Source organism: Arthrobacter sp. 2762, from assembly GCF_040548745.1.
GTDB lineage: Bacteria > Actinomycetota > Actinomycetes > Actinomycetales > Micrococcaceae > Arthrobacter.
The window spans coordinates 1-57,671 of record NZ_JBEPSI010000009.1 but is presented as its reverse complement, the minus strand read 5'-3'; the positions used below and the strand labels follow the sequence as shown (position 1 = coordinate 57,671).

Sequence of the window (57,671 nt, the reverse complement as noted above, 5' to 3'; positions counted from 1 at the left end):
CCTTGGCCACGTTGGGCAGCCGGCGCGCTTCATCGGAGTCTTCATCTCCGCGGCTCTCGTCCTTGCCCTCCTCATAGGCGGCGAGGAAGCCGGGGAAGGTGATGACGGTACCCGAGGCCGAGAATTCAGCGTCGCGTCCGTCAACTGCTACGGCACCCAGCCGGATGGTGGCTGTGGAGCCCTTGGCGTCGGCCATCTGGGATGCGACCGTACGCTTCCAGATGAGCTCGTACAACCGGAATTCGTCTCCGCTGAGCTGCTTGGCCACCTGGGCGGGGGTGCGGAACGAGTCACCTGCGGGGCGGATGGCCTCGTGGGCCTCTTGCGCATTTGCAGCTTTGTTGGCGTACACGCGTGGGCTTTGGGGCACGTACTCGGGGCCGTAGAGCTCCGCGGCCTGGCGCCGGGCTGCTGTGACAGCTTCATCGCTCAAGGCAGAGGAGTCCGTACGCATATAAGTGATGTAGCCGTTTTCGTACAGGCGCTGGGCGACCTGCATGGTGCTCTTCGAGGAGAAGCGGAGCTTTCGGCCGGCCTCCTGCTGCAGCGTGGAGGTGGTGAACGGTGCGGCAGGACGGCGGGTGTACGGCTTGGTATCTACAGACCGAACGCGGAAATCGGCGTTCTGCAGACCTGCGGCCAATGACGTTGCGAGTTCCTCGTTGAGGTGAACCACGTTGGAGGATGTGAGCTGGCCATTGTCGTTAAAGTCACGACCACTGGCGACCTTGGAACCGTCCACCGCGGCAAGCTTTGCCTTGAACGATCCCGAGTCGGCTCCGAACTGTCCGGTCAGGTCCCAGTAGGAAGCGGCCCGGAAAGCCATGCGTTCACGTTCGCGGTCAACCACCATGCGGGTAACCACGGACTGAACACGTCCCGCGGAGAGCCCCCTGGCAACCTTGCGCCACAGAACCGGGGAGATTTCGTAGCCGTAGAGTCGGTCCAGGATACGCCGGGTCTCCTGGGCATCAACCAGGGCGGTATCGACGTCCCGCAGGTTATCCATGGCACGGTGAATCGCTTCCTTGGTGATTTCACCGAAAGTCATGCGATACACGGGAACTTTGGGTTTCAGGACCTCAAGCAGGTGCCACGCGATGGCTTCGCCCTCGCGGTCCCCATCGGTTGCGAGATAGAGCGCGTCAGCGTCTTTCAGCTGGGCCTTGAGCTCGGCGACCTTCTTCTTCTTGTCCGGGGATACGACGTAGTACGGCTTGAAGTCGTTTTCGATGTCGACGGCGAACTTACCCAGCGAAGTCTTCTTGAGTTCTGCAGGGAGGTCCGATGGCTGCGGGAGATCCCGGATATGGCCGATGGAAGCCTCGACGATGAAGCCCTCGCCAAGATACTTGGCGATGGTCTTGCTCTTGGCCGGAGACTCCACGATCACGAGTTTCTTGCCGGTTTTTGCCTTGCTGGGCACGGTGCTCCTACAGAAAAAATGTGTAATTGGGCTGGTGCCCATATTGGCCTAGTTCACCATAGATTGCAGAATCCTGCGTTCTGGCGTGGAAATCCGAGGGGCTGGCCGGACCCCTAGTGCCCAGGTGCCATGCGGTCATCCGGGATCATTGACCACAGAGTAGCAACACGCTCGGCACCTTGCGGAATCTGGGTAGGGTCTTCCAGTTCGTACTCCCGCAGGACCTCCCGGATCCGTTCAGAAAGCTCCTTGCGCTGCTGGTTGGTCAAGTACAGCAAGTTGCTCGCCAGCACCACCGACGCCGGCTCGTCCGCCGCTTCGCCACGTTGCCGGCGTTCTCCCCGGGCCTTGGCAAAAGCCGATGCCCTGCGCCGGAAGGCATCCAGCTCAAGATCGACCACCGCGATCTCCGGGCTGGCCACGGTGCCGCCTGAAATCCTGAAGTCAGTGCCAGCAGCCTTCCACCGGCGTTCCCTTGCGTCGCCGGCATTTTCCGCCGGAGCAACGATCCCCCATTTCTGGAGCGCACGGAGGTGGTAGCTCATGGCACTGGGCGTCAGGCCGGTACGCGCCGCGAGCTCAGTAGCCGTGTGGCTTACCTGTGTTGCGTAGAGCTCGGAGATAACCTCGAGACGGGCGGCATGCGCCAATGCACGGATAGCCTTGGGATCGGTTATCTCAACCGTTTTCTCGGCCCTCTTGCGCCGCGGGGCATCGCCTGACGCCTGGGATGTCTCGTTGTTCGCAATCACTTCATCAGTGTAAGCAGGGTCACTTACTGCGGACTTGCTACCAAGCGGGCGCGGCGGCCGTGCACTGCTCATGCGGACGCCTCTTGCGTATCCGGGAGGAGGAACCCGTCCAGGACGAGATTCCGTACTTCGGCAAAAAGCCCTTCGCGGAAGGACCCTGAATCGAAGTCGTCTGCGCCTCCCAGGAGTGCTTCCAAGGCTCCGACAATCTGCCGTACCGATAATTGGCCATCACAAGCAGAAACAAAGCCCGCCAGCTCCGTGCTGAGCAGGTTTGTTCGACGAAGGCCGGCCCCCTGCCGGAGGAGGATGACGCCTGGATGCACAGCCCCGGGACGCTGATGGCGCTCTTCAGTGACGTCCTCGGCCACCACAAGGTGTGCTTCCGGCAGACTACTGCCTGAAAGCCAGTCGGAGCGCTCCACGGCCGCGCCGAGATGGGGACCGATAGGTTGCTCAATGGGGTAGGTAATTTCCTCAAACCGGCTAATGCGTGCTTCGTTTGAAGTTTGTGGGCGGCGTAGCCAGATCATGCCAAAGCCGATTCCTTCAACATCCCTCGATGCGAAGTCGTCGAGGTACGCGGCGTACGACTCCTGATAGTGGCTGCGGTCCCGGTTCTCCGAGGCGTCCTGCAGCCACGTCTCTGCGTACTGCTCCGGGTTCAGCTGCTCACGTTGAATGAACCAAACGTCCAAGCCGGAATCTTTGAGCCAGGAGGAAGGCCTGTCATGCCATTGTGTCCCTTTGCGGATCTCCCAGTTGCCGAGCATCTGGGCTGTGCCACCGGGTTCAAGGACGTCTGCCAGCGTCCGCGCCAATGAGGCGACGATCTCGTCACCGGGCAGGCCGCCGTCGCGGTATGTAAATTGATCAGCCAAGGACTCGCCAGCGCTACGCGGGGTAATGACAAAGGGCGGGTTGGAGACGACGAGGCCGAAACGTTCCCCTGCCACGGGTTCCAGGAGCGAGCCCAGGCGCAGGCTGACGCGGGCTTCCAGGTTGTTCGGATCCAGGTCCAGTTCCGGAGCGTTGAGGAGCAGATTGAAACGGGTGAAGGCGAGCGCCCTCCCGGAAATGTCCGTTGCCGTCACGTGTTCGCAGTGATGCAACAAGTGGAACGTCTGGATGCCGCAGCCTGTCCCGAGGTCCAGCGCCCGGTGCGTGTGCTGCCTGATGGTTGTTTGGACAAGGGTTGTTGATGCCCTTCCTATCCCCAGCACGTGATCGTGCCTCAGGACCCCGGCTTGTTGGTGGGCAGCGAGATCGCTGGCTACCCAAAGCTCCGCTCCCCCGCTGCCGTCTGCATTGGCCTCCCAGCCATACGGACGTAGATCCACCTTGGCCGTGGCAACGCCGGCTTCCAAGGTGATAAGTCCGAGCCGGGCGAGGCCTTGGGCGCCGATGGTGGGGAGCGCAAGGTCAACATCGGACTGGGGCTGTGGGACAGCAAGCAACCACAGCCGTACTATGACGGACAGCGCTCGGGTGGTTTCCACCCCGCTCTTGGACGAGCGTTCGCTCACCAACAACGCTGGAATGATCTGGTCCCTGTTCAGTGCGGCATAGGCGGATTCCCCCAGAAGTTCCGCCACGCCGTCGACCGTGTACGAGATGGCGCGAAGGTCAGACGCCAGAGACGCCAGGAGCTCCGGGTGGTCGCTGCGCGGGGCGTCGTCAGTATTGCCATCGGTAAATATTTCGGGGGTTTGAGTCACATTGCAAGTCTATGGGGGCTGCTTCATGGCAGGCGTTCGTGGTTTGGGCTATGTGGACAAAACCTTGCTGTGGGACCCGGTAGCGTGGAAGCATGCTCAACCTCTCCTCCACAAGGCGCAGCGCAGGCCTTGTTGTCATTGCTGCGGGGACGCTACTGGCGGCCACAGCCTGCCAGGGTCCGGTCAGCGTCGAACATGCCGATGTACAGGCGTGGAAGGACAAAGTTCTTCCCACAGCCAGCACCGTGACGTTGGAGGATTCCGGCAAGATCCTGAACCGGGACCCGCTGGTCAAGGAGTCACCGAGCGTTCCCGCCGGGAATTACACACTGACGATGGCTTGTGATGGAGGAGGAAAGGTTTTCTTCGCCGTCTCTTCCGGTGGAAAGCAAATTGCCGATGCGGGAGCCGCCTGCAACGGCAGCCTTGAAGTGGCGAAGATCAAAGTCCCTGCCACCGGCGCCCTCGCTATCTCCACGAGTAGCGTGGATGCCCCGCTGATTTTTGCTTACCAGCTGGTGCCCGCCGCTAATTAACCCCTTCCGCCAGCACTATGGTGCGCTTCCAGGCCAGCGTAAAGTCAACGTATGGGCGGCAACGTGGCTGGCTCGGTTGTGTCCAGACGGCTGTCAAGTGCCGCCGTCGGACTCTTGCTCGTGCTGGGTGGCGCGCTGACGGCGTGCGAGTACACCTATGACGACGGCGGGCGTGCGGATTCCAGCCCCACAGACACTACCGGCAGCAATGTCGTGCTTCCTCCCGACCCAGCCTTGGAGCAAACCGTTACAGGTGAGGCCCTGAAAGAGTGGGCCAAAGCGGCTTTGCCGGAATCGCAGGGGCAGTCGTTCTATTCGAGCAGCGGCTTCCTGAATTCCGGTGAGTCCAGAACTGAGCAGACTGTGCAGCTGCCCGGGGGAACGTACGCCGTGACGCTGGCGTGCCGCGGCACCCGCCGCGTTTCATTCGCAGTCAGCGTAGGCGAGACGGACTTGGTTGACCTGACCCTGGGATGCGCCAATGCCCGGGTGAGCGTGGTGCAGTTGGAAAAGGACGCCATCCTGGCCATCACTGTCGGGGCAAGATCCGACGCGAACTTCGCCTATCGGGTCAGCAGGCTCTGATTGCGTTGCGCCTCAGGCGGCTTCGCAGCCTCCGGGGCAGCGAAGGGTTTCAGGACTTGAGGCACATTCTGCACAGTAGAGAGTCAACGTCCGGCAGCTCAGGTTGGAGCAATTCTCGAACTTGTTGGTAGGCGCGGCGCAGCGAACGCATTCGCCGATGGTCTTCGCTTCGTCGCTGAACTCTACGTGCATGCGTTTGTCGAAAACGTAGAGCGAGCCCTCCCAGAGGCCCTTGTCCTTGAAAGTTTCGCCGTATCGAACAATCCCGCCATCGAGCTGGTACACCTCTTTGAAACCGCGGTTGACCATCAAGCTTGAGAGCACCTCACAACGGATGCCGCCCGTGCAGTAAGTGACTACGGGCTTGTCCTTGAGGGCGTCATACTTGCCGGATTCGAGTTCCTTGATGAAGTCATGGGTGGTGGCGACGTCCGGAACGATGGCGTCCTTGAACTTGCCGATCTGTGCTTCGAACGCGTTGCGGCCGTCGAAGAACACCACCTCTTCCCCGTCCGCTTTCTTTGCGTCCACCAGGGTGTGAAGTTCTTCAGGTTGGAGATGCTTGCCTCCGCCCACCACGCCCTTTTCGTCGACCTTCAGCTCACCGGGAGCTCCGAAGGTAACTATTTCGTCGCGGACCTTAACGCTGAGGCGCGGGAAATCGGCAGCGCCGCCCTCGGACCACTTGAAGTCGATGTCGTGGAAGCCCTTGTATTCGCGGGTGGTTTTCACGTACTGCTTCATGTTGTTGAGCTCGCCGCCAACTGTGGCGTTAATACCGTCCTTGGAGATCAGGATCCGGCCGGTGAGTCCCAGTTTCTCGCAGAGGGCACGCTGCCACAGACGCACGGCGTCGGGGTCGGCGATCGGCGTAAAGCCATAGAAAAGTACGATTCGGTTTAAAGCCACTATTAAAGGGTACTGGTTGTACTAAAATCCACGCCCGCCCCCCGACTCGCTCAACGCCCAGGGGCGGTTTCCAGGCGTCGAAGTCACAATTTCATAAGCAAGGATTCTTCCGCTGACGGGACTCTGTTGCTTGAACGAGCGCTGGCATAGTCTCTCTACATGAGTCCAGACGCCTTGGTTGAAGACATCGCGCACCTCTTGGAAGTCTGGGTGGCCGGTTGGACCGGCTGCCGGGGCTATGAGTCACGACAAGAAGGACGCTTCCCTGCCGCGCTGCGCGCCGATAAAACCGGTGACTGGGAGTACTTCGCCCATGATCCGTCCGATGAAGAGTTCGCCGCCCTCGCTGCGAAGACCGCAGAAGCCGAGACACGGATTCTGACGGTACTCACCAATGACGTCCAGCGTTATAAGTACTTGGCCGAACAGCATGGGCTGAACGTCAACTCGGCGTCCCAGACCATGATGATCGTGGACATGGAAACCCAGGACGCAGAGGATCCATGGCTCCCGGATGACGATCTGGAACTTGCCACTTCAGAATCCAACGGAGTCCACCATGCGGTGGTCCACTCGGGCGAGAACGTGGCCGCCAGCGGCCGGGTATTCGTGGTCAACGGCACCGCGGTTTTCGACAAGATCGTAACTGAGCCTCAATTCCAGCGCCGAGGCCTCGGTAGTTTCATCATGAAGGCCCTCGCCGCCCAAGCGTTCGAGCACGACGTCCAGAACGGGCTTCTCCTGGCATCCTTGGACGGCCAAAAGCTCTACTCCCACCTTGGGTGGGACGTGGTGTGCCACGTTCTGATGATGTCCGTCAGCAGCAACCAAGGTTCCGACCTCTCCGTAGCGTGAGAGCGCGGGTTTAGCGGCTGTTTAGCGGCCCTCTTCGACGGCGGTCCCTTCGGGTGCCGCTGTGGGCGTCGCGGTCGACGCCGCCGCAGAGTGACAGAATGATTTGGTGGCTGCACCGAATTCGCTGATCTCTTTGCTGGGCCGGACCCCGGACCCGGAGCAGCTGCGCCATGTCCACACCATCCCTGCCCGCAAGGCCGTCAACGAACCGTGGCCTGAATGGGTGCACCCGGACATCGTCCAGGCCTACGGCTCCCTGGGCATCCACGAACCCTACCGACACCAGGTCCAGGCCGCCAACCTCGCGCAGGCAGGCCAGCATGTGGTGATCGCAACGGGCACCGCTTCAGGGAAATCGCTCGCCTATCAATTACCCGCACTGGACGCGATCCACCGCTCGGAGCTGAGGGTATTGTCCGAGCCTGGAAAGATCCACGACGACGGTGCTGTGACACTATATTTGTCCCCCACAAAGGCGCTGGCGGCGGACCAATTGGCGGCCATCCGTTCGCTGAAGCTCCCTACCGTCCGTGCAGAAACCTACGACGGCGACACCGACGTCGCGTCGCGCCGTTGGATCCGCGATCATGCCAATTTCATCCTGGCAAACCCGGACATGCTGCACTTTGGCATTCTGCCCAACCACACGTGGTGGGCACGGTTCTTCCGCCGGTTGCGCTATGTGATCGTGGATGAGGCTCATAGTTACCGGGGTGTTTTCGGCTCGCACGTAGCCAACCTCATGAGGCGCCTTCGCCGGATCTGCGCCTACTACGGCGCCGGGAGCTCCTTCCCTGAACCCGTATTCATCGCCGCTTCTGCCACTGCTTCCGAGCCCGCTGTCTCCTTCGGACGGCTCATCGGTGCTCCGGTCAGGGAAGTTTCCGAGGACTGTTCTCCACATGGCTCAACAACCGTGGCGTTCTGGGAGCCTGCCTTGACGGACGTCAAGGGCGAAAACGGAGCGAAGCAACGGCGGACTGCCGTGGCCGAAACAGCCGATATCCTGGCGAACCTTGTTTCCTCCCGGGTACGGACCATTGCCTTTATCAAGTCCCGGCGCGGTGCTGAGTCGATTTCGTCCATCACCAAGCGGCTCTTGGACGAGGTGGATCCCAGCTTGCCCGGCCGCGTGGCCGCGTATCGTTCCGGGTACCTTCCCGAAGAGCGGCGTGCCTTGGAAAAGGCGTTGCGGTCCGGACAGCTGCTGGGGGTTTCCAGTACCTCTGCCCTGGAACTCGGCATCGATATCTCCGGGCTTGACGCGGTATTGGTTGCAGGCTGGCCCGGGACCAGGGCCTCGCTCTTCCAGCAGATTGGACGCGCAGGAAGGGCTGGCCAGGACGCCATAGCGGCGTTCGTGGCAAGCGACGACCCCTTGGATACATACCTTGTGAACCATCCGGAAGCCATCTTCGATGTGTCGGTCGAAGCCACAGTATTTGATCCGGGAAACCCGTACGTCCTGGGACCTCACTTGTGCGCGGCAGCAGCGGAGTTGCCAGTGGGCCCAGCTGAACTCGAACTCTTCGGGCCCACAGCGGAAAGCCTCCTTGACCGGCTGGTCCTGCAGGGGTATCTCCGCAAACGCCCGGCCGGATGGTTCTGGACCCATCCGGAGAGCGCAGCCGGGATGGTGAATTTGCGGGCCGACGGTGGCGGACCTGTGAGCATCGTCGACGCCGGGACAGGTTCCCTTCTGGGGACGATGGATTCGCCGCAGACCCACTATCAGGCCCATACCGGAGCGATCTACGTCCACCAGGGGGACAGCTACCTGGTGGAGGAACTCAACGAGGCCGACCACTGCGTCATGGTGAGGCGCGTGAACCCCGATTTTTACACCACAGCCCGGGATGTAACGCAGATCGAAGTCCTGGAAACCTTGCGCTCGGTCCAGTGGGGCGACATCACTGCGCACTTTGGGGACGTAAAGGTCACAACCCAAGTGGTTTCCTTCCAGCGCAAGGCATTGATTTCGAACGAGATCCTGGGCGAGGAGCCGCTCGATCTCGGGGCCAGGGATCTGTTTACCAAGGCGGTGTGGTTCGTTGTGGACAACAGGTCCCTGCATGGCGCCGGTCTGGTGGAAGCGCAGTTCCCCGGCGCTTTGCATGCGGCGGAACACGCGGCGATCGGCCTCCTTCCGCTGGTGGCGTCCAGTGACCGTTGGGACATTGGCGGTGTATCCACCGCCCTGCATGCTGACACTGGGGTACCAACGATCTTCGTCTACGACGGGCACCCCGGCGGTGCCGGATTTGCCGAGCGCGGCTTTGAGAAGGCCAAGGTCTGGCTTACGGCCACCCGGGAGGCCATCAAGGCGTGCGAATGCGAAGCCGGCTGCCCGTCCTGTGTGCAGTCGCCAAAATGCGGCAACAAGAACAACCCACTGGACAAGGCAGCCGCCATCACACTCCTGGATGTCCTCTTGAAAGACGCCGTCTAGCCTGGGCAGTTCCAACCAACCCCGTGGCCCAGCCCCTTTGGCTAAGGAGGCGGCCCAGCCCGCGCCCTGCCTGTAGCCGTGCCGAAGAGGAACGGTTGGTCCAGCTCGGTGGCGACCTCCACGACTTCGCCCCGGACGACGTCGCAGGCAGTCACTGTGGCACCCTGCTGTCCTGCCACTCCGGCCGCCACGGCACAGGGCTCACCGGAGGCTATTCCACGCGCAGCATCGGCTGCCGCGAGAGCTGCCAGGTCTGCTGCCGACGCAGCCCGCGACGCCATGACCCCCGCTTGGGCAAGAAGCAGCAGCCCGGCAAGCAATGCCAGGACTGCAAACCCCAGTGTTAGCGCCAGAACTGTGCCGGATCCTTGCTCAGGGTGTGACGCTACAGGAGGACCATCAAGGGTTCTCCGCCGCGGGCAGCGCACCCTCACAAGGGAATCCATGGGTTCGCCGCAACCCGTAAGGCGGTATCCCCCGGGGGCATGTTCCACGGTGATGCCACTTGCGCTGCACCGACCATAGAGGCTCCCGAGCCTGCGGGTATGTCGCTCACGTCGCTCCGACCAGATGCCTTGGGTGTTTCACCGCGGGCTGAGGCTCGCGGCATGTCGCCCACGTCGCTCCTAACGGCTGCCCCGGGTGTTTCAGCCCGGGCCGACGCCGAAGCCGTCAAAGTCCAAGGGATCAGTGAGCCCAACGAACCTCCTACCGCTGCGGAGGCTGTCACGGTCATCCAATCGCCATCCCTTGGCACCCCCGCGGTGGCCCCCTCGCCCGCCAAACGCCTGACGATACCCTGCACCTCGCCAGTGTTCTCGCCCCGCGCAAGCCCTCGAGCACCGGCCCTGGCCGCCTCCTCCAAACGTAACTGAGTTATCCCCGCTGCACCGGCCGCCAGCAAGAAGGCGAACAGCAGAATCACCGCTGGCAGGGCGACGGCGAACTCTGCTGTTACGGCACCACGTTGCTTCTGCCTTGCGGGCATTTTGATGGGGAGAGGTAGCGGCTTGATTGGGAGAGGCAACAGCTTGATCGGGAGAGGCACCAGCGAGGTCACGGCAAGGACAACGCGGTGCGAACCAGGTTGAGCAGGAATCCTCGAACTTCCTCGCTCCGCAGGATAACCACCAGCAAACCAGCGAGGCCCACGGCCGCGAGCGTTGCTATGGCGTATTCCGCTGTTGCCATGCCGCCTTCGGAGCCCATGAGCGGGGTTCGCCTAAGGGTCGTCTGCCTGAGAGGGGTCTGCCTGAGGGTGGTTTGGCTGAAAGTGCTCCGCGTGGGAGTGGTCTGCTTGGGGTTGGTCGGCTTCGAGCTGGTCTGTCGGCGAATCCCGCCGGGTGTACCACTGTGCAGGTAGTTGGTCCACTTGCTGGTCCACGCTGTCCCAACCCGTTGGTTGTCCAACTGCTGGATTGCGGCCGGGGCGTGAGGTTCTGCTCGGTTAAACAGCTCGATCTCCAGCTGCTCCATCCCATGCTCTTCAATCCCGAACTGCGCACCCGCGCGGTTGCCACTCTTGTGGTGTGGGGCCTCATCCTGGCCGCTGCCATGCCCGACGGATGCAAGACCGGCAATATTTGCTGCGAGCGCACGCGATGCGTTCCGTCGGTCAGAGCGCCGGGCGGGGAGGGTGCTGGAGGGAGTTTCCATAGTGTGTTCCTTTCAGAAAAGCCGGCAGATCTGCCGGGGTGAAATCGACTCTTCCTTGACTCCGGCCGACCCTTAAGCCCCTGGTTCATCCAAGTGGATAAACCCCCGCGGGGACTGGTTGTGGAGGAAGAGAGCGGACTGTGTGGAGGAAGGGTCGGCTGCCGTGCATGTGCTGGTGCCCTGTACTTATCCAGCCGGAAGCATGGCAATGAGGACAGGCACGATTCCCAGGCAAATGAATGCCGGCAAGGAACAAAGGCCCAGGGGAACCACAAGCTTCACTCCCAGGGCGGCAGCTCGCTTCTCGGCGGCACGGAATTGCTCGCGGCGCTCCCTGGCCGCTTGGGCATAAAGAATGGAAGCCGAGGGCGCACCGGTCAATGCGGCGAAAGCCAGAGCATCCTTCAAGCGCGCTACCTCGGGCTGATGGCGGGTAGGGTTTCGCCAGGCAGCGTCCCAGTCGGCCCCCATGGCCAGCGCAGCCACGACGGGACGGAGATCCTGGCTGATTTTCGGTGCGGCGCTTCGGGAAATCAGTTCCAGTGCCCGCCCGATTCCGGCGCCTGCATCCAGCATGGAAGCTACGAGTTCCAGCATCATCGCCGTGTCCCGAAGCCCGTCCCCGGCAGCGGCGGCATCTGGTTGAAGGCTGGGGTCATCCTTGGAGTTACGGTCCTTGGAGTTAGGATCCTCGGCCAAAGTTGCCTGCAGCCGGGCGCGAAGCCCTGCTGGCCTGGCGAATCCCACAAACGCTGCCAGGGCCAGTACCGCCACGAGCGCAAACAACATCATGTGGCCCCTACCGCCGAAGCGACGAGTCGGGAGGACCACACACGCCCTGCCACGGTCAGCAGAAGGCCAATGATCAGCGTGGCCACTCCGAGGATATTACCCAGCAGGATTCCCAACGGGTCCACCCCGAGGGCCATCCCTAGTACCAAGCCAAGGACCGGGAGCCAGGACAGCAGCCTCACGGTGGCTTTGGGTCCAGCGAGGGCAGTTTGACGTGCTGCTTCAGAATCCTCCTCAGCTTCGAGTTGTGCTGCGAACCGGGTGAGGAGCTCTGCGAGTGGACAGCCGCTGGTTTCGGCCACATCAAGGCATGCAGCCAATTCCATCCAGATGCGGCGTTCTGTGCTTCCCCGGCCCGGATAGACCTTCGCGGAGGTGTTGCGAATGGCTTCTGCTGGGGAATTTCCAATGCTTGAGGCTGCCCCCGCTGAGGCCAGCACCCTGACTGATTCCACTGAGATTCCTGGAGCCGGTTGGTGGGCTGTGGTCCTCGGATTGGCCTCCAGCCCCGGTCCGGAGCTGTGGACGAGCCATAACTCTTCCCAAAGCTGCGATTGTCCGCGTCCTCCTCGCAGGAGTGCAGCGAGCTGCTGCACCAACACCACGAGGGATAAGGGTTCTACCTTTGCCCGCCACAGCCGGCGCCACGGCCTTTTGCCCGCTCCTGGTGTTGCGTGCTCTTTCCGAACACCGGTCCCACTCAGGGGCGAGGGCTTGGCGAGTCTTGCCCGCATTCGCCGACTGCCGGCTTGGGGCGGCTTGAGCTGGAGCCATGCCGCCAGCGCCAGGGCTAGAACCAAGGCGGGAATCATAAGTCCAAACCCATCACTGTGAGTACATCCGTGCCGACGGGGAGGCCCTGCAAAGATCCGCCCGCCTCCCCGGATAATCCAGGAGAAAGCCGTAAATTCAACTCCGCCCACGCTGGTCCATGCACCAGTCCTTCGGGGCTACATCGCAGTGCGGTCACCACTCGTTGGCCATCCAAGGAGTCAGTCAGCACGCCAATCGAGCCTATTTTCCGCCCCAAAGGCGTCCGTTCCACATGAATCACTACGTCCAATGCACTTGAGACCTGCAACCGCACGGCCTCGGCGTTCAACCCTGCGAGCGCGCCGAGGGCTGTCAGCCGTGCCGGAACTGCTTCCGCCGTGTTGGCGTGGATCGTTCCTCCACCGCCTGTATGACCGGTATTGAGCGCGGTGAGCAACTCGCGGACTTCGGCACCGCGGCACTCTCCCACAATGAGCCGATCCGGACGCATACGCAGGGCTTGACGGACCAACTCGCCAAGATCCAGCGCTCCACCTCCCTCAAGGTTTCCATGGCGCGATTCAAGGGTGACTACATGCGGGTGGATCGGGTTGAGTTCAGCGGCATCTTCGATCAATACCAAACGTTCGGACGGATGGCACAGCCCGAGCATGGTGGACAGGAGCGTTGTCTTCCCGGATCCGGTGGCACCGCTGACCAGGAAGCTCAGGCGCCGCTCCACAATCGCGCGGAGAAGAGCCTCGATGTGCTGATCGAACATGCCACCTTCACGCAATTCAGCCATGGTGAAGGTTTCTTCGCGTCGAATTCGAATCGACAGCAGAGTCCCAGCAGTTGATATCGGCGCCAGAACTGCGTGCACGCGATAGCCGCCTTTGAGCCTGACATCTACGCAGGGAGAGCCATCGTCCAACCGGCGACCACCTGCAGAGACCAGCCTTGCGGCCAGCGCCCTGACTTGCTGTTCAGAATCGAAATGCACGGGGGACCGTTCCAGGCCCCGTCCCCGGTCGAGCCAGACGGACTCGGGGCCATTGACAAAAATGTCTGTGACCGAGGGATCGTGCGCAAGCTGCTGCAGGGGCCCCAGACCATTCAGTTCCGCAGTGATGGATTCCGCGGCTTCCAGTGCTCCCGCGGTACCCAACAGTTTGCCGGTGGCCTGCACGGCGGCCGCAACGGTGGAGGGTGTTACTGGCCCCCTTCCCGAGAGCACAGACTCCCGGACGGTTTCAAGAAGGACGGCGTCCAACCGACGGCTCTGACTCCGGCGCCCTGCGGTGAAGGGTGTTCCCGTCCGAGGCCAACCTTGGCCGCTTCTGTCCTGACGGCTCATTCAATCGTGCCGTTCAATTCCAGCACGCCCCGGGCGAACCGGTTCACGGACTTGCGACGGCCCAGCTCAAGGAGCCGACCGAGTTCTGTCCCTGCGGCCGCTCCTCGAATCTCCGGAAGAATCCCCAAGAGCGGCAGTCCCAACGACTCGGCAATGAGTTGCGCATCAACGGCCGAAGGGCCACCACGCCGGACCACCAATCCCGTATCCAGGGGTGGCAGCTCGTTGAGGATGCGTGCCGCGGCGACAGCCGGTTTCAGGTGGGCTGTGGTCATCAACAGGATCTTCTCGCAGTTCCAGGCAAAGGTTCGCAGGCATTCCTCACTGCGCCCGATGTCCACCACAACGAGTTCGAAACTTCGTCGCGCCGCATCCATGACAGCGGCCACAGAACCGGCATCCGGTGTTGTGAACGCTTCACGTGTACCCGGCCATGACAGGAACGCGAAGCCACCGGCCACTGGCAGGGAGTCCCTGAATTGGACGGAATCAATGCTTCCCCGCGTTTCGGCGAAGTCCGGCCAGCGCAAGCCGGTCAGCTCTTGAACAGTAATTGCCAGTTCCAGGCCCCCACCCCGGGGATCTCCGTCCATCAGCATGGTGCTGATGCCGTCGCCCGCCGCTGCCTGGGCAAGCCAAATTGCTGTGGTGGAGGCTCCAGCCCCGCCACAACCTCCCACGATCCCGATAACGAACCCGCCAGGTTCCGGCGAACCGGACACACTCAAGTACTCGGCCAACCAGTTTGCGGCCTCGGGAAGGACAGCTACGCGCTCTGCGCCCAGGGCTGCAGCCAGCCGCCACAACCCATCGCCCTCAACAGACCTGCCCAGTAAGACAGTGGGCGCCTGCCTTCGAGGCGGCAGCTCGCGGATGTCGCTGCCCACCAGGACAACGTCGGCGCCATCCCAGCCAAGCATTGCCGCTCCTACGTCGGCGGCCAGCTCGAGGCTGCCACCTGCGGCAGCGACGATTCTTCGCGCTTCTTCCTGAAGGTAGGCGTCGCCGGTGACGAGGAGGATATCGGCAGCTTCCCCTGGCATCCAGGAATCGTCCGCAGCCTGCCCCAAGAGTTCGTTGCTGGACCGTCTGTGCCCAAGATGTCGCTTGCTCATGAAGCCACTTTCCCGGCGTCGAAGCCTGGAACATAAGCTCTCAAACGCCCCATGTGGACAACCCGGCCCAAACAAGGAGTGTGGAGGAACAGTTGATGTACTCCGACACGGCAGAATGGAAACCATGTATTTGTTGCTCGCCGCCCATCCGGACGGCGCAGCCATACAAAGAGTCTCTCCGACGGGGAAGGCCACCACCGACCCTCGCGTCGTCGCGCGAGGTGAGCTACCCGGCGTCGTCCGTGAACTGGAAAGCCAGCGGCCCCGCTGGGTGTGGCATCGCGCGCAGGACTGCTACCCGGAACTCCTGAGGAACGGCGTGAAACTGGAGCGCTGCCACGACCTCGCACTCTGCGGAGCTATCCTGGCGCACTCCTCTTTCACGGCGCACACAGACTACGCAAAGAACGCTGAAAAGCTCACGCAGGACGACGATTCAACGCCGCCCCGCGCACTGCAGCCCCCACCCCCGCCCGCCGATCAGGGCGCACTCTTCGAAGACTTCACCCCGACGTCCAAAAGTCCGGGGCTGGCTGAACTGCGGGATGAGTTTGCTGCGCAACAGCACGCGATCGCCCAGGTCCCTGCAGACGACCAACGGAAGCAACGCCTGCAATTGCTGCTCGCGGCCGAGTCCGCCTGTGCAATCGTTGCGGTGGAAATGCAACACGCCGGCGTTCCCTGGCGGGAAGAGGTGCACGAACAGATCCTTGCCGACGTACTCGGGCCCCGTCCGCCACTTGGCCACAGGCCCCGGGCACTTGAGATGCTGTGCAACGAGCTGCGGGAGATCCTCACGTCACCAAGCCTGAACCCGGACTCCCCTCAGGACCTTATGCGGGCCCTTCATCGGAACGGAATCGAAGTCAAAAGCACCCGGCAATGGGAGCTCCAGGAGTCCAAACACCCTGCGATCCAGCCCCTGCTTGCGTACAAGAAGCTATCCCGCCTGCACACCGCCAATGGTTGGGCCTGGCTGGATGCCTGGGTCCAGGATGGCCGGTTCCACCCCGAGTATGTGGTGGGAGGCGTGGTGTCCGGAAGGTGGGCCTCCCGCGGCGGAGGTGCTTTGCAGATTCCCCGGAATATCCGTGCCGCAGTCCGTGCGGACCCTGGCCACAAGCTCATCGTCGCCGATGCCTCCCAACTGGAACCTCGCGTCCTTGTAGCGCTCGCCCAAGACACAAAAATGGCCGAGGCCGCGCGCGACAAGGACCTTTACGCCGGTATAGCAGCCCAAGGCTTCGGCGGGGATCGGTCCAAGGCGAAGGTTGCGCTGCTCGGCGCCATTTACGGCGCCACCACCGGTGAATCGGGCAGGCTCATGCCGCAGTTGGCCCGCACGTATCCGCGAGCGGTGGGCTTTGTTGAGCAGGCAGCGAGGGAAGGCGAGGCAGGGCGGACCGTCACCACCCGTTTGGGACGAAGCAGCCCACCGCCGTCCCACGGCTGGTTGCGAAGCCAACAGTCCACCACCGCCGAGGAGCAGCGGCGAGCCGATAACCTGGCGCGCTCCCGTGGCCGCTTCACGCGAAACTTCGTGGTCCAGGGTTCGGCCGCGGAATGGGCTTCCTGCTGGTTGGCGGAATTACGACGGCGGCTGCGGGCCTTGGGTGCCGAAGGCTTACCCTCAGGGGAACTCGTCTTCTTCCTCCACGACGAAGTGATGGTCCATGCCCCGGATGAAGCCGTGGATGCCTGTATCCAGGCGATCGAGGAGTCTGCAAACGCAGCGAAAGAGCTTATGTTCGGCCGGATTCCGGTCGAATTCCCGGTGAGTGTCGCCGTCGTCGATTCTTACGACAAAGCGAAGTAGGCACCTGCTTGTCCGCCGGGAGCAACCGGGGGAAACTGGCCACGTGGGTTCGGACGTGCGTGATTCCGTGGATTCGTACATCGCTTTCCAACTTGCAGAGCTGGAGGGCTGTTTGCCGCTGGTTGGCGCGGCCGACCAGGACGCCGTCCACGGCGCCCGGCTGGCGCTTCGGCGGCTTCGTTCTGTCCTTTCATGCTACAAATCCGTTCTCCCTGACATCCCGCAGGCCACGGGCCGAGATGTCCGGTGGCTGGCGCGCTCCCTCGGCGAAGCCCGCGACGCATACGTTCTGTCCCAGCGTTTAACCCTATGGCTGGACGCATCAGAGGCCTGGTTGTCGCCGGAAGCACTCCATGAAGCCGTGAACCAGCTCCTGGCCAGCAGTAATGCAATGGCTACCCGGGTCGGGACCGGAAGGCGATGGCAGGGAATCGTCAGGGCAACCCGTCAAGCCCTCCTTCCTGCAACTGCCCACATGGCGGCACAGGAAATTGACCACCATCCCAGCCTCCTCGAGGTAGCAGAACTCCTGCAGCCGCGTTGGGAGACGGTGCAGAAGAGCTTGGAAGCTGCGCAACGAAGCCTGGAAACGGATAGCCCGCAGGCTGATGAAGCGGAACGCAACGAAGTGCTCCATGGCGCGCGAAAGGACATCAAAGTATTGCGGTACTCCGTGGAGGCGGTGGCCCATGTCCTGGGTGCAGGCGCCACGGCGATCATCCAACCATCGATGATCCTGCAGCGTCTCCTCGGGGAACAACACGACAGCGTGGCTGGCCAGGCATGGATAAAAAGCCTTGCAGAAATGCCCGGGGCAGAGCCTTTGGACGTCGAGGCCCTTCAAAGCATGGAACAGCGTCGGCTCGCCGAGACCGAGGCCAGCCTCCGGGCAGCGTTGCTCAGCTCCCCTATCCCAGAGCCTCGCCGAATGCTGCTGGGTTGATCATTCGCCCCGTTCGCCGTCGACGGGCCAAGCGCCCCAGATTAGCTGCCACCCTCAGAACAAGCCAGTCACATCTCGCAGTGTGATGGTGCATGACAATTCCATGACCGGTACCCCAAAGTAACTTTCTTTCCTGCCTCCTTCTGGATACGTTCTCTAGGTGGGACCGGCACACCGGCCCACGACTGTTGCAAGGAAGCATCAAGGGGGACAGCACAAAATGGCTGGCAGGTTCGAAATTCTCAAAGACAGCGACGGCTCGTACCGGTTTCGCCTTACAGCGGCGGACGGAACGGTTGTAGCGGAGTCACCAACGTTCAAACATCTCAAGGGCGTGGTGGACGGCATTAATGCAGTGCGTGAAAACGCCGCAACAGGGCTGATCGTGGACCGCTCGACGGCGAACCGAAGGGCCGCCTGAACGGCGCCTGCGGCGGAGCTGCTAGAGCTCGATCTCGTACAGCTTGTCCTGGTCCCAGGGGACCGTCCATCCGAGTTCGTCGAACAAACCGCTGAGTACCATCCCGGTAAAGCCCCAGACCACCACGCCGTTGACCCTAAAACCCGGACTCCTGAAAGTCCGGCCGAAGCGGGAAATAGTGGCGGTTACGCGGTTGACGGGGTCCAGGAGATCCCGAACCGGTACCCGGAACACCTGGGCGGACTCAGCGTAATCGACGACGCGAACGGGTGATGGCGAGTCCCACCAGGCAAGTACGGGTGTCACCCGGAAATTACTGCGGATCAGCCCGAGCTCGGGGATGACGCCCAACACCTTCACGCCACTGACGTCCAGCCCGGTCTCTTCCACTGCCTCACGCAAGGCGGCGGACACCACGGAGTCATCCTCCGGATCCACGCTCCCGCCTGGAAATGCTACCTGGCCGGGATGGTCGTCCAGGGTGTGAGCCCGTTCAAGCAGGAGGACATCGAGGTCCGCCGGCGCAAAGGGGCGTCCGGATTCGGCCGGGACATTGTCCAGCACACCAAAGAGCATGAGCACCGCGGCGGCGCGATTGGTTTCCGGCGTGACGGGCAACTGCGCCCAGTGCGAAGAATGCTGCTGCTCGCCCGCCTCAAAACGGGCCACTAACTTGGCAAGGTCCTCAAACGCGGTCACCCGGGCCTCCTCTGTGATTCCATCCGGATCTCCGCCGCCCTGTGCGTCTCGGCCAGCAACTTCTCCAACAGTGCCTCGTTGCCGGGCGCGAGCTCGTACTTCAACAACTTTGCAGCCTTGACCGGGTCCGTCTCGCCGTCGCCATAGCTGGGACAGAGGCTGGCAACGGGGCACGCTCCACAGGCGGGTTTCTTAGCGTGGCATATCCTGCGGCCGTGGAAGACCACGCGATGCGAAAGCATGGTCCAGTCGCGTGGTTCAAAGAGCTCAGCGACGTCGAATTCGATCTTCACGGGATCATCGGATACCGTCCACCCGAAACGGCGTGCCAGCCTCCCGAAGTGCGTATCAACAGTAATTCCGGGGATACCAAAGGCGTTCCCGAGGACCACGTTGGCTGTTTTCCGCCCGACGCCCGGAAGCGTCACGAGATCCTCGAGGCGACCTGGAACCTCGCCGTCGTACTCGTCCACTAAACGGGTGCTAAGAGCCAGGACGTTCCTGGCCTTTGCCCTGAAGAAACCAGTGGGCTGCAGGATCGATTCCAGCTCAGCAGGGTCCGCTTCCGCCAAGGCACGGGCGTCCGGGTAGCGTGCAAACAGGATCTTGGTGACCTGGTTGACCAGTACATCGGTGGTCTGGGCTGAGAGGACCGTGGCCACCACAAGCTCAAACGGGTTCCGGAAATCCAGCTCCGCGTGAGCATAAGGGTATTTGTCAGCGAGGATCCTGTTGATCTTGCGTGCCCGACGTTTCAAGGCGAGCAGGGAACCAGCTTCAGCGATGGTCACAGCGTCCTGCTCAGCCGCGTTCGATATTGCTGAGCTCCCGCAGGACCCCAACCTTGCCATCGGTGTCCTGAACCAGGAATTCGTCGCCACGGTCCTCGAGCGCCAGAACCCAACCGCCCGGCTCAATGGTGAACGCCGGAGCACCTGTCCGTTCGTCATAGGCAGTTCGGGGCTGGGCTACGGCAAACCAGAAGGCTTCATAGGCAGGAGAGGACCCGGAGTCATCAGGACGGCTGGACGGATCCACGGTGGCACCAATGGAGTCGCTCACGGAACGGGTATTGGAGGACACGATAGGCGTGGCCATGGTGGCAGCCCATCCGCGGTCATTGCCGGGCGTCTGGGAGGCCGGCGTCTGGACAGCCGGTTGCTGGGCGTGCTGGGTGGTGGCCGGTGCCTGCGTCGGCGACTGCGGTTCTCCCGGGTTGCCAAAGACAACGTCGGGCTCGGCCGGTGAAGGCTCCGCTGGCGAAGGCTCTGCCGGCGAAGCCTGAGCGGGCGACCCGGACGCAGCCGAGGCCGCGGCGGTTGGAGCCGCAGCGGCGGGCGAGGGGGCCGCGGAGGGGGCGGCAGCTTGAGATTCCGCAGGAGGCGTGGAATCAGCCGAATGCACGACGGCGGGCCCAGCAGTTGGGGCCGGAGCAACGGGGCCGGACGTGGCTGGCGGAGCGTAAGGGCTCGCGCCGGCTGCCGGAGCATATGGATGGGCACCGGCAGAACCTGCACCCTGTGCCTGATACCCCGTTGCTTGGAATCCCGGCGTAGAAGGCAACCCGCTGGCTGGCTTGGGCGCTTTGGTTTCCTTGGGAGGCTTCGGGGCAGCAGGTTTACGGGTGGGAATCGCGGCCTGGCGGGCAACCATGTGGGCCGGCGTTTCAGCGCGGCCCTTGAAATCGGCCGACAGGAAGGGCAGATGCGGGGCCAGAACGGTGGCCGCCAGCAAGCCCAAGGAACCCACCAGGCCCAGCAGGACACTGCCGTTGAAGGAATCGGCGATCGTCAGGAAGAACAGCGGTACCGCAAATGCAGCGGTCACGGAAGCGAACTGGTCAATCGACAGCGAGCCGACGCGGACAATGGTCCCGGGCTGCAGCCGGCGGGCAACGAAAAGCGCCACAACCACCACCGGCAGGATGATTCCCAGAAGGAGGAAGAAAAGGTTGTCCAGGTTCCACAGGTTATAACGGCCCCCGAACATCGGCAGCAGCGAGGCGATGAACATCAGGAGTACAGAACCGAAAACCGTGAGGTCACGAATGGTGAAAGGGCCGGCAACAGCCTCGTATTTGGTGGGTGCGCCTGAGACGGACTTCGCAGCCGTGGTGGTACCGGCGTCGTTCGCCTTTCCAGCCGCGGTGTCCGGTCCCGTCGGGTGTGAGTCGTGCGGGCCTGGGCTCAGCTGGTTCATCTGTTTCTCCTTCGTACGGCGGCGTCTTGGACAGTCCGGACCGGTATTTTCCGCAGGGTTTCCGCGGAAAACCGGGCACACCTGACGATGCGTCCCAAGACTTATTCAGCCTATGCCACGCCACTGACAGTCTTCTAGCTGAAATCGGCCACGCTGCGCCGTCCACAGGAAACTCCAAGGTTCCTTACAGTCAAGCACTGCCAACTCTCGTCATGTAAACGCTTCCTGACACCGTAAACAGCCATTCGTCGCCGAATCCGTACCGCTCGCTGACCCATTTGTGACCACGCACACGTAGGACCTCCCAAGGCGATAATGTTGGAGACGGACAACACTCTGCGGATCCTCCGCGGGACGCACTACAACGGCTCACGGCTGGAGTGCGGACTCGGCTGGCGGCGTCCACGCAGCAAAGATCGATGAATGATGAGGTTCACCATGTCCCAGGACACCACCGGATCCACGACCACCGCTGCAGCGTCGACGCCGCAGAACGGTCCGGCACCGCACGTCGAGGCTCTCGAGAATTTGCTCCACGAGAACCGTAAGTTCCCGCCATCAGCTGAGTTTGCCGCGAATGCCGTGGCTACCGCCGATGAGTATAAAGAGGCCGAAGCGGACCGTCCCGCGTTTTGGGCCAAGCAGGCCCGTGAGTTGTTGAGCTGGGACAAAGACTTCACGCAAGCCCTGGATTGGTCGGATCCGCCGTTCGCCAAGTGGTTCGTTGGCGGTGAGGTCAACGCTGCCTACAACGCGCTGGACCGCCATGTGGAGAACGGCCTGGGCGACCGGGTGGCCATCTATTTCGAGGGCGAGCCCGGCGACACCCGCACGTACACCTACGCGCAGCTGACCGAGGAGGTCAAGAAGGCCGCGAACGCATTCGAAGCCCTGGGCGTTGCCAAGGGCGACCGCGTGGCCGTCTATTTGCCGATGATCCCCGAGGCCGTCATCACGCTGCTGGCCTGCGCCAGGATCGGTGCTGTGCACTCAGTGGTGTTCGGCGGCTTCTCCGCCGACGCGCTCCGTTCCCGCATCGAGGACGCCGAGGCCAAGCTCGTGGTCACCGCGGACGGCACCTACCGCCGGGGCAAGCCCAGCGCCCTGAAGCCCGCCGTGGATGAAGCCCTCAGCAAAGAAGGTCACACCGTCCAGAACGTCGTCGTGGTCAAGCGCAACGGCGAGGACGTCAACTGGGTCGAAGGACGCGACCTCTGGTGGTCCGACACCGTAGATAAGGCCTCAACCGAGCACACCGCCGTCGGGCATGATTCCGAGCATCCGCTGTTCATCCTTTACACGTCCGGGACCACGGGCAAACCCAAGGGCATCCTGCACACCACCGGCGGGTACCTCACCCAGACCGCGTACACGCACAAGGTGGTCTTTGACCTTCACCCGGAAACGGACGTGTACTGGTGCACCGCCGACGTCGGATGGGTCACCGGACACTCCTACGTCTCCTACGCCCCACTCATCAACGGCGCCACCCAGCTCATGTATGAAGGCACCCCGGATTCCCCGCACCAGGGCCGCTGGTGGGAACTCGTGGAAAAGTACAAGGTCTCCATCCTCTACACCGCCCCCACCGCGATCCGCACCTTCATGAAATGGGGACGGGAAATCCCGGGCAAATACGATCTGTCCTCCATCCGTGTGCTGGGCTCCGTGGGCGAGCCCATCAACCCCGAAGCGTGGATGTGGTACCGCGAAGTCATCGGCGGCAACGCCGGCAAGAATGGCGAACGCAAGGAACACCCCGCGCCGATCGTGGACACCTGGTGGCAGACCGAAACCGGCGCGCAGATGATCGCACCCCTGCCCGGCGTGACCGCCACCAAACCAGGCTCGGCACAGGTACCGCTGCCCGGCATCGCAGTTGACGTCGTGGATGAGAACGGCCAGTCCGTGGCCAACGGTGAAGGCGGCTACCTCGTGGTCCGCGAACCCTGGCCCTCCATGCTGCGCGGCATCTGGGGAGACCCGGAACGGTTCAAGGACACCTACTGGTCCCGGTTCGAGTCCATGTACTTCGCCGGGGACGGCGCCAAAAAAGACGAAGACGGCGACGTCTGGCTCCTGGGCCGCGTGGACGACGTCATGAACGTCTCAGGCCACCGGCTCTCCACCACCGAAATCGAATCCGCGCTCGTCTCCCACCCCTCCGTTGCCGAAGCAGCCGTCGTCGGCGCCGCCGACGAAACCACCGGACAAGCCGTCGTCGCGTTCGTCATCCTCCGCGGGGACGCTACGAACAACGGCGAACAAACCATCCTGGAACTACGCAACCACGTGGGCAAGGAAATCGGCCCGATCGCCAAGCCCAAGCAGCTGCTCATCGTTCCGGAACTGCCCAAGACGCGCTCCGGCAAAATCGTCCGCCGCCTCCTCAAAGACATTGCAGAAGGCCGCGACACCGGCGACGCCACCACCCTCGCCGACCCCGCCATCATGCAACAAATCGCCGAATCCCTCAGGAAATAGCATTCACGACGGCGCCGCTCCCCTCCCAAGGCGAGCGGCGTCGTCGTGCGTTCAAAAGGACCGTGACGGCGCCGCGACTGTATTTGCCACCCCGCAGCAGCGCCGCGTCCTAGACTGGAGCCAGAATCAGCCTCATGTTTGATGAGGCTCTCCAGAAAGGTCCTGATGCTTCAGGCAGCACGCCACTCCGCCATCATCGATGCCGTCCAGCGCGAGCGCGTTGTGCGGGTATCGGACCTCGCCCAGTTGCTGGGTGTCTCCCCCATGACCGTCCGGCGCGATATCGAAGCCCTGGAAGAAACCGGCCGGGTGGAACGCATCCACGGCGGGGCCAAACTTCCCGGCGATGCCAGCACCCACGAGCCAGGCTTTGAGCTCAAATCCACGCAGCTGACTGCGGAAAAGCATGCCATTGCGGTCGAGGCTGCCTCGCTTGTCCACGAAGGCATGGCGATCGGGCTCAGCGCAGGAACCACCACGTGGGCGCTGGCGCAGGAGCTCGTCCATGGTCCCCGAATCACCGTGGTTACCAACTCTGTGCGGATTGCCGACCTCTTCCATCACGGGTCTTCGTCAGGGCCGGCCCGGTTCGGCTCCACCGTGATCCTGATTGGCGGCGAACGCACGCCGTCGGACGCGTTGGTGGGCCCGATTGCGACGTCCTCGCTCAAGCAGCTTCATCTGGACGTCCTGTTCCTGGGTGTCCACGGCATGGACGCACAGGCAGGTTTCACCACCCCCAACCTGCTCGAGGCCGAAACGGACCGGGCGTTCATGGCATCGGCCCGCAGCACTGTGGTCCTGGCCGACTACAGCAAGTGGGGCGTCGTGGGCATAGCCTCCATTGCCCAGTTGGAGGAAGCCGACGAGCTCATCACCGATTCGAACCTGGGTGAGGATGCCCGCCGCGTACTTGCCGAGAATGTGGCAAAGCTGAGAATCGCGGACGTCCAGGCCAAGTAGGCTCTCATACTGCGGGTGGAGGCCTGCCCGGGGAGTTCAACCGCGGGACTGAGGACTTGGCATGGGCCCGGGAGCCAAGCTGGATCCATGAACACCATCCTCCATGCCCGGCAACTCACCAAGCACTATCCCGGCAGCGTCGCGCTCGATCACGTGGACTTCGCCGCAGTTGCGGGGGAATCCATTGCCATCATTGGGCCGTCGGGTTCCGGTAAGACCACCCTTCTGCACTGCCTCGCCGGGATTTTGAGGCCCGACGCCGGTACGGTCACCTTGAGCTCGGCAGCCGGTCCGATCCGGTTGGATTCCCTCGGAGATGGGGCGCTTTCCGGTCTCCGCCGGGAGGAATTCGGTTTCGTCTTCCAGCAGGGCATGCTGCTGCCGGAACTGACTGCCCTTGAGAACGTGGCATTGGCGCTGATGCTGAACGGCACCGATCGGACTACGTCCGAGGCCCGTGCCGCCGAGTGGTTGGCGGCCCTTGGCCTGGCAGGCATGGAACAGCGCAGGCTCGGTGAATTGTCCGGCGGGCAGGTCCAGCGGGTGGCCATCGCCCGGGCACAGGTCACCGGGGCACGCATCGTCTTTGCCGACGAGCCCACAGGTGCTCTGGACTCGGCTACGTCCAACGAAGTCCTGGACGTTCTGCTTCACTCCGTCGCAGCCAATGGTCGAACACTTCTGGTGGTCACGCACGATCCCAACGTGGCAGCACGCTGCCAACGCGTCGTGGAGCTGCGTGACGGCCGAATCGTGGCGGACACTGGCTGCGCTGTTCCCTCTCCCAGCCAGCCTTCCTCTCCCAGCCAGCCAGCTCCCGCCACCACCAACTTCAAGGGTGCGTTCAATGTCTAGCCTTGCCCTGGCCCTTCGCCTCACCCCCTATCTCTCCCGAAGCAGCAGCCTTCGCCAAACCGGGCTGCACCAAACCACACTGCGCGACGCCGGGTTGCCTATTTTCGCGTTCGGGACCGTCACGGCACTCCTGTTGACGGTGGCTGGCGGTTCCCAAGTCTTTTGGTCCTGGTCTGATGACATCGCGGGCACCTACCAGGCGTTGGCCGTCGTCGCCATGGTTTTGCTCGTTATACCGCTGCTGACGCTCGGTGCCTCGGCAGCGCGACTGGCCGCCCGCCGTCGTGATGACCGCTTGGCGTCCCTTCGCCTCCTGGGTGCCAGTAGTGCCACGGTCGTGTGGATGACGGTCATGGAGTCAACAGTCCTGGCGGCAATCGGGGCGGTGGCCGGTGCCGGCCTGTATGCCTGCTCGGCGCCTTTTCTGGGATTGATCCAGTTCCGGGGACAGGCGATAGGCAGCCATGCCTGGTTGTCCGTGCCGTCAATTCTCGGATGCATCTTCGCGGTCTGCCTCCTTGCCGCAGCGAGCGCTGCGCTTGGCCTGCGCAAGGTGGTACTGACGCCGCTGGGCGTGCGGACCAGGCAAACGGCCGACGGCGCCCACTGGGTTCGCGGTGTCATCGCGGCTGTGGTGGTGGTCTTCGGAGTGGCGGCCATGGGCATGCTCAGCAGCTTCGGCGCGTTTATGGTGATTATCGCCGTGATGGGCGGCTGCTTCGGACTGGCGCTGCTTGCACTGAACCTGATGGGTCCGTGGGTCCTGCGGATTCAGGCGTCATCGCAGCTCAAGAGGGCAACGCGGCCCGAGCAACTGCTCGCCGCACGGACAGTCCTGGAAAGTCCCAAGGAATCGTGGCGACAAGTTGGGGGCGTCGCGATGACCAGCTTTGTGGGAGTGTTCGTGGGCGTCGGCATGGCGGTGGCGGACACGATGGGCGGCGGCGCGTCGGATGAAACCACGCTGCTGGTGCGCGATATCGACACCGGCGTGATGATCACCCTGCTGGGCTCGTTCCTGATGGTCGCTTGTTCCGCCGGCGTCAACCAGGCCGCTGCCGTGCTCGACCGTGCTTCGACCCTCGTGGCACTGGACCGGGTAGGGATGCCGCGGCAACTTATGGTGGCTGCGCGGGTCAAGGCAGTGATGTCGCCGTTGCTCCTGGTGGCGGGCATCTCTGCGGCCGCAGCAGCAGCGTTGGTTCTACCACTGGCGGGTCCTGCCTTGTTGACCCGTCCTGTGGTGTTCCTGACCGTCGGTGGAGTTTTTGCGATCGGTTTCCTGTTGGTCCGGCTCGCCCTGGCCGCGGGCACTGCGCAGATCAGCCAGGTACTCGCCCGGCCGGAACGCTACGCCAGCATGGACTCGTAGCCCCCGGATGTTCTCTCACATCGGGGCCCTTTTTGACGGATGTTCTCCCACATCGATGGGGGATGTGAGAGAACATCGGCACCAAAGCGGCAGGATGTGAGAGAACATCGGCACCAAAGCGGCAGGACGTGAGAGAACGTTGGAAGGTCACTTGCAGCCGCAGGACTGGCGCACGATCAACTCCGTGGGCAGGATCCTGTGCTGCAGTGCCTCGCCCCGGCCCTCCCCCACGAGTGCGCGAACAGCTGCTTCAGCCATTTCCTCCACAGGTTGCGCCACGGTGGTCAATGCCGGCCAACTGTATTCGGAATCAAGGGAACCGTCGAAGGACACCACGGCCATGTCGTCGGGAACGTTCAGCCCCGCCTCGTGGAGGGCGCGGAGGATTCCGATGGCCTGCATGTCGTTGCTGGCAAAGATCGCAGTTGGCCGGTTGGCCATGGCGAGGAAACGCTTGCCTACCTCGTAACCGCCCGGCCGGCTGAATTCGCCATGGAGCATGGGGCCATCCGGCAGTCCTGCGTCACGCAAAGTTCTAAGCCAACCCACTTCACGCCCGTCGAGTTGGTTCCCGGTGTTTGTCCCGATGGCCAGTCCGATGTTTGTGTGGCCATGGCCTATGAGGTGCTCGACGGCGGCCCGGGCGCCTGCTTCGAGGTCCACACCCACACTGGTGAACCCTGGCGGCGAGCCTGCATTGTTCAGCAACACGGACGGGATTTCCGAGGCTTCAAGGTCGGTCAGATCGGGATCGAACACGCAGCTCGCCAGGAAGACTCCGTCCACTTGCCGTGCGGCAAGGTTACGGATGTTTTGCCGCTCTTTGGCCAGGCTCCCACCCGAGTTGGTGAGGACCATGCCGTAGCCAAGTTCTGCCGCAGCGTCTTCAACAGCGTGGGCCAGCTGCGAGAAAAAGGGGTTGGTATTGTCCGGAACAATCACGCCGACAGTTTCGCTTGAGCCGAGCTTCAGAGCCCGCGCGGCAGCGTTGGGACGGTAGCCGAGGATACGGATGGCGTCGCGCACTTTGGCTTCCGTCGCCGGGGCCACGTTCTTGGGTCCGCCGTTCACAACGTAGCTCACGACGGCGGTACTCACCCCGGCGTACCGGGCCACGTCCTTGCGTGTAACCGGTCCGCGCGGGGTTTGTACTGCCGAAGTTGTCATGACGTAAATGCTAGCTACAAGGAGGGAGCGTCGCCGAAGTCCCGGATGGGAAGTCGTTCGCCACCGCGGAGGGCAGATTCGTGGGCTACGATTCCAGGCAAGGTGAAACGGGCCGCAAGCCAGGCGTTAACGGGTGGCAGCGTTCGATTGTTGACCGCTGTGACAAAGTCATCCACAAGGAATTGGTGGCTGCCTTCGTGTCCGTTGGGCGCTCCGAGGAATTCCTCGGGAAGCCGTGATTGATCGTGAACCGGCGCCAGCCCGGAGATGAAGGCATCGCGCAGCTCCGGCGCCACGTCAGCCAAAGAGGGGTCCTCAGCTGACATCGTCGGCTTTGTCTCAACTTGTTCTGAGACGTCCTCCACCTTCGTTTTGTCCTGCCACACCGTGGTGGTTGCCAGCTGCTCGAAACTGGCTTCGGTGCCAAAGAAGCGGAAGCGGGACTCGCGCAGGTGTGAGGGGTAGCCGACCCTGCGCATCTCATTGGTGCGCATCACACCGCCGTCGTTCATTTCGAACAAGGCCGTAGCATTCGAGAAATCGTTGGCGAACATACTGACGTCTTTATCAAAGACGCCATCTCCGCGATCGTCCTTGACCCCAATGCAACTGACGCTGACAGCGTGGGCCGGCACTGCGCCGAGGACGCCGCCGATGGCGTGGGTCGGGTACAGCATGGGCGGATAGCTCGCCGTTTCCTTCCACCGTTCGCCACCGCTGTACTGGTAGGCCTCGTAGAAGCCCAGGTCCATGTCGTGGACGTAGTCGCCTTCGGTGTAGAAGATCCGGCCGAACTTCCCGGCCGCATGCTGTTTCCTGGCGAAGACTGTTGCGGGGTTGTAGTAGCTGGTCTCCCCCATGGCGTAAACAAGCTTGGTTTCGCGCACGGCCTGGATGATCCGTTCGATTTCCGCTTCGGAGATCGCCATCGGGACGGCTGAATACACGTGCTTGCCCGCGCGAAGCGCCCGCTCGACGAGGGGTCCGTGAGTCCACCGTTGCGTGAAGATGGCGACAGCATCGACGTCGGACTCCAGGAGTTCCTCAAAACTTCCCACCACGCCATCAAGGCCCCAACGTTCCTGAGCCGCTGCGGCCCGCTCAGGTAACTCATCCACCACGTAGACGGCACTGACACCGGGGTGGAGCTTGAAGAGGTGCGCGAACTGGCTGCCGAACTGCCCGACACCCAGAACACCGATCGAAAACGTCATCGTTTGCCTTCCCTGAAGCTGACTCGGCAGCAGTTGTAGTGGCCCCTCAGTGGGCTCGCTTGAGTCTTTCACTACGATCTACACGAGTCAACAAATTGGACATAAACGAACAAATATTCCCAAAAAGCTTGCATCATTCTGATCTACTCGTGTAGATTCCAGTCCAGTTGTTACCCATATCACAGTCAGGAAAGGGTCGACGATGACCACGCTAACCAAGCAACCGGGCAACGCCTCACGGCGGTCAGCCAGGAACCTCCTAGGCCGGCAACCCCGCAAACTGCAACCCGCCAAACGCAGCATGACAAGCCGCCTCGGTGACCTGAGGATCGCACTCTTCTTCATCTTCCCCGCCGTTATCGGCTTCGTGGCGTTCTTTCTGATCCCCACAATCCGCGGCATCTACCTCAGCTTCACTGAGTACAGCATCCTCGGCGAACCCACCTGGATTGGGCTGGGGAACTACACGGCAATATTTGGCGATGAACTGTTCTGGAACGCCATGGGAGTGACAATCCAGTACGTTGTCCTGAATATCGGCTTCCAGACGGTGATCGCGCTGGGACTTGCACTTCTGATGCACCGGGTAGCCAAATCAACGTTCATCCGAGGCGCACTTCTGCTGCCCTTCCTGGTGGCCAATGTCATCGTCGCCCTGTTGTGGTTCTGGATGCTGGACTACCAGCTGGGCATCGTCAACCAGGTCATGAGCTGGGTCGGCCTCCCCCGCGTCGCCTTCTTCGGCAGTGAGCAATGGGCGATTCCCACGATCGCTTTCGTGAACGTATGGCGCCACATGGGCTACACGGCCCTCCTGATCTTCGCCGGCCTCCAGTCCATCCCGAACCACCTGTATGAGGTAGCAAACCTCGACGGCGCGTCCCCGGCCCGGACGTTCTGGAGCGTCACCATGCCGCTGCTCCGCCCAGTGTTGGTACTCGTGCTTGTGGTCACCGTGATCGGTTCCTTCCAGGTCTTTGACACTGTTGCCGTCACAACCAACGGTGGACCCGTCAACGCCTCGCGCGTGATCCAGATGTACATCTACCAAAAAGCATTCGGCGAATCCGATTTCGGCTACGCCTCCGCATTGTCCGTGATCCTGTTCGTCATTCTCGCCCTGGTGGCCTTCGTGCAAATGAAGTTCCTCAAGGGCAACGAATCGGACCTGGACTAAGCCGGATTTGGAATAAGGAGAGCCGCCATGACTACTTCAACCCTGCCTGACAAAGACCTGCCTCTTAAGAATGCCTCCAGCCAGAACTCACCACGCACCGCCTCGTCCCCAAAGAAGCCCATTAATTGGCGCCGGGTTGGCGCCTGGGTGCTGGTCGGCGTCGCCGTCGCCGTGACTATTGCCCCGTTCCTCTGGATGCTGCGGACGGCGCTGTCCAGCAACAGCGCGTTGGCTTCCAACGCCGGAAACCTCTTGCCGGCGGACTTCAGCTGGGGCGCCTTCAAGCGCGTCCTCGGGCTGCAGACCACAGAGGAAGCCATCGCCGAAGGCGGCTCCGGTGCCGCCATCAACTTCTGGCTCTACCTGCGAAACTCCATCATCTTCGCCACGGTCACAACAGCCGGCCAGGTGTTCTTCAGCGCCATGGCCGCTTACGCCTTCGCCCGATTGCGCTGGCCTGGCCGGAACAAAGTGTTCGCCGTATTCCTGACCACCATGATGGTCCCGCCGATCTTCACGGCGCTGCCCAACTTCCTCATGATCAAGAACCTCGGCCTGCTCAACACCATGGCCGGGATGTCCCTGCCGTTCCTGTTCATGACCCCGTTCGCCATCTTCTTCCTGCGCCAGTTCTTCCTCAGCATGTCCCGCGAGGTTGAGGAAGCGGCAATGCTCGACGGCGCCAAGCACCTGCGCATCTTCTTCCAGATTGTGCTTCCCAACGCCGCCGCCCCCATCGCCACCCTGGCGCTGCTGACCTTCATCGGGCAGTGGAACGAATACTTCTGGCCGCTGCTGGTGGGTCAGGACGAGAGCGTCCGGGTACTCACCGTGGGCCTCAGCGTCTTCAAATCCCAGTCCCCGCAAGGCGCCCTCGACTGGTCCGGGCTCATGGCCGGAACTCTCGTCGCAGCACTGCCCATCTTCCTTCTCTTCATCGCCTTCGGCAAGAAGGTCGTCAACTCCATCGGATTCTCCGGAATCAAGTAAACCCGCACTCCCCAACGAAAGGTTCGTCATGAAGAAAACCCTAGGCGTCGCCGCTGCTGCCGCCGCCATCGCCCTAACAATGTCCGCCTGTGGCGGCTCCGCCCCTGCTTCCTCCGAGGCCAAGGGAGAAATCAACTACTGGCTCTGGGACGCCAACCAGCTCCCCGCCTACCAACAGTGCGCGGACGATTTCACCAAGGCCAACCCGGATATCAAGGTCAAGATCACCCAGCGCGGCTGGGACGACTACTGGACCACGCTGACCAACGGCTTCGTTGCAGGAACAGCGCCGGACGTTTTCACGGATCACCTGTCCAAGTACCCGGAGTACGCCGCAAAGAAGCAGCTTCTGCCGCTCGATGACGCTGTGGCAAAAGACGGAATCAAGCTTGATGCCTACACCAAGGGCCTCCCGGAGCTTTGGGTGGGCCAGGACGGCAAACGCTACGGCCTGCCGAAGGACTGGGACACCGTAGGCCTGTTCTACAACAAAGCAATGACTGACGCCGCCGGGATCAGCGCGGAGCAGATGGCCAACCTTGACTGGAACCCCAAGGACGGCGGCAGCTACGAAAAGACGATCGCGCACCTGACCGTAGACAAGAACGGAAAGCGCGGAGATGAAGCCGGTTTCGACAAGAACAACGTAGCCACGTACGGATTGGGCTTGACCGGCAGTGGCTCCGGCCAAGGCCAGACGGAGTGGAGCTTCCTCACGGCGACCACCGGCTGGACTTCCACGGACAAGAACCCTTGGGGCAGCAAATTCAACTACGACGACCCCCGTTTCCAGGAAACCATCGCGTGGTGGGCGGGCCTGGTGGACAAGGGTTACATGCCCAAGCTTGAGACCACTGTTGGAGCCAGCATGCCGGACAGCTTTGGTGCAGGAAAGGCCGCGATCAACACCAACGGTGACTGGTTGATCGGCCAGTACAAGACGTACAAGGGTATCGAGACCGCCTTTGCGCCGACGCCCAAGGGCCCCAGCGGTCAGCGTGCCAGCATGTTCAACGGCTTGGCTGACTCGATCTGGGCGGGCACCAAGAACCCTGCCGCCAGCGTGAAGTGGGTGGAGTACCTCGGCTCTACTGCTTGCCAGGACGTCGTGGCCAGCAAGGCCGTGGTCTTCCCGGCCATCAACAGCTCGTCTGATATAGCCGCCAAGGCCTTCGCAGACAAGGGCACCGACGTTTCCGCCTTCACCACACACGTGAAGGAAGGCACTACGTTCCTGTTCCCGATCGCGGACAAAGCCGCAAAGGTGGACGGCATCATGAAGCCGGCCATGGATGCTGTGCTCTCCGGCAAGAAGCCTGCGTCGTCATTGACCGAAGCCAACAACCAGGTCAACGCCCTCTTCAAGTAAAACCTCCCGATGTGAGGCCTGCTCTGCGCGTCATTTCCTTCGCGAAGCGCGCAGAGCAGGCCTCACAAGTCCACACACCATCTTTGAAAGCGACTCATACCCATGCACCCGCTCCATCTCCGTTCCGCCGGTACCAGCCTGGTGATCAGCACTCACCGAGGAGAGGCCGAAATATCCCACTGGGGAGCAGACCTGGGCGACGCCCTTCCGGACCTTTCCATCCTAAATGAGCCCATCCCTCCGTCCTCGATCGATGCCAACGTACCGGCCGGGCTCCTCCCTCAGGCCTCCTCCTCGTGGCAAGGCCGGACGGGGCTGCGTGGACACCGGTTCACGGATGGCATTCCCGGACATGACTTCTCCGTACGCCTTCGGGTGGTGAGCGCGACTGCGGACGGCTCGTCAGCGGTAATCATTCAGTCAGATCCCGACGCCGGTATCACGGTCACGAGCAACCTCACCTTGCACCCGGGTGGGCTTTTGGAACTGCGGCACGCAGTCACCAACGACGGCGCGTCGCCCTTCCAGGTGGACGAGTTGGCGACGATGCTCCCAGTGGCGCCGGACGCCGTCGAGCTTTTGGACCTTACTGGCCGTTGGTGCCGCGAACGGCACCCACAACGCAGGACCATCCAGCAAGGAACCTGGGTCCGCACTGGCCGCCATGGCCGTACGGGACACGATTCCTCGTTGCTGCTTGCAGCCGGAACCGCAGGCTTCGGCAACCGGCACGGCAAAGTCTGGGCCACGCATTTGGCGTGGAGCGGAAACCACGAGCAATTTGCTGACAACGTAGCCGATGGCCGCACAATGATCGGCGGTTCCGAACTGCTGGGCCCCTCCGAGGTAGTGCTGCAATCCGGCGAAAGCTACACCACACCGGCGTTGTATGCCGCCTACTCCGACCAAGGTTTGGACGGCATCAGTGAAGCCTTTTACAGCTGGTTCCGCTCCCGCCCGCACCACGTGGATGTCGCTGGGAAACCACGGCCAGTTGTCCTCAACACCTGGGAAGCGGTGTACTTCGAGCATAACCTCGAGACCTTGATCGAGCTGGCCGAGTCCGCCGCGGACCTGGGCGTTGAGCGGTTTGTGCTCGACGACGGCTGGTTCCGCGGACGCCGCGACGACCACGCAGGGCTCGGTGACTGGTACGTCGATGAAACCATCTGGCCTTCAGGCCTGACACCCCTGATTGATGCAGTAACTTCACGCGGGATGGAGTTTGGCCTCTGGGTAGAACCGGAGATGGTGAACCTTGATTCGGACATCGCCCGCGCCCACCCCGAGTGGATCGTCGGACCATCTGCCCTGTCCTTCAAGGACGGTGGCCGGCTGCCGCTCGAATGGCGACACCAGCACATCATCGACCTCGTGAACCCCGACGCGTGGCAGTACATTTTTGACCGTATTGACGCCCTGCTGCGGGAGAACAACATCAGCTACCTCAAGTGGGACCAAAACCGGGACCTCGTGGAGCACGGGCATGCGGGCCGTTCATCCGTGCATGAACAAACCCTTGCCGCTTACCGGCTCTTCGATGCCCTCCGTGCAGCGCACCCGGGAGTCGAGATCGAGAGTTGCTCCTCCGGCGGCGCCCGAGTGGACCTCGGGATCCTCGACCGCACAGACCGGATCTGGGCCTCTGACTGCAATGACGCCCTGGAGCGGCAAACCATTCAGCGCTGGACCGGCATGGTGGTCCCCCCGGAGCTCGTGGGCGGGCACATCGGGCCCACTACGTCCCACACCACGGCGCGGACGCATGACTTGTCGTTCCGAGCCATCACGGCACTCTTTGGACATTTCGGCATGGAATGGGACATCCGCGAAGTCCAGGGAGCTGAGCGCGAGGAACTGAAGCGCTTCATCACCCTGTACAAGGAACACCGTGGGTTGATCCACACCGGGCGGATAGTGCGCGCAGATCTGGCGGACGAGTCGCTGATGCTGCACGGTGTTGTTGCTGACAGTTCCATGCACGACGGCGGTACTGCAGTGGGTGGGACGGCGGCCCTGTTCGCTATGGTCAAGACGCGGACTGGTTTCGCCGAACAGCCCGGCCGCGTAGCCATTCCGGCGCTGGAAGCCTCCCGTTCCTATCGTGTGGAAGCGATCTTCCCCACACCAGCGGATGCCGACTACGCGCACACGTTCATCGAGGCCCTGCCGGTCGCATGGCTGGCCGATGGTGCTGTGGCAACGGGACGCTTCCTTGGCGAGGTGGGCCTTCCCATGCCCGTGTTGAACCCCGAGCACGCGCTTTTGCTGCGGTTCACTGCCCTGTAGCCCTCTCTCACATCCACAGGGCTTCCCGGGGATCCCTCTCTCACATCCTGAGGGCTCCCCGGGAACCTTCTCTCACATCCGCCGGACTACACCGTTTCAGCCAGGTAATCGATGGCCAGCTTGTACCCAAGCACGCCCGCGCCGACGATGATCGCGTTGCACACACCGGACAAGTAGGAGTGGTGCCGGAACTCCTCCCGCTGGTGAACGTTGGTGATATGTACTTCAACCGAGGGCAGCTGAACTGCGGCCAGGGCGTCACGAAGTGCCACTGACGTGTGGGTGAAGGCCCCGGCATTGATGACAATTCCCGCCGCGGTTCCGCGCGCCGCATGGATAGCGTCGAGGAGGTCCCCTTCGTGGTTGGACTGAACGCAGTCCACCGTGAAGCCATGGGCGGCCGCCGCCGACATAGCCAACTGCTCGACGTCGGCGAGGGTGGAAGTGCCGTACTTCTCGGGCTCCCTGGTGCCCAAAAGGTTAAGGTTCGGTCCGTTGATCACAAGAATGGTGCCGCGACCAGCTTCGGTGGCGGGGGTGGCTTCAGTCATGGCTCCCAATCTATTAGGCGATGGAGAATGTCCGGGAATTGCCGTCAAAGTTACTTGCGTGTGCACTGCCCGGGCGAAACCGGAGCGCTAAGGCCTGGAGCTTGCGCGGCCACCGGCTGGATGTCCTCCATGGTGAGTGCAAACCCAAGTGCCGCATCAGTGGTGGTCTTGGCAAAGATCAAGCCTGCTACCTGCCCCTGCATGGTGAGCAGCGGTCCTCCGGAGTTACCGGGTTGGACGTCACCCGCAAGCTTGTAGACCAACTCGGGAGAAGGATTGCTGCCATAAATGTCAGGCACCAGGATGGTGGAAATACCCTGGACAGTTGCTGGTTTGGACTGGAAAGGACCGCCGTGCGGGTAGCCCGCAAAAGCTGCGGGACTGCCAGCTGCCAGGTCTGGACTCAGCTGAAGTGGATCCGATGAAAGTCCGTCCACGGCCAAAACCGCGATGTCCCGCTGGGAGTCGAAATAGACCACCCGACCCGGCAACGCGCCGCCGTCGGGAATCTCCACCACCGGCTGCGACACGCCTGCCACAACGTGCGCATTGGTCACGACGCGCCCGGGCGACACCACAAATCCGGAACCAGTTTGGTTCTGGCCGCATTCAAAGGCTGTGCCCGCGATCTTCAGGACGGACTCGGCAGCCTTGTTCAGGGCTGGAGTGTCCGTGGATTCGTTGGGAACCGGAACCGGCGTCGCCGGGCCGAAGCCCTCAATCAGTTTGGGAATACCGTCGCCAATGACCGTAGACCGCAGTTGGGCCATAGTGGTTTTGACCGGCGTCGGCGTCAAGGAATCGATGTACCGAATGACCCGGGATTCAGCCAGCTGCTGCGAGACAAACGGCACGCCCAGCGAACTGATACTGAACGCCAACATGGACATCACCAGCGCCGCGACCACCACGCTGACCACGCCGCCAATCAAGCGGTCAGCTGCGTGCAACGGCTTAATCCGCACAGCATGGCGGACTTTTCGTCCGATCATGGTCCCCAGCCCGTGGCCAAGTGCAATAAGCACGACGGCGGCACCCACCGTTGCGGTCAGCCTCCAACCGCTATCGCTCACCCAGCCGCTCACAAGTGGAACAGCCATAAATGCAGCAATCGCGCCAACCACAAAACCGGCAATTCCGCCGAGTGTCACCAGGAAGCCATTGCGCAGGCCATAGATCAGGTAGGACAGGAGCATCAAGATCAATGCCAAATCCAAAATCGTCAAGCCAAACACCAATGCTCCTCGTGACCGGGTAGCGCCAATTGTAGTTGGGCACCCTGACAGGGAACCGTTAGTCCCATCACGATACGGGTCCGCTCCGAGCGTCCAATGGCACGGCAAACAAGGGCCGATAGGGGCAAAAACCGCGCCGTTTCAGCGTTTCGCCTGCCAAGTACGTCACAGAAGCTTAAAAATTCTGAAACAATGGCTGGAGCGCCACGACCGAAACTTATATTCAGGAGATTTCATGGACATCGAGGTATTGCGCCGCGCACCCCTCTTCGCCACCCTTGACGACGACGCATTCCGCTTGCTGACGGACGAACTCACCGAGGTGGACCTCTCACGCGGGGCATCGGTATTCCGCGAAGGCGACCAGGGTGACCAGCTGTACTTCATCGTTTCCGGCAAGGTAAAGCTCGGCCGCACCTCCCCCGATGGCCGCGAGTCCCTGTTGGCCATCCTCGGCCCGGGAGAACTATTCGGCGAAATGGCGTTGTTCGATCCCAGCCCCCGCACCGCGACGGCCACCGCCGTCTCCGAAACGCGCCTGGCAGGACTGAAGAACGAAAGCCTCAACGCGCTGCTCCGCACACGTCCCGAGGTTTCCGCGCAGCTGTTGCAGGCCCTCGCCCGCCGGCTCCGTCGCACCAACGATTCACTGTCCGACCTCGTTTTCTCGGACGTCCCGGGCCGCGTCGCCAAGGCACTCCTGGATCTGGCTGACCGCTTCGGCCGTCCGGCCACCGACGGCGTCCTGGTTGCCCATGAACTGACGCAGGAAGAACTGGCCCAGCTGGTGGGCGCTTCCCGCGAAACCGTCAACAAGGCACTGGCCGAGTTCGTCCAGCGCGGTTGGCTGCGTCTGGAAGCGCGCGCCGTCGTCATTCTGGACATGCAGCGGCTCCGCCAGCGTTCGCGCTGATTTATCCTTGCAAAAAGCCGCCCTGGTGATGAACCGGGGCGGCTTTTTTTCGTCGGGAAGTGAGAGAGGATCCGTCAAAACCCGTCGGGAAGTGAGAGAGGATCCGTCAAAACCCGTCGGGAAGTGAGAGAGGGACAGATTCAGCGCTCCCGCTGGGGCTCTCCGGCTACGGTCCTGGCGGCTTCGACCTCGAGCATCAGCACTCCACCCTCGTCTACCAGTTTGGGTTGGTACACGTGGGCCTTGCGCTTGTAACTCAGGTAGGCGATACAGCCGTTGGCGTGGGCCATTTTTTCGAGCATGATTTCGGACCCGGGAACCAGGAGCTGGCCGAGGGTGAGTCCGACTGTGTTTTCCTGGGCTATTTCGTCGCCGAGGGCTGTGGTGTCCCGGAGGGCGATGGCTTCCGCGGCGCACACCCACCGGCCCCAGACTCCCTTGCTGCCCAGGATGCTCGGCTGCTGGTTCACGGGGACTGTAGCGGCGAAATAGCGGGTGTTGAAACGGGTGTGCGCGAAGTCGGGGCTGAGCCAGTTGACCAGGGGCTTCAGGAGGTCCGTGCGCAGTGAAAGGCCGCGCTTGGCGAGCACTTCGCTGAAGGACTTCTCCTGGCTGGACACAGCTTCCCGGGCTTTCATCCATTCCACCGTGGAGTTGGCCTCCACGGTGGAGGAAGCGTCGGGGCCGGCAAGGAGGACGCCGGTTTCCTCGAAGAGTTCGCGGATGGCGCCCACCACGTGGCGGCGGGCGAGTCCGACGTCGTCCGTTCCCATGTGCTCAGCCCAATACTGCGGTGAGGGGCCCAACCAACCGACGGGGTCGTCGTCGGACGGGTCCAGGGAACCACCGGGAAACGCGACGACACCCAGCGGTGAGGAGCCTGGCCTGTAACCAAGCCAGGTCTCCAGACCGGTGGGTGAGTCCCGCAAGAGGACTACGGATGATGCGTAGCGGGCGGCCCTGGGGGTCCGCTCGCCGAGCTCAAGCCAGTTTCGTGCCGCCCCTTCGAGTGCCGGAGGGAGTGCGAACAGGCGGCGGGCAAGCTGCGGCAATTGGGTGAACCGGTTCCTTAGCTGAATTCAGCGATGAGCTCGACTTCGACCGGAGAGTCGAGCGGCAGGACGGAAACGCCGACGGCGGAGCGTGCGTGCTTGCCGGCGTCGCCCAGTACCTGGCCGAGAAGTTCGGAGGCGCCGTTGATCACGCCGGGCTGGCCCGTAAAGGTGGGCTCGGACGCAACGAAGCCGACTACCTTGACGATGCGGGTGATGCGGTCGAGGTCGCCAATGACGCTCTTAACGGCAGCGAGGGCGTTGATCGCACAGACAGCGGCGTAACGCTTGGCATCCTCGGGATCAACGGTGGGCTCGTCGGAGGCACCCAACTCGCCGAGGGAGACCTTGCCCGTAGCTTCGAGTTTGCCCTTAATGAAGGGCAGCTGGCCGGACGTGTAAACGTAGTTGCCGGAGACGATCGCCGGCACGTAGTCGGCAACAGGTGCGGCGACCTCGGGAAGGGTCAAGCCGAGCTCGGCGAGACGCTGCTCAACGGCCGACGTCGGAGCGCCGGATTCCGCGGCAGACGTGGTTTCTGCGGGGGTTGTCATGGTTACTGCTTCTCCCTCTTCAGGTATGCAACAAGGCCTTTGCCATCGGGGCCACCGACGACCTGGACAAGCTCCCAACCGTCCTCGCCCCACTGGTCCAGGATCTGCTTCGTGGCGTGGATAATGAGCGGAATCGTGGCGTACTCCCATTTGGTCATGACAGAAAGCCTAGCCCTTGCCGGTAAAGTGGAAAACATGGTGACTCGCAAGAACCCCATATTCGACACTGCCACCACCCTCGGAAAGATTTTAGGTTTCCTTGGCGTGAGCGCGATTTGTGGCGTCCTGGTGGCGGGCCTTTTGGTCCCCGCAGCCGCCGTTTCGGGCAGTGCCGCAAGTGGTTCAATCCAGTTCTTTGACACTCTGCCGGCAGAGCTGCAGGTGGACCCGCCGAGCCAGAACACAACGATTCTGGCGAAGGATGGTACACCGATTGCCTCGATCTACGCTGAGAACCGGACCAAGGTTCCGCTGGATCAAATGAGCCCGTTCATTAAGGACGCTGTCATCGCTATCGAGGACAGCCGTTTTTATGAGCACGGCGGCATCGACACCACCGGCATCATGCGAGCCATCGTGAGCACCGCCCGCGGTAACAAGCAGGGCGCGTCCACCATTACGCAGCAATACGTTAACAACGTCATCAACGAATCGCTGGTGGCATCCGGCAAGGACGAAGACGTCAAGCTGAACGGCCTGAACAAGGGCGTCGGCGACAAGCTCCGCGAGATGAAGCTGGCTATCGCGCTGGAGAAGAAGTTCTCCAAGGAGCAGATCCTTGAGGGCTACCTCAACATCGTGTTCTTCAACCGTGACGCCTACGGCATTGAGGCTGCCTCCAAGTTCTTCTTCAGCACGTCCGCCAAGGATCTGACACTTCCGCAGGCAGCCTTGCTGGCTGGTTTGGTGAACAGCCCGTCCGCCTTCGATCCGATCACCAACCCGGATAACTCCAAGAAGCGCCGCGACCTCGTGCTGGCTGCCATGGTAAACCAGGGCAAGATCAGCCAGGCAGAGTACGACGAAGCGGTAGCCACCCCTGTCACCACCAAGGTCACTCCTGCCCGCCAGGGTTGCGCGTACGCCACCATGGCTCCGTATTTCTGCGACTACGTGCTGCACCTGCTCTTGAACAACCCGGCGTACGGCGAGACCTCGGACGAGCGCGAGAAGCGCGTCATGCGTGGCGGCCTTACGATCCGGACCACCCTCGATCCCACGGCACAGACCGTTGCCCAGCAGCAGGTTGATGCGACGGCGGGCGCTAACCCGGACAAGTGGGGCGCTTCAATCACCTCCGTCCAGCCGGGCACCGGGCAGATCGTGAGCATGGCCCAGAACACTGTTTGGCTCCCTCAAGAGGGCAAGTTCGATCAGACGCAGAACTTCAATGTGGACGTCCTCGATGCCGAGGGCAACGACCTCAACGGCATTGGTGGCTTCCAGCCCGGTTCTACGATGAAGCCGTTTACGTTCGCTGAATGGCTGAACGAGGGCAAGTCAATGAATACGACAATCAACGCTTCGGTCCGCAGGTACCCCCAGAACTTCCGGTGGAGAAACACCTGCCCTGCGCCCACTGTTGGCTGGTATGACGCCACCAACGGCACTTTCGACCTGCAGAACTCGGATGAGGGTTACTACAGAAACATGACCGTCCTCTACGGCCTCATGAACTCGATTAACACCGCCACCTTTGCTTCAGCTTCCCAGCTGGACCTGTGTGGCATCCAGGGCATTGTCGATGCCACGGGCATCCATGGCGGCCTGCCTGCACGGGATGACACCGGCAAGATCACGGATCCCAACCCCAAGGTGCCCATGACCACTCTGGGTAACCTCATTGGTTCCACCCAGACTGCACCTCTCACCATGGCAACGGCGTTCGCCACGTTCGCTGCCGACGGCAAGTACTGTGCGCCAATCGCGATTACCTCGGTAAAGGACCAGTCGGGCGCCGACCTCCCGGCGCAATCCTCCAACTGCAAGGATGCCGTCAAACCTGAGGTTGCCCGAGGCGTGGCATATGCCATGCAGGAAGTCTTGAACGCCGGTTCGGGTTCGCTGATCCGGCCTGCTCTTTCCACTCGTAACAACTTCCCCGTAGCCGCCAAGACCGGTACCAATGACACCAACGGTTCCACGTGGGTTGTCGGCTACACCACCGGGTTGGCAACGGCGTCCTGGTTCGGTGACCCCTTGGGTGACCAGAAGCGACCGGGCCGGAACCTGACCGTCAACGGCAAGTTCTACCAGTCGATCGACGGTTACATGATTGCTGGACCGCAGTTCACCAACTACATGCTGGCCGTTGCCCCTGCATATGGCACCAACCCGTTCCAGGCGCCGCCGTCCAACCTCCTCGGAGGCCCTGCTCCACAGCGCAATACGGCGCCGGCACCCACGCAGAACAATCCCGCCCCGCCGACAGCCCCTACCAACAACGGTGGCAACAACGGGAATGGGAACAACGACGGCCCTGGCAAGGACTAAGCGTGCAGTTCCCTGATTCCCTGGCAAACCGCGTCCGCACTATCGGGCGCGGTTTCGCCGTCACTACTGCCCTCGGTGCCACAGCGGGCGCGGCAGCTGCTGCCTACGGTTGGTGGGAGAAGGACCAGTTCGGAGTCCGTCATGAGACTCTCCCCATCCTCCCGGAAGGTTCGGATCCCTTCCGCGTACTGCACTTGAGCGATATCCACTTCGTTCCGGGACAGGACAAGAAAACCCAGTGGCTGCAGTCTTTGGTGGATTTGAAGCCGGATCTTGTAGTCAACACGGGCGACAACCTCAGCCATGAACAGGCCGTCGATCCGCTGATCACCGCTCTCCGGCCCTTGATGGAGTTCCCAGGTGTCTTCGTCCCGGGCTCCAACGACTACTACGCACCCAGGATCAAGAACCCTGCGGGCTACTTCCGCGGACCGTCGAAGCTCAGGACCGATCCGATCAAGCTCGACTGGCCCAGGTTGCGGTCTGCGTTCGGCATGGGAGGCTGGATTGACCTCACAAACCGCGCCCAGTCGGTGGTGTTGAGTGGCCTGCGTTTCGATTTCTCGGGCGTCGATGATCCCCACTTGAAGCGCGAACGTTATGCCGGTTGGCCCCGCGGCACCGTGAACCAGGATGCCCGTCCTCACCTGAGGGTCGCCGTCATCCATGCGCCGTACCAACGCGTCCTCGATCACTTCACTGAAGCCGAAGCCGATCTGATCCTCGCCGGACACACCCACGGCGGCCAGATTTGCATCCCCGGTTACGGCGCTCTCGTCTCCAACTGCGACCTGCCGACATGGCGGGCCAAGGGCCTCCACGATTGGGAAAGCGACGGATTCACGACGCCGGTGAACGTCTCAGGCGGCATTGGCACCTCGCGCTACGCCCCGGTCCGCATCGCGTGCCGCCCGGAAGCGGTCCTGCTGACGCTAACGGCCCTCAGCTGACGCTCACCGTTCTCAGCCAAACGCGACGGCCAGCTAAACGCACGGACCATTACGAATCTCAATAACTGGCGAACTTTCCACATAGCAAAGTGTGGTCCTGTGAAACGAATCACGGCATGGCATAGGGTAGTTGCTACGGGAAACTACCTCTGCACCATCTGAAGATCCAGCTGTTGAGAAGCGGGCATGTCCAAACAAACGTCATTCTTCACCTCCGTCGGCCGCCTGTACCCTCACGTGCGGCCCATCCTCCCCCGGCTTTTCATGGGCCTCCTCTGCGCCCTGCTCGCCAGCATCGTCGCACTGACCATTCCTCAGGTGTTGCGTGTATTGGTCAACACCTCGCTTCAACCCGGCGGTGACCCAGGCGCTGTCTGGATTGCCGCCGTCGTGATTCTTGGGCTTGGTGTGGCTGAAGCCGGACTGGTGGCCCTGCGGCGGCAGTTCGTGATCAACCCGGCCACGACGGTTGAGACCAGGATGCGCGTATCGCTGTATGGTCACCTCCAGCAACTCACAGTGTCTTTCCATGACCGCTGGGGTTCCGGGCAGTTGCTGTCCCGCGCCATGACGGACTTGAGTTTTCTGCGCCGCTGGATGGCGTTCGGCGCGATCATGCTTGTGGTCACCACGTTGACAGTGATCATTGGCGTCGGAGTCATGTTCTCCATGAGTTGGCAACTGGCGTTGATTTTCCTCGGCGCGGCTGTGCCGATCATGGTCAATTCGTTCCGCTTCCGCCGTCGCTTCAGCCTGGTCACGCGCCTCAGCCAGGACCAGGCGGGCGATCTTGCTACCACTGTGGAAGAGTCCGTCCACGGCATCCGCGTCCTGAAGGCTTTTGGCCGCAGCCGCGAAGCGCTGGAGAATTTCAACGGCCAGGCAGAAGAGCTGCGGCAGACAGAGATTGCCAAGGCGAAGCAGCAAGCCGGCTTCACGCTGGTGGTCACGTTGCTGCCTGAGCTGGCGCTGGGCGTCGGCCTGGTGGTGGGCATCATGCTCGCGGCAAGCGGCCAGCTGAGTATCGGCTCGCTGGTTGCATTCTTCGCGACCGCCGCCGTGGTGGCCACTCCCGTGGAATTTTCCGGCATGCTCCTGGCCATGGCGCTGACTGCCAAGACCGCACTGGACCGGCACTTCGAAGTTATGGACACCGAGAACACCATCACTTCTCCGGATCATGCTGAGCTGCCGGCAACGGTGAAGGGCGCCCTGCGCTTTGAGCATGCGGGCTTCGGATTCGACGACGGCGGTACGCTCCTGCACGACATCACCCTGGACATTCGTCCCGGCGAAACCATGGCACTGGTGGGCATCACCGGCAGCGGCAAGAGCGCCCTGCTCCAACTGGTCCCCCGTCTTTACGACGTCACAGAAGGCTCCGTGACGATTGATGGCGTGGACGTCCGCGACTACGACATCGAGGAACTCCGGCGCATCGTTGCGGTGGCTTTCGAGGACACCACCCTGTTCTCCAGCTCTGTGCGGGACAACGTCCTGCTCGGCTCCCCTGAACCCAGCGACGCAGCCCTGGATGAAGCCTTGGACGTCGCCCAAGCCCACTTCGCGTACTCTTTGCCGGAAGGTGTGGACACGCTGATTGGTGAGGAAGGATTGAGCCTTTCAGGTGGCCAGCGGCAGCGCATAGCCCTTGCCCGGGCCATCGCAGCGAAGCCGAAAGTCTTGGTCTTGGACGATCCCCTCTCGGCCTTGGACGTCAACACCGAAGAACGCGTGGAAGCCCGGCTCCGCGAAGTACTGCACGAGACGACCACGCTGATCGTCGCGCACCGCCCTTCGACTGTGGCATTGGCGGACCGCGTGGCCTTGCTTGAGAACGGAACCATCACCGCCGTCGGAACCCACACGGAACTGTTGGCTGAAAACGCCCACTACCGCTACGTCATCGCAAGCCTGGATACCGGTCCGAGGGACCTGGACAGCGAACTGGACGAGCTCGAAGACGCCGAGGAGGCCCGCCGGTGAGCGCCACAACCTTTGGAACCGCCAACGAGGACAACACGCTCCTGACCAAAGCGGACAGCAAAGCAGTACGACGCCGGTCGCTCGCCTTGCTGGGCTCGCTGATCCGCCCCGTGCGCTTGCGTTTCTGGATGACAATCGTGATGGTGGTGGTTTCGCAGCTCACCCGCGTCGCGGGGCCAGCCCTGATCGCCTTTGGCATCGACACCGCTTTGCCCGCACTGCAAGCCGGCGACAATGGCCCGCTGGTACTCGCCGGTGCGTTGTACTTGGCCGCGGCCGTCGCTACCGCTGCAATGACCGCCCTCTATGTAACGTCCACAGCCCAATTGAGCCAGGCCATGCTGCTGGACCTACGGGTCCGCGTGTTCAGGCACACCCAGCGGTTGAGCCTTGAATTCCATGAGAAGTACACGTCCGGTCGCATTATCGCCCGTCAAACCTCGGACCTCGAGGCGCTGCGGGAATTGCTGGACTCCGGCGTGAGCTCGCTGGCCTCCGGCATGCTGTTTATGCTCTTCACAGCTTTCACAGTGTTCGCCTTGGACTGGCGCAGTGGATTAATCATGCTTGCGGCGGGCGTGCCCATGTTCTTACTCGCGCGCTGGTACCAAAAGCATTCACAGATCGCGTTCCGGGAATCACGGGTGGTTTCGGCGCGGCTGATCGTGCACTTCGTGGAAACCATGACCGGAATCCGTGCGGTGAAGGCCTTCCGCAAGGAGCGCGAGAACGCCGACCGCTATGGTGCGTTGGCTGAGGACTACCGCAAGAACACTGTCCGCTCCATCAACCTGAACGGCATCTTCCAGCCGGGGCTGGTACTGATCGGCAACGTGTGTGTGGCGGCGGTCCTGTTGTTCGGCGGGTTCAGGGTGCTCAGCGGTGACCTCGCCGTGGGCGTCCTCCTGGCCCTCATCTTGTCCACGAAGCGCTTCTTCCAACCGGTGGACCAGATGGCAATGTTCTACAACTCCTTCCAGAGCGCACAGGCGGCGCTGGAGAAGGTATCAGGGCTCCTCGAAGAGGTGCCCACCGTCCGGCCGCCAAAGAACCCTGTGCCGCTGAAGAGTTCACGCGGCGAGATCGACTTCAAGGGTGTGCAGTTCGGGTACAGCGATGGCAAGGTGGTTGTGCCCAAGCTGGACCTGCACATTCCGGCTGGCCAAACCGTTGCCTTGGTTGGGCAGACGGGCGCCGGCAAATCCACTCTTGCCAAACTCGTTGCGCGCTTCTACGACGTCACGTCAGGCGCCATCACTTTGGACGGCATTGACCTTCGGGACCTGGCCACCACCGACCTTCGCCGCGCAGTGGTCATGGTGACCCAGGAAGCCTTCCTGTTCAGCGGCTCCGTGGCGGAGAACATCGCGCTGGGCAGGCCGGAAGCCTCGCGTGCTGAAGTGGAGGCCGCGGCCAAAGCAGTGGGCGCCCATGAATTCATCATGAGTTTGCCCGAGGGATATGACACGGATGTCAATAAGCGCGGTGGCCGCGTCTCGTCGGGCCAGCGACAACTTATTGGATTCGCCAGGGCCTTCCTCGCCGCGCCTGCCGTTCTGATCCTGGACGAAGCCACGTCTTCGCTGGATATTCCTTCCGAGCGGATGGTGCAGGCAGGACTCGCCCACCTTCTGGAGGGTGTTGCAGGCCAGAACGCTGCCCGTACCGCCATCATCATTGCCCATCGCCTCTCCACGGTGGAGACGGCCGACAGGGTGCTGGTGGTCCACGACGGCCGGATTGTTGAGGACGGAACACCGGCCGAGTTGATCACAGGTGGTGGCCAGTTTGCCCGGCTCCACGGAGCATGGCGGGACTCGCTCGTGTGAGGAGCGACACCCCTTCCTCGATTTCGCATCCCGCAGCGATTCAGCTATCCTTGAACAGTTGCTTTCGCAGCGGATCGGGATGTAGCGCAGCTTGGTAGCGCGCTTCGTTCGGGACGAAGAGGTCGCAGGTTCAAATCCTGTCATCCCGACCAAAAAGGAAATGGCGTCGAGAAATCGGCGCCATTTTCGTTTGTCCGGACCTCCTCGAGTATTGTGTCGCCCCAGTGGCCTGTAGACCCACGCGCCTGTCCCCGGGCAAAAGAAAACCCCGGAGCATCGCTCGTCACGCTCCGGGGTTTTCTTCAGTAACTACTGATTTACATAGGATCCGGCCAGTTGCCGATGGACGACGTCGTGTACGTCGTGTCACCTGACTTGGTAGGTACCGTGGTGGTGGAACTCATAGGATCGGGCCAGTTACCAATAGCACTTACCGAGCCGGAGCCTGCTGCCGCAGCAGCAGAGACGACTGCGGGAGCCGCAACCGTAAAAGCGAGAGCGCCTGCCAAGGCCACCGAAGCGGCCATTTTCTTGAACATAATGTTCCCCAATGCGAGTCGGATTCGTTACGGAAATTGCACGGTCCCTGTTGACATACATTGTAAAATGTTTTCCACAGAGACTGTCAAGGTTTTGGTGAAAAGACACCTGTAGGAGGGCCCCGTGGGAAACGGATTCGGCGAGAAGCTACGTGCCGAACGGCTCGAACGCGGGTTAACGCAGGCAGAACTGGGCAAAAACCTGTATTCCCCGAGCTACATTTCGCTGCTTGAAACAGGTCGACGCGAGCCTACTGCCGAGGTCATCGAAGAGCTGGCACGCAGGCTGGAGCTGGCGCCCAAGGCGTTGGAAGCCTGGAGCCAACCCGTCTCGGTGAGCGATGCAGAGTACGTGCTGGCCGGCTTGTATGCCCGGCAAGCGTGGGACCTGCGCGACTACCAACTCGCAGCAAGCCATGCAGCGACTGCGGCGCAGATCGCCCTCGAGGCGAAGAACAACAGCGCCTGGTGGAATATGACGTATATGCAGGCCGAGTGTGTGATGAAGCAAGGCCAACTCAAGGAATGCCAGCAAATTGTCGAGCATTTGCTGGAACATCCCATGGCGACGGAATCTGCAGGCCTTGGCGTGCGGGCATGGCAGATGCTTGCCGCGGTCTGTCACGGACAGGGTCAGCTGGCCACCGCCGTCGAGCATGCAAAGAAGGCCGTGCAACTGTCAGAACAGCTGCCCAAGGGATCCACACTGATCATCGGCGCGCACCGCGCGCTGATCGGCGCCCTGGCCGAGAGCGGCAAGCTGGACGAGGCATGGCAGTACTGCCTGACCATGATCGAGCACATGGACGAGCACTCCATGTCCCAGCTGGCCGGTGAGGTCGCGTGGGTGGTGGGCAACGTTGCTTTCATGCGACACGACTACGTGGAGGGCATCAAGCACCACGAGCGCGCGGCAAAGCTGCTCTCCCCCGCCAACGACATCGAACTGTGGGCCCGTTTCAACAAGGCATCGGCAGCCGTCAGGTTGTCGTCCGGCATTGTTGAGCCCGAAACCCTGTCCGCCATTGAACGTGCCGAGCTCGCACTGTCGATCGTCGGCGGAAACAAGACGGACCAGCTTGAAGTGGCCTTCATCCGTGCCCGCTGGCTATACCTGACGGGCGATATTCCGGCAGCGGTGGACAAGCTTCGCGAGATCTACAAGGACCGCAAGGTATTGGCCCGCCACACGGCTGGAGAAGTTTCGCTGTTGCTGGGGAAGTCCTTGAAGGCAGCCGGTGAAACCACGGAGGCCCTGCACTATCTGGAAGAGGCCCAGCACGACTTCAGTGCAGCCGGCGCCTCGGACCGGGTCCAGCAAGCCATGGATGCTGTTCTGGAGATCCGCCTGGCGGAACGCCGCGCTGCTGCATCACACCCGGAAGCGCACTCCGAAGCACATCCCGAGGCCCATTCGGAAGCCAGCTAGCCAAGTACCCAAAGGCAGCACATCGCAAAACAGCCCCGGACCATGGGTCCGGGGCTGTTTCGTGCAAACTTAGGCGAACGTGCGCCCTGTGAGTTTCTCGTAGGCTTCCACGTAGCGGGCGCGGGTGCGCTCTACGACTTCAGTGGGCAAGGCCGGTGGAGGCGTGTCCGAGGACTTGTCCCAGCCGGACTCGGCCGAGGTCAGCCAGTCGCGCACGTACTGCTTGTCATACGAGGGCTGCGACTTACCCGGCGCATAAGTGGATGCGTCCCAGAAACGGGAGGAGTCCGGGGTGAGGACTTCGTCGCCCAGCGTGATGATGCCCGTGTACGTGTCGAGGCCGAACTCCACCTTGGTGTCGGCAAGGATGATGCCCCGCTCGCGGGCGATCTCCTCAGCGCGGGTGTAGATCTTCAGCGTGAGTTCGCTGAGGCGGGCGGCGATGTCGTCACCGACCAGGGCTACGACGTCGTCATAGGTGATGTTGACGTCGTGCTCGCCGACGTCGGCCTTGGCAGATGGGGTAAACAGTGCCTTCTCCAGGCGGGAACCGTCAACAAGCCCCTCGGGAAGCGGGATGTTGCAGACCGTTCGGGAGTGCTTGTACTCCTCCAGCCCGGAACCGGTGAGGTAGCCACGGGCGATGCACTCCACCGGGAACATCTCCAGCTTCTTGCAGATCATGGCCCGGCCCTCGACGGCGGCGGGAACGCCACCCTCAACCGTGGAGGCCAGCACGTGGTGCTCAACATCCAACTGATCGAACCACCAAAGGCTGAGCTGCGTCAGGATGCGGCCCTTGTCTGGGATTTCGCTGCTCAGGACGTGGTCGTAGGCGCTGATGCGGTCGCTGGCAACCACCAGTACGCATTCCTGGCCGACCTTCTCCGTGATGGATTCATCGGTTGGGACGTAGAGGTCGCGAACCTTGCCGGAATAGACGTGCGTCCAGCCCGGAAGCTCCAGGGTCTCGGTTTTGAAACCGCCTGTGGGGAGCGAATCAGTCATGCTCAGGCCTGTACTTTCGGGATGGTTCCGGTTGCTGCGTAGGGCACTCGGATTTCGCCGCGGGCGGCTTTGCCTCCGATATCCGTACGGAACTGTGAGCCTTCAAGCTGAACCAGCTCAACGCCGTCGTACGCTTTTTCGCGGGCCTCCACCAGGTCGGAACCGAGCGCGACCACTGCGAGGACGCGGCCGCCGGCGGAAACCACTTTGCCTTCCTCGTCCAGCTTGGTGCCGGCGTGGACAACATGGACGCCTTCGAGCTCGTCCACCTTCTTCAAGCCGCGGATGCGATCGCCCGTGCGGGGAGCATCCGGATAGTTTTCTGCGGCCACGACGACGGCGACTGCCGTGTCCTTGGACCAGCGCAACTCTTCTGCGGTGTCCAGTTCGCCCTTGGCAGCTTTCAGAAGCAGCGCACCGAGCGGAGTCTTGAGCCGGGCGAGGACTGCCTGCGTTTCGGGGTCTCCGAAGCGAACGTTGAACTCGATGACGCGCGTGCCGCGCGAGGTGAGTGCAAGGCCGCAGTACAACACACCGATAAACGGTGTGCCGCGGCGGGCCATCTCATCCACGGTGGGCTGGGCGACGCGGTCGATGACTTCCTGGACCAGCCCTTCGGGAGCCCACTCGAGCGGAGTGTAGGCACCCATGCCACCGGTGTTAGGGCCTTCGTCGTTGTCGAAGATGCGCTTGAAGTCCTGCGCCGGAGACAGGGGAACGGTAGTGCGGCCGTCGCAGAGGACGAACAGGGAAACTTCGGGGCCATCGAGGAACTCTTCGATGACCACTGTTCCACCGGCGTCGAAGCAAGCCTGCGCGTGCGCGAGGGCTTCCTCGCGGTCGTTGGTGACCACAACGCCCTTGCCTGCGGCGAGGCCGTCGTCCTTAACAACGTGCGGAGCGCCGAACGTAGCCAGGGCGTCAGCGGCTTCCTCAGCGTTGGTGGCAACGCGGGCCATGGCCGTGGGAACACCGGCTTCAGCCATGATCTGCTTGGCGAAGGCCTTGGATGCTTCGAGCTGGGCTGCTTCCTTGCTGGGTCCGAAGACCGGAATCCCGGCTGCACGGACGGCGTCGGACACACCGGCGGCCAGGGGAGCCTCCGGACCGACGACAACCAGGTCCACGCCCAGCTTGGTGGCGAGCGCGGACACGGCTTCCGGGTTGTTCCCGTCAATTGCGTGCGTGGGAACGAGTTTGCTGATGCCCGCGTTGCCCGGAGCCGCGTGGACCTCGGAAACGTTGGGATCTTCAAGCAGAGAGCGGACAATGGCGTGTTCGCGGCCGCCTGGGCCAATGACGAGTACCTTCACAGTCTTCAAGGGTACTTTGTGTAGGGCGCGGGGCCTAAGCTGTGTCGTTCCCCGGCAACGGATGACTGGATCCGGGACCGCGCCCGGACCTCGCATGTGACCGGGGAACACAGCCGTCGCGCCCTAGACTGGCCTCATGCCCATGAGTTCGCATGAAACGTTCAACGTTGAGTCCGCCGTCGAACTGGCAGTCATCGAACGCAGTGGCTTTATCGAGTCCCGGCACATCGGTGCTGCCGTCGTCCTTGCCGGTGACGGAAGCGTGGTCACCCGGCTTGGTGACATCGATGCTCCCATCCTGGCCCGCTCCACCCTCAAACCATTCCAGGCCCTCGCTGCCATGCAGTCCGGCGTCCCTCTCAGGGGCGCACAGGTGGCTGTCGCCTGCGGAAGCCACACCGGTTCACTGGATCACATGGACGTGGTGGAGGGAATGCTCAAAGCGGCAGGTGTCCGGGAGGATCAGCTTCAGTGCCCCACAGCTTGGCCGCAGGACGAAACTGCCCGCAATTGGCTGGTCCGCTCCGAGCGCGGCCAGACCAGGCTCGCCTTCAATTGTTCCGGGAAGCACGCGGCTTTCCTCTGGGCCTGCACGGAAAACGGTTGGGACCTTCGCAGTTACCTTGAGCCGAATCATCCGCTGCAGCAGCGCGTGCGGTCCGTGATTGAGGAATACAGCGGCGAAACGATCTCGCACCTGGGCATTGATGGCTGCGGAGCACCCGTTGCGGCGATCTCGCTGACTGGACTGGCACGGGCGTATTCGCGGTTGGCTAAATCACCGGGGGATTCTTCCTCGAACGCACGCGCCGCGACCATCGCCACCTCCATGTTGGACTACCCGTGGGCGGTTCAGGGCAAGGGCGAGTCAAACACGATCGTCATGGAAGAGCTGGACATCCTGGCCAAGATTGGCGCCGAAGGGATTCTGGTCCTTGCCACGTCCACCGGTGCCACCGTCGCGGTCAAGATGCTGGACGGGAATCTCCGCGCTACGTCCCTGGTGGGCTTGACCCTTCTTGCCGTCAGTGGCGCGGTGGACATTCCCGCGGTTTCCAACGTCCTGGAACGCGTCGTGGAACCCGTGCTGGGCGGCGGACGGCCCGTGGGCAAGATCCGCCTGGGCCACGCCGTATCGGCGATGCTCGACTGAGCCGGCCCGTTACTGAGTCACCTAGTTTATATAAGGAAAGAAACCATGGCAGTTGCACGACGCCGCATTGACGTCGACGAGGGCCGCGCTGCGCTGACAGCCTGGCAATCCGCCGTCGAGCGTTCGAACCGAGAAACCGACGGTGAGCCGGGAAGTGTAGCCGCCGCACCGCCGTCGCGCTCTTTGATTGCGACGGCGGTGCGCTACTCACTTGAGGAAGTCACCGCCCGTGCGCCGGGAAATTCGGTGGAGGTCCGCGTGCCCCCGTTCGGCGTCACGCAGTGCGTGGAGGGGCCCCGCCATACCCGCGGCACTCCCCCGAACGTCATAGAGTGCGACGCCGCCACGTGGCTTGAGTTGGTTACCGGCCGGATCTCGTGGGGAGACGCCGTTTCGGCTGGCCGCGTTGCCGCGTCCGGACTGCGCGCGGACCTCTCGGAACTGCTTCCCCTCTAAACACAGTTGATGCCCTCAAGACCGAAGTCATAAGGGCATCAGCTGTACACAAACCATGGGGTTAGTCGGGGCAGATCGGGGTGGTTGGTTGCCCTGGCTTGCTCATCTCGAATTGCGGGATTTCGTCCGCTGTGGGACCACCACGGAATTTCGGTGAGGGGTGGTGGCCTTCGCTGAGGCGTTCGAGTTCCTGTTCCTCGAACACTTCCTCCTGGCCGAGCATGATGGCCGAATCCTCGTTGGTAATCTCGCCGTTGAAAGCACGGACCATGACGCTGCGGTCGAACTGGCCTTCCCACTTGGCTACAACGAAGGTGGCTACGCAGTTGCCCAGCAGGTTCACGACGACGCGCATGGAGTCCATGAGGCGATCGGCTCCGAGGAGGAGTGCTACGCCGGCAACCGGGAAGATGCCAAGGGCGGCAGCCGTGGCCGAGAGGGCCAGGAACGATGAGCCCGGGACGCCCGCCATGCCTTTGGAGGTCAGGAGCAGGACACCCAGTGCGGCCAACTGCTGGCCGAGGTCCAGGTGGTGGCCGAACGCCTGGGCCAGGAACAGCAGGGAGATGGAAAGGTATATCGCTGCACCATCAAGGTTGAAGGAGTAGCCGGTGGGAACCACCAGGCCGGTGGTTGCCCGGGAGCAGCCGGCGTTGGTCAGCTTGGTCATGATGCGCGGCATGACCGCTTCAGTGGAGGCCGTGCCAAGGGCGAGCAGGAATTCCTCGCGGGTGTATTTCAGGAAGTGCCACAGCGGAACGCGGGCGAAGCCCCAGGCCACCAGGAACAGCAGGCCGATAAAGACGACGGCGGCTCCGTAGCAGGATGCGATCAGAAGCGCATACGTGCCAAGCGTGCCAAGGCCGTACTGGCCAATGATGAAGGCCATGGCGCCGAAGGCACCGATCGGAGCAACTTTCATGATCCAGGACATGATCTTGAAGATCAGCTCCAGAACGGTCTCCATGAGGCTGATCACGGGCAGGCACCGCTGGCGACCGATGACCACGATCGCGGCACCGAAGAAGACGGAGAAGAAGAGCACCTGGAGCAGGCTGTTGTTGGCGAAGGCGCCGATCACACTGGTGGGGATGACGTCCAGCAGGAAGGCCGCAGCATCCTTGGGAACTGCGTGGCCGGTCTTTGCGTCCACGGCTTCCTGGGAAAGCGTGGAGGGATCGATGTTCAGGCCGGCACCGGGCTGAACGATGTTGCCCACGATGAGTCCGAAGACCAGGGCGAAGAGAGTGGCGCAGGTGAAGTAGAGGAGTGCTTTGACCCCGACCCTTCCGACCGCCTTGACGTCGCCGACTGCCGAGATGCCCGTGACGATCACGAGGAAAATCAGCGGGGCGATGATCATCTTGATGAGTTGAATGAATCCATCACCCAGCGGCCGGAGGGTGGACCCGAGGTTCGGCCAAAAATGACCGATGAGCACACCTGCGACGACGGCGATCAGGATTTGAAAAAAGAGCGACTTATACAGTGGCTTCTTCTTCAGCGGGGCCGAACTCGCCTTCAGCGCCGCAGAGTCTGGGATCTTCATTGATCTGAACCAATCAGTTGGGAACAGCCCCACATTTGGGGGTTGTTTTCAAATGTAAGCCCGCTCACATCATTCCGCAAGGGGAAATTGAATTTCCATATTGCGGAAAGTCACATTTGGCTGAGAAGGTCACGGACGTGGCTTCCTGACCACTCTTGGCAAGGAAAAGCCCACGACACGCCCTGGAAATGGGCGTGCCGTGGGCAGAGTTGAAGCAAAGAAGGCCAGGAGGGCACACTCAGGCCTGGGATGACCTAACCGCGGCCTATGAACGGCATGCCCGCGGCTGTCACCACCAGGGAACCAACGTTGGCCGACGCCGGCATGTTGGCCATCATCAGCACAGCACGGGCGGCGTCCTCCACGGGGAACATCGGCTCCACGCGACGGCTGCCATCGGCCTGCAAGGCACCCGAGCCGACTCCGATGGTGTCCATGATCTCGGTGCGGGTATTGCCGATGTCGATCTGCCCGCACGTAATGCCGAACTCCCTGCCGTCGAGCTCGATGCTCTTTGTCAGTCCGGTCATCGCGTGCTTAGTCACCGTGTAAGCCACGGACCTGGGCCTTGGGGAATGCGCCGAAATGGAGCCGTTGTTGATAATTCGGCCACCCTGAGGTTCCTGGGCCTTCATGGTCCTCACGGCCTCAGCGGCGCACAGCATGGAGCCCGTGACATTGACGCGCAACGTGGCCTCCCACCCGTCGACGTCGATCTCGCCAACATCGCCGGCTGGTCCGAAGATGCCTGCGTTGTTGAACAGCACATCAACCCGGCCCCAGCGCTGGCGAACATCAGCGAAAAGGCGGGCGACGTCGTCGGGCACTGTCACATCACAAGGCACGGCCAGGGCATCCGGATGGTAGTCCGCGGTCTCCAGCAACTGCGCTTCGCGACGCCCTGCCAACGCCACACGGTAACCATCGGCGAGCATGAGCCGGGCTACGGCCCGCCCAATGCCGGAACCGGCACCGGTCACGACGGCGACCCTCGGGTCTGCGGGCGGGCGTGGGTCAGTCATGTGGTGCCTTTCAGGGAATCGCCTTCAACTAGTCAGCGGCCAGCGTCAGCGCGTGGCCCCTGCGGACGGCTCAGAGGTGGGCTGGGCAGCTGTCGGTTGGGCTGCTGTTATCGGCCAGCCTATGACAGTCTTCGGACGCGGCGTTGCATAGGTGCGGACTTTGGACGTGGTGAGGCCGAGCCGGACCAAGGATTCAGCGATGGTGACGGCCGCAGCCACACCATCAACAACGGGCACGCCGGTGCGCTGCCGGACCTGATCGTCGAGGCCAGCCATGCCACCGCAGCCGAGCACGATCACCTCGGCCTTGTCCCGCAGGACAGCTTGCTCGGCCTGGTCCACGATCGCTTCGACGGCGCGGTCCGGGTGTTCCTCGAGTTCCAGTACAGCCATACCGCTGGCGCGGACCGAGGCGCAGCGCGCGTCCAGCCCGGCAAGCTTGAGGCGATCCTCAATCAAGGGGACGGCACGGTCCAACGTAGTAACCACGGAGTACTTATGGCCGAGGAACATCGCGGTGCTGGCAGCAGCCTCGGTGATATCGACCACCGGGACATCGAGGAGTTCCTGCAACCCCTCGCGGCCATGCTCGCCATAGCCTGCCTGGATAACGGCGTCGAACGGTTCGGGATAGTTGACCACGGCGTCCATGACGGCGATCGCGGCAAGGTAGCTCTCGAAGTTACCCTCGCAGGAGTCGGCGCCAAAGCGTGGAGTAATGCCGATGATCTCAGTGCCCGGGGCGGCAGCAGCCCTGGCCTGGGCGGCGATGGAATCTGTCATGGACTGTGTGGTGTTCACGTTTGCGACAAGGATGCGCATGGTTTCCTCTGTATCAGTGGGTGCTGGCGACCGCGATGGGTTCGCCGGAGACGTCCTCGTGGGCCTGCTTCTTGTCAGCCACAGCGAAGTACGTGAGCGCGGCGACGCCGGCTCCGATGAACCACGCGAACGGTGCGGCGGGAGCCAATCCTGGAATGAAGGCAATGGCAATGGCCAAGGCGGCTGCGGGGACCATGGCAACGATGGCCTTGGGGTTCACGCCCCGCTTGTAGAAGTACGCGCCCTTGGGATCATCGGTGTAAAGCTCTGGGACGTTTACCTTGCCTCGACGGACCAGCCAGTAATCGGCCATGACCACTCCGAACAGCGGGCCGAGCAGGGCGCCCAGGCCACCGAGGAAGTACACGATCACGATCGGGTTGTTGTAGAGGTTCCACGGCAGGATGATGAGGCCGATGGTGCCGCTGACCCACGCCGCTTTACGGAAGTTCAGGTGCCGCGGGAAGAGATTGGTCAGTGCGTAGACGGGTGCTACGAAGTTGGCCATCAGGTTCACGGCGATGGTCAGGATCAGCAGGGCAAGGCAAGCCAGGACAAGCAACAGAGTATTGGGGATGCTCTGGACGATGTCCGACGGGCTTTCGATGACTGTGCCGTTGATCTTGTACTGCCCACCCGCCATGACCACCACGATTGCGCCGAATACCAGCATGTTGATGGGGATGCCCCAGAAGTTGCCCTTGACGATGGACTTCTTGGAGACAGAGGACCTGGTGAAATCACAGAAGTTCAGGACGAACGTTCCGTAGATGGAAACCCACAATGCCCCGCCGGCGAAGATGGTGAGCCACATGTCCGCACCTTCGAGTCCCTTGATGCCGCTCCACTGGATGGCTCCGCCGGCCTCGATGAAGACCCACACGGCAATCGCGGCCATGGTCACCAGGATGATGGGACCTGCGAAGGCCTCATATTTACGGATCATTTCCATGCCGAAGCTGACGATGACCAGCTGAACTATCCAGAGCGCCACGAAGGAGAGCCAGCCCAGCGTTGAAAGGCCCAGGATCGAGTTGCTGTCCAGATCCTTCAGGCCCGGGGCCATCGCGACGAGCATGACGCGAAGCACCACGGATGCCAGGTATGTCTGGATCCCGAACCAGGCGACAGCCACGGCGCCACGGACGAGGCTGGCGATCTGGGCACCACGGATGCCAAAACTGATGCGGCTCATGACGGGGAACGGAACGCCGGTCTTCTGGCCCATGAATCCGGAGAAGTTCAAGAGGGCGAAGAGCAGGGTGGCCCCAATTCCCAGTGCCACCAGGATCTGCCAGCCGCCCAGACCGAGCGAGAACAAACCAATGGCGAAGGCATAGTTACCCAGGCTGTGGACGTCATTGGCCCAGAGGGTAAAGATGCTGTAGCTCGTCCACTTACGGCCTGCGGCCTTGGTGGGTGCGAGGTCAATGTTGTAAAGACTGGGGCTGATGGTACGGCCTGCGGCTTCGGAAGCAATAGCGCATAGGTCCGTGTTACCCACGGCCGGATGGTTGGGACCACCTGCTGCTGTGTCTCCCGGAGTCTCAGTGACGCCGACTGATGAAGTCGTCTGCATCGTGGATCTCCACTTCGTACTGTTTCCACAAGACGGAAACAAGTTATTGAATAGTGAAAATACTCTATGACTCAGGTCACGTCACGTCAAGGCGTCACAAGTGTATGGAGGGTCACATTCGGTTGATTGCCCACCTGTTTCCCAGTTGACTGTTGCGGTTACGTAATCCGTGTTGACGCTGCCCATCGGCAGACGTAATCTCGAATTGCAGAATTTTATTCTCACAATACGAAATTCCTTGAGCGCCCCCACAGAGCAAGCGCCCAGACATTCAATGAAGAGAGGTTGGACGTGGCTGCAGGAGAAGAGACCTCACACATCCTCAGCGGGTTGACTGCCCAGCTGCCTGATCGTGATCCGGAAGAGACCGCGGAGTG

At 62.2% G+C, this 57,671-nt stretch carries 51 protein-coding genes and 1 tRNA gene (1 of these 52 running past the window's edge); 24 read left to right on the top strand and 28 right to left on the bottom strand.

Annotated features, from left to right (window positions below):
* From topA to ABIE18_RS16600, 3 genes are all read right to left on the bottom strand, one after another.
* On the bottom strand, positions 1-1,426 hold the 5' portion of the coding sequence (gene topA, locus ABIE18_RS16610) for a type I DNA topoisomerase (RefSeq protein WP_499723745.1). Its footprint begins 1,298 nt before the window's first position; only the first 1,426 of its 2,724 coding nucleotides appear in the window; it begins with the start codon at positions 1,424-1,426; its stop codon lies off the left edge, out of view.
* A 113-nt stretch (positions 1,427-1,539) separates the two neighbouring features.
* Positions 1,540-2,250 (bottom strand): ArsR/SmtB family transcription factor, encoded by a 711-nt coding sequence (locus ABIE18_RS16605; RefSeq protein WP_499723744.1) that lies wholly within the window; start codon positions 2,248-2,250, stop codon positions 1,540-1,542.
* Complete coding sequence (locus ABIE18_RS16600) at positions 2,247-3,896, bottom strand: DUF7059 domain-containing protein (protein WP_499723743.1); 1,650 nt, start codon at positions 3,894-3,896, stop codon at positions 2,247-2,249. Before ABIE18_RS16600 ends, ABIE18_RS16605 begins: the two co-directional genes overlap by 4 nt.
* A 92-nt stretch (positions 3,897-3,988) precedes the next feature.
* Here ABIE18_RS16600 and ABIE18_RS16595 point away from each other — a divergent pair, with 92 nt between their 5' ends.
* Both ABIE18_RS16595 and ABIE18_RS16590 read left to right on the top strand, forming a co-directional pair.
* Positions 3,989-4,432 (top strand): DUF6023 family protein, encoded by a 444-nt coding sequence (locus ABIE18_RS16595; protein WP_499723742.1) that lies wholly within the window; start codon positions 3,989-3,991, stop codon positions 4,430-4,432.
* A gap of 51 nt (positions 4,433-4,483) precedes the next feature.
* Positions 4,484-5,017: a DUF6023 family protein gene (locus ABIE18_RS16590; protein ID WP_499723741.1), complete on the top strand. Its 534-nt coding sequence runs from the start codon at positions 4,484-4,486 to the stop codon at positions 5,015-5,017.
* A gap of 12 nt (positions 5,018-5,029) precedes the next feature.
* Here ABIE18_RS16590 and trhO read toward each other — a convergent pair whose 3' ends face one another.
* On the bottom strand, positions 5,030-5,926 hold the full coding sequence (trhO, locus tag ABIE18_RS16585; RefSeq protein WP_499723740.1) for an oxygen-dependent tRNA uridine(34) hydroxylase TrhO: 897 nt from the start codon (positions 5,924-5,926) through the stop codon (positions 5,030-5,032).
* A gap of 159 nt (positions 5,927-6,085) precedes the next feature.
* Here trhO and ABIE18_RS16580 point away from each other — a divergent pair, with 159 nt between their 5' ends.
* Both ABIE18_RS16580 and ABIE18_RS16575 read left to right on the top strand, forming a co-directional pair.
* A complete protein-coding gene (locus ABIE18_RS16580; RefSeq protein WP_499723739.1) occupies positions 6,086-6,781 on the top strand; it encodes a GNAT family N-acetyltransferase in 696 nt (231 codons plus the stop codon).
* 106 nt (positions 6,782-6,887) lie between these two features.
* Complete coding sequence (locus ABIE18_RS16575) at positions 6,888-9,230, top strand: DEAD/DEAH box helicase (protein ID WP_499723738.1); 2,343 nt, start codon at positions 6,888-6,890, stop codon at positions 9,228-9,230.
* 41 nt (positions 9,231-9,271) lie between these two features.
* On the opposite strand, the gene ABIE18_RS16570 is transcribed toward ABIE18_RS16575, so the two are convergent.
* The 7 genes from ABIE18_RS16570 to ssd form a co-directional block, all read right to left on the bottom strand.
* On the bottom strand, positions 9,272-9,676 hold the full coding sequence (locus ABIE18_RS16570; RefSeq protein ID WP_499723737.1) for an Rv3654c family TadE-like protein: 405 nt from the start codon (positions 9,674-9,676) through the stop codon (positions 9,272-9,274).
* Positions 9,661-10,218: a TadE family type IV pilus minor pilin gene (locus ABIE18_RS16565; protein WP_499723736.1), complete on the bottom strand. Its 558-nt coding sequence runs from the start codon at positions 10,216-10,218 to the stop codon at positions 9,661-9,663. The genes ABIE18_RS16570 and ABIE18_RS16565 overlap by 16 nt, the downstream gene beginning before the upstream one ends.
* A gap of 68 nt (positions 10,219-10,286) precedes the next feature.
* Positions 10,287-10,706, bottom strand: a complete 420-nt coding sequence (locus ABIE18_RS16560; protein ID WP_499723905.1) for a DUF4244 domain-containing protein — start codon at positions 10,704-10,706, stop codon at positions 10,287-10,289.
* Between the two features lie 366 nt (positions 10,707-11,072).
* Positions 11,073-11,678, bottom strand: coding sequence for a type II secretion system F family protein (locus tag ABIE18_RS16555; RefSeq protein ID WP_499723735.1), 606 nt, complete (start codon positions 11,676-11,678; stop codon positions 11,073-11,075).
* Positions 11,675-12,133 (bottom strand): type II secretion system F family protein, encoded by a 459-nt coding sequence (locus ABIE18_RS16550; protein WP_499723734.1) that lies wholly within the window; start codon positions 12,131-12,133, stop codon positions 11,675-11,677. Before ABIE18_RS16550 ends, ABIE18_RS16555 begins: the two co-directional genes overlap by 4 nt.
* Before the next feature lie 353 nt (positions 12,134-12,486).
* Positions 12,487-13,788 (bottom strand): TadA family conjugal transfer-associated ATPase, encoded by a 1,302-nt coding sequence (locus ABIE18_RS16545; protein WP_499723733.1) that lies wholly within the window; start codon positions 13,786-13,788, stop codon positions 12,487-12,489.
* Positions 13,785-14,903: a septum site-determining protein Ssd gene (gene ssd / locus ABIE18_RS16540; RefSeq protein ID WP_499723732.1), complete on the bottom strand. Its 1,119-nt coding sequence runs from the start codon at positions 14,901-14,903 to the stop codon at positions 13,785-13,787. Before ssd ends, ABIE18_RS16545 begins: the two co-directional genes overlap by 4 nt.
* A gap of 124 nt (positions 14,904-15,027) precedes the next feature.
* Here ssd and ABIE18_RS16535 point away from each other — a divergent pair, with 124 nt between their 5' ends.
* The 3 genes from ABIE18_RS16535 (at position 15,028) to ABIE18_RS16525 (ending at position 18,083) form a co-directional block, all read left to right on the top strand.
* A complete protein-coding gene (locus ABIE18_RS16535) occupies positions 15,028-16,719 on the top strand; it encodes a bifunctional 3'-5' exonuclease/DNA polymerase (protein ID WP_499723731.1) in 1,692 nt (563 codons plus the stop codon).
* Between the two features lie 43 nt (positions 16,720-16,762).
* Positions 16,763-17,662, top strand: a complete 900-nt coding sequence (locus ABIE18_RS16530) for a CHAD domain-containing protein (protein WP_499723730.1) — start codon at positions 16,763-16,765, stop codon at positions 17,660-17,662.
* A gap of 220 nt (positions 17,663-17,882) precedes the next feature.
* Positions 17,883-18,083: a YegP family protein gene (locus ABIE18_RS16525; RefSeq protein WP_223934443.1), complete on the top strand. Its 201-nt coding sequence runs from the start codon at positions 17,883-17,885 to the stop codon at positions 18,081-18,083.
* A 21-nt stretch (positions 18,084-18,104) separates the two neighbouring features.
* On the opposite strand, the gene ABIE18_RS16520 is transcribed toward ABIE18_RS16525, so the two are convergent.
* The 3 genes from ABIE18_RS16520 to ABIE18_RS16510 are packed head-to-tail and all read right to left on the bottom strand — an operon-like array spanning position 18,105 to position 20,981.
* Positions 18,105-18,782 (bottom strand): NUDIX hydrolase, encoded by a 678-nt coding sequence (locus ABIE18_RS16520; RefSeq protein WP_499723729.1) that lies wholly within the window; start codon positions 18,780-18,782, stop codon positions 18,105-18,107.
* Positions 18,779-19,573: an endonuclease III gene (gene nth, locus ABIE18_RS16515; protein ID WP_477516400.1), complete on the bottom strand. Its 795-nt coding sequence runs from the start codon at positions 19,571-19,573 to the stop codon at positions 18,779-18,781. Before nth ends, ABIE18_RS16520 begins: the two co-directional genes overlap by 4 nt.
* 10 nt (positions 19,574-19,583) lie before the next feature.
* Positions 19,584-20,981 (bottom strand): hypothetical protein, encoded by a 1,398-nt coding sequence (locus ABIE18_RS16510; RefSeq protein WP_499723728.1) that lies wholly within the window; start codon positions 20,979-20,981, stop codon positions 19,584-19,586.
* Between the two features lie 438 nt (positions 20,982-21,419).
* Here ABIE18_RS16510 and acs point away from each other — a divergent pair, with 438 nt between their 5' ends.
* From acs to ABIE18_RS16490, 4 genes are all read left to right on the top strand, one after another.
* Positions 21,420-23,465 (top strand): acetate--CoA ligase, encoded by a 2,046-nt coding sequence (gene acs / locus ABIE18_RS16505; protein WP_499723904.1) that lies wholly within the window; start codon positions 21,420-21,422, stop codon positions 23,463-23,465.
* A gap of 165 nt (positions 23,466-23,630) precedes the next feature.
* Positions 23,631-24,428: a DeoR/GlpR family DNA-binding transcription regulator gene (locus ABIE18_RS16500; RefSeq protein WP_216927051.1), complete on the top strand. Its 798-nt coding sequence runs from the start codon at positions 23,631-23,633 to the stop codon at positions 24,426-24,428.
* Positions 24,429-24,515: 87 nt separating this feature from the next.
* Positions 24,516-25,283, top strand: a complete 768-nt coding sequence (locus ABIE18_RS16495; RefSeq protein WP_499723727.1) for an ABC transporter ATP-binding protein — start codon at positions 24,516-24,518, stop codon at positions 25,281-25,283.
* Positions 25,276-26,655 carry an FtsX-like permease family protein gene (locus tag ABIE18_RS16490; RefSeq protein ID WP_499723726.1) on the top strand — a complete coding sequence of 460 codons (1,380 nt, stop codon included), beginning with the start codon at positions 25,276-25,278 and terminating at the stop codon, positions 26,653-26,655. Before ABIE18_RS16495 ends, ABIE18_RS16490 begins: the two co-directional genes overlap by 8 nt.
* Positions 26,656-26,802: 147 nt before the next feature.
* Here ABIE18_RS16490 and ABIE18_RS16485 read toward each other — a convergent pair whose 3' ends face one another.
* Positions 26,803-27,822 carry a LacI family DNA-binding transcriptional regulator gene (locus tag ABIE18_RS16485; RefSeq protein ID WP_477516396.1) on the bottom strand — a complete coding sequence of 340 codons (1,020 nt, stop codon included), beginning with the start codon at positions 27,820-27,822 and terminating at the stop codon, positions 26,803-26,805.
* 14 nt (positions 27,823-27,836) lie between these two features.
* Positions 27,837-29,036, bottom strand: a complete 1,200-nt coding sequence (locus tag ABIE18_RS16480; RefSeq protein WP_499723725.1) for a Gfo/Idh/MocA family protein — start codon at positions 29,034-29,036, stop codon at positions 27,837-27,839.
* A 202-nt stretch (positions 29,037-29,238) separates the two neighbouring features.
* On the opposite strand from ABIE18_RS16480, the gene ABIE18_RS16475 reads away from it, so the two are divergent.
* From ABIE18_RS16475 to ABIE18_RS16460, 4 genes are all read left to right on the top strand, one after another.
* Positions 29,239-30,213, top strand: coding sequence for a carbohydrate ABC transporter permease (locus tag ABIE18_RS16475; RefSeq protein WP_499723724.1), 975 nt, complete (start codon positions 29,239-29,241; stop codon positions 30,211-30,213).
* A 27-nt stretch (positions 30,214-30,240) separates the two neighbouring features.
* Positions 30,241-31,203 (top strand): carbohydrate ABC transporter permease, encoded by a 963-nt coding sequence (locus ABIE18_RS16470; RefSeq protein ID WP_499723723.1) that lies wholly within the window; start codon positions 30,241-30,243, stop codon positions 31,201-31,203.
* A 28-nt stretch (positions 31,204-31,231) separates the two neighbouring features.
* On the top strand, positions 31,232-32,572 hold the full coding sequence (locus tag ABIE18_RS16465; RefSeq protein WP_499723722.1) for an ABC transporter substrate-binding protein: 1,341 nt from the start codon (positions 31,232-31,234) through the stop codon (positions 32,570-32,572).
* Positions 32,573-32,674: 102 nt separating this feature from the next.
* Positions 32,675-34,861, top strand: coding sequence for an alpha-galactosidase (locus tag ABIE18_RS16460; RefSeq protein WP_499723721.1), 2,187 nt, complete (start codon positions 32,675-32,677; stop codon positions 34,859-34,861).
* An 86-nt stretch (positions 34,862-34,947) separates the two neighbouring features.
* Here the strand turns inward: ABIE18_RS16460 and aroQ are convergent, their stop codons facing one another.
* Entirely contained in the window at positions 34,948-35,412 is a 465-nt protein-coding gene (gene aroQ / locus ABIE18_RS16455; protein WP_477516391.1) for a type II 3-dehydroquinate dehydratase, read from the bottom strand.
* Positions 35,413-35,462: 50 nt separating this feature from the next.
* Positions 35,463-36,647 carry a MarP family serine protease gene (locus ABIE18_RS16450; RefSeq protein ID WP_477516390.1) on the bottom strand — a complete coding sequence of 395 codons (1,185 nt, stop codon included), beginning with the start codon at positions 36,645-36,647 and terminating at the stop codon, positions 35,463-35,465.
* Between the two features lie 235 nt (positions 36,648-36,882).
* Here ABIE18_RS16450 and ABIE18_RS16445 point away from each other — a divergent pair, with 235 nt between their 5' ends.
* Positions 36,883-37,560: a Crp/Fnr family transcriptional regulator gene (locus tag ABIE18_RS16445; RefSeq protein WP_011775987.1), complete on the top strand. Its 678-nt coding sequence runs from the start codon at positions 36,883-36,885 to the stop codon at positions 37,558-37,560.
* Between the two features lie 140 nt (positions 37,561-37,700).
* Here the strand turns inward: ABIE18_RS16445 and ABIE18_RS16440 are convergent, their stop codons facing one another.
* The 3 genes from ABIE18_RS16440 to sp36 are packed head-to-tail and all read right to left on the bottom strand — an operon-like array spanning position 37,701 to position 39,324.
* Entirely contained in the window at positions 37,701-38,612 is a 912-nt protein-coding gene (locus tag ABIE18_RS16440) for an NUDIX hydrolase (RefSeq protein WP_442003420.1), read from the bottom strand.
* Positions 38,613-38,629: 17 nt separating this feature from the next.
* Positions 38,630-39,166 carry a RidA family protein gene (locus ABIE18_RS16435; protein WP_431116595.1) on the bottom strand — a complete coding sequence of 179 codons (537 nt, stop codon included), beginning with the start codon at positions 39,164-39,166 and terminating at the stop codon, positions 38,630-38,632.
* Between the two features lie 2 nt (positions 39,167-39,168).
* Positions 39,169-39,324, bottom strand: a complete 156-nt coding sequence (gene sp36, locus ABIE18_RS16430; RefSeq protein ID WP_011775990.1) for a Sp36 family protein — start codon at positions 39,322-39,324, stop codon at positions 39,169-39,171.
* 37 nt (positions 39,325-39,361) lie between these two features.
* Here sp36 and ABIE18_RS16425 point away from each other — a divergent pair, with 37 nt between their 5' ends.
* The 5 genes from ABIE18_RS16425 to ABIE18_RS16405 all read left to right on the top strand — a co-directional run bounded on the left by ABIE18_RS16425 (position 39,362) and on the right by ABIE18_RS16405 (position 46,576).
* Positions 39,362-41,659 carry a transglycosylase domain-containing protein gene (locus ABIE18_RS16425; RefSeq protein ID WP_499723720.1) on the top strand — a complete coding sequence of 766 codons (2,298 nt, stop codon included), beginning with the start codon at positions 39,362-39,364 and terminating at the stop codon, positions 41,657-41,659.
* A gap of 2 nt (positions 41,660-41,661) precedes the next feature.
* Positions 41,662-42,609 carry a metallophosphoesterase gene (locus ABIE18_RS16420; protein ID WP_499723719.1) on the top strand — a complete coding sequence of 316 codons (948 nt, stop codon included), beginning with the start codon at positions 41,662-41,664 and terminating at the stop codon, positions 42,607-42,609.
* 186 nt (positions 42,610-42,795) lie between these two features.
* The gene (locus tag ABIE18_RS16415; protein ID WP_499723718.1) at positions 42,796-44,595 is read left to right on the top strand and encodes an ABC transporter ATP-binding protein; all 1,800 of its coding nucleotides are present in this window, start codon (positions 42,796-42,798) and stop codon (positions 44,593-44,595) included.
* Positions 44,592-46,424: an ABC transporter ATP-binding protein gene (locus ABIE18_RS16410; protein ID WP_499723717.1), complete on the top strand. Its 1,833-nt coding sequence runs from the start codon at positions 44,592-44,594 to the stop codon at positions 46,422-46,424. Before ABIE18_RS16415 ends, ABIE18_RS16410 begins: the two co-directional genes overlap by 4 nt.
* Positions 46,425-46,499: 75 nt before the next feature.
* Positions 46,500-46,576, top strand: a tRNA-Pro gene (locus ABIE18_RS16405).
* 165 nt (positions 46,577-46,741) lie between these two features.
* Here ABIE18_RS16405 and ABIE18_RS16400 read toward each other — a convergent pair.
* On the bottom strand, positions 46,742-46,963 hold the full coding sequence (locus ABIE18_RS16400) for a hypothetical protein (protein ID WP_499723716.1): 222 nt from the start codon (positions 46,961-46,963) through the stop codon (positions 46,742-46,744).
* Positions 46,964-47,087: 124 nt separating this feature from the next.
* Between ABIE18_RS16400 and ABIE18_RS16395 the strand changes: the two genes are divergently transcribed.
* Positions 47,088-48,392 (top strand): helix-turn-helix domain-containing protein, encoded by a 1,305-nt coding sequence (locus ABIE18_RS16395; RefSeq protein WP_499723715.1) that lies wholly within the window; start codon positions 47,088-47,090, stop codon positions 48,390-48,392.
* Between the two features lie 69 nt (positions 48,393-48,461).
* Here the strand turns inward: ABIE18_RS16395 and ABIE18_RS16390 are convergent, their stop codons facing one another.
* On the bottom strand, positions 48,462-49,400 hold the full coding sequence (locus ABIE18_RS16390; RefSeq protein WP_499723714.1) for a phosphoribosylaminoimidazolesuccinocarboxamide synthase: 939 nt from the start codon (positions 49,398-49,400) through the stop codon (positions 48,462-48,464).
* A 2-nt stretch (positions 49,401-49,402) separates the two neighbouring features.
* On the bottom strand, positions 49,403-50,713 hold the full coding sequence (purD, locus tag ABIE18_RS16385) for a phosphoribosylamine--glycine ligase (protein WP_499723903.1): 1,311 nt from the start codon (positions 50,711-50,713) through the stop codon (positions 49,403-49,405).
* Positions 50,714-50,849: 136 nt separating this feature from the next.
* Here purD and ABIE18_RS16380 point away from each other — a divergent pair, with 136 nt between their 5' ends.
* Entirely contained in the window at positions 50,850-51,866 is a 1,017-nt protein-coding gene (locus ABIE18_RS16380) for an asparaginase (RefSeq protein ID WP_224088869.1), read from the top strand.
* A gap of 45 nt (positions 51,867-51,911) precedes the next feature.
* Positions 51,912-52,322 (top strand): sterol carrier family protein, encoded by a 411-nt coding sequence (locus ABIE18_RS16375; protein WP_499723713.1) that lies wholly within the window; start codon positions 51,912-51,914, stop codon positions 52,320-52,322.
* A 61-nt stretch (positions 52,323-52,383) separates the two neighbouring features.
* On the opposite strand, the gene ABIE18_RS16370 is transcribed toward ABIE18_RS16375, so the two are convergent.
* The 4 genes from ABIE18_RS16370 to ABIE18_RS16355 form a co-directional block, all read right to left on the bottom strand.
* On the bottom strand, positions 52,384-53,871 hold the full coding sequence (locus ABIE18_RS16370; RefSeq protein ID WP_431116604.1) for a cation:dicarboxylate symporter family transporter: 1,488 nt from the start codon (positions 53,869-53,871) through the stop codon (positions 52,384-52,386).
* 254 nt (positions 53,872-54,125) lie between these two features.
* Complete coding sequence (locus ABIE18_RS16365) at positions 54,126-54,893, bottom strand: SDR family oxidoreductase (RefSeq protein WP_499723712.1); 768 nt, start codon at positions 54,891-54,893, stop codon at positions 54,126-54,128.
* 45 nt (positions 54,894-54,938) lie between these two features.
* Positions 54,939-55,715, bottom strand: a complete 777-nt coding sequence (locus ABIE18_RS16360) for an aspartate/glutamate racemase family protein (protein WP_499723711.1) — start codon at positions 55,713-55,715, stop codon at positions 54,939-54,941.
* A gap of 13 nt (positions 55,716-55,728) precedes the next feature.
* Complete coding sequence (locus tag ABIE18_RS16355; RefSeq protein WP_499723710.1) at positions 55,729-57,294, bottom strand: NCS1 family nucleobase:cation symporter-1; 1,566 nt, start codon at positions 57,292-57,294, stop codon at positions 55,729-55,731.
* Positions 57,295-57,671 lie beyond the last annotated feature (377 nt).

Bases quoted from the DNA above. Each gene is read 5' to 3' on its own strand.
- ABIE18_RS16465 (WP_499723722.1), top strand. From the start codon at position 31,232: ATGAAGAAAACCCTAGGCGTCGCCGCTGCTGCCGCCGCCATCGCCCTA.
- ABIE18_RS16365 (WP_499723712.1), bottom strand. From the start codon at position 54,893: ATGACTGACCCACGCCCGCCCGCAGACCCGAGGGTCGCCGTCGTGACC.
- ABIE18_RS16425 (WP_499723720.1), top strand. From the start codon at position 39,362: ATGGTGACTCGCAAGAACCCCATATTCGACACTGCCACCACCCTCGGA.
- ABIE18_RS16545 (WP_499723733.1), bottom strand. From the start codon at position 13,788: ATGAGCCGTCAGGACAGAAGCGGCCAAGGTTGGCCTCGGACGGGAACA.
- ABIE18_RS16525 (WP_223934443.1), top strand. From the start codon at position 17,883: ATGGCTGGCAGGTTCGAAATTCTCAAAGACAGCGACGGCTCGTACCGG.
- ABIE18_RS16565 (WP_499723736.1), bottom strand. From the start codon at position 10,218: ATGCCCGCAAGGCAGAAGCAACGTGGTGCCGTAACAGCAGAGTTCGCC.
- ABIE18_RS16475 (WP_499723724.1), top strand. From the start codon at position 29,239: ATGACCACGCTAACCAAGCAACCGGGCAACGCCTCACGGCGGTCAGCC.
- ABIE18_RS16605 (WP_499723744.1), bottom strand. From the start codon at position 2,250: ATGAGCAGTGCACGGCCGCCGCGCCCGCTTGGTAGCAAGTCCGCAGTA.
- ABIE18_RS16590 (WP_499723741.1), top strand. From the start codon at position 4,484: ATGGGCGGCAACGTGGCTGGCTCGGTTGTGTCCAGACGGCTGTCAAGT.
- ABIE18_RS16535 (WP_499723731.1), top strand. From the start codon at position 15,028: ATGTATTTGTTGCTCGCCGCCCATCCGGACGGCGCAGCCATACAAAGA.
- ABIE18_RS16355 (WP_499723710.1), bottom strand. From the start codon at position 57,294: ATGCAGACGACTTCATCAGTCGGCGTCACTGAGACTCCGGGAGACACA.
- ABIE18_RS16460 (WP_499723721.1), top strand. From the start codon at position 32,675: ATGCACCCGCTCCATCTCCGTTCCGCCGGTACCAGCCTGGTGATCAGC.
- ABIE18_RS16480 (WP_499723725.1), bottom strand. From the start codon at position 29,036: ATGACGTTTTCGATCGGTGTTCTGGGTGTCGGGCAGTTCGGCAGCCAG.
- ABIE18_RS16510 (WP_499723728.1), bottom strand. From the start codon at position 20,981: ATGAACCAGCTGAGCCCAGGCCCGCACGACTCACACCCGACGGGACCG.
- ABIE18_RS16445 (WP_011775987.1), top strand. From the start codon at position 36,883: ATGGACATCGAGGTATTGCGCCGCGCACCCCTCTTCGCCACCCTTGAC.
- ABIE18_RS16560 (WP_499723905.1), bottom strand. From the start codon at position 10,706: ATGGAGCAGCTGGAGATCGAGCTGTTTAACCGAGCAGAACCTCACGCC.
- ABIE18_RS16360 (WP_499723711.1), bottom strand. From the start codon at position 55,715: ATGCGCATCCTTGTCGCAAACGTGAACACCACACAGTCCATGACAGAT.
- ABIE18_RS16435 (WP_431116595.1), bottom strand. From the start codon at position 39,166: ATGACAACCCCCGCAGAAACCACGTCTGCCGCGGAATCCGGCGCTCCG.
- aroQ (WP_477516391.1), bottom strand. From the start codon at position 35,412: ATGACTGAAGCCACCCCCGCCACCGAAGCTGGTCGCGGCACCATTCTT.
- ABIE18_RS16500 (WP_216927051.1), top strand. From the start codon at position 23,631: ATGCTTCAGGCAGCACGCCACTCCGCCATCATCGATGCCGTCCAGCGC.
- sp36 (WP_011775990.1), bottom strand. From the start codon at position 39,324: ATGACCAAATGGGAGTACGCCACGATTCCGCTCATTATCCACGCCACG.
- ABIE18_RS16570 (WP_499723737.1), bottom strand. From the start codon at position 9,676: ATGGATTCCCTTGTGAGGGTGCGCTGCCCGCGGCGGAGAACCCTTGAT.
- ABIE18_RS16370 (WP_431116604.1), bottom strand. From the start codon at position 53,871: ATGAAGATCCCAGACTCTGCGGCGCTGAAGGCGAGTTCGGCCCCGCTG.
- ABIE18_RS16470 (WP_499723723.1), top strand. From the start codon at position 30,241: ATGACTACTTCAACCCTGCCTGACAAAGACCTGCCTCTTAAGAATGCC.
- ABIE18_RS16380 (WP_224088869.1), top strand. From the start codon at position 50,850: ATGCCCATGAGTTCGCATGAAACGTTCAACGTTGAGTCCGCCGTCGAA.
- ABIE18_RS16555 (WP_499723735.1), bottom strand. From the start codon at position 11,678: ATGATGTTGTTTGCGCTCGTGGCGGTACTGGCCCTGGCAGCGTTTGTG.
- ABIE18_RS16390 (WP_499723714.1), bottom strand. From the start codon at position 49,400: ATGACTGATTCGCTCCCCACAGGCGGTTTCAAAACCGAGACCCTGGAG.
- ABIE18_RS16485 (WP_477516396.1), bottom strand. From the start codon at position 27,822: ATGACAACTTCGGCAGTACAAACCCCGCGCGGACCGGTTACACGCAAG.
- ABIE18_RS16490 (WP_499723726.1), top strand. From the start codon at position 25,276: ATGTCTAGCCTTGCCCTGGCCCTTCGCCTCACCCCCTATCTCTCCCGA.
- ABIE18_RS16400 (WP_499723716.1), bottom strand. From the start codon at position 46,963: ATGTTCAAGAAAATGGCCGCTTCGGTGGCCTTGGCAGGCGCTCTCGCT.
- ABIE18_RS16415 (WP_499723718.1), top strand. From the start codon at position 42,796: ATGTCCAAACAAACGTCATTCTTCACCTCCGTCGGCCGCCTGTACCCT.
- acs (WP_499723904.1), top strand. From the start codon at position 21,420: ATGTCCCAGGACACCACCGGATCCACGACCACCGCTGCAGCGTCGACG.
- ABIE18_RS16375 (WP_499723713.1), top strand. From the start codon at position 51,912: ATGGCAGTTGCACGACGCCGCATTGACGTCGACGAGGGCCGCGCTGCG.
- ABIE18_RS16580 (WP_499723739.1), top strand. From the start codon at position 6,086: ATGAGTCCAGACGCCTTGGTTGAAGACATCGCGCACCTCTTGGAAGTC.
- ABIE18_RS16595 (WP_499723742.1), top strand. From the start codon at position 3,989: ATGCTCAACCTCTCCTCCACAAGGCGCAGCGCAGGCCTTGTTGTCATT.
- ABIE18_RS16495 (WP_499723727.1), top strand. From the start codon at position 24,516: ATGAACACCATCCTCCATGCCCGGCAACTCACCAAGCACTATCCCGGC.
- ssd (WP_499723732.1), bottom strand. From the start codon at position 14,903: ATGAGCAAGCGACATCTTGGGCACAGACGGTCCAGCAACGAACTCTTG.